Source organism: Ruegeria sp. SCP10, from assembly GCF_040329495.1.
GTDB lineage: Bacteria > Pseudomonadota > Alphaproteobacteria > Rhodobacterales > Rhodobacteraceae > Ruegeria.
On record NZ_JBDZYF010000008.1, the window covers coordinates 113,723 to 169,355 of the forward strand.

The following is a 55,633-nucleotide window of genomic DNA, read 5'->3' on the forward strand; positions in this document are numbered from 1 at the left end:
TGAGGACTTTACCATCCGCACAGCTATGCTGGAGCAACGCTATCTGGCGGGTGACAAGGCGCTGGCGGATGAGTTGGACAAGCGGCTTAAATCCGAGCTGTTCAAAGGAACCGAGCGCGAGTTTATCGAAGCCAAGCTGCAAGAACGCGACGCCCGGCACCTGAAGCAGGGCCAGCGCTATATGGTCGAGCCCAATGTGAAAGAGGGCAAAGGCGGATTGCGTGACCTGCAATCGCTGTATTGGATCGCCAAATACATCTGCGGTGTTCAGGACGTGGCCGAACTGGTGCCTTTGGGGTTGTTCACACCCGAGGAATTCCAAACATTTGTCGAGGCCGAAGATTTCCTGTGGGCCGTTCGATCTCATCTGCATCTTGTGACTGGCCGCGCAACGGAACAGCTGACCTTTGACCTGCAAGTCGAGGTAGCCGAGCGCATGGGATACAAAGACCGTGCCGGGCGACGCGCGGTTGAAGTGTTCATGCAGCGCTATTTCCGCGAAGCGACCCGCGTGGGCGAACTGACGCGAATCTTCCTGACCAAGCTGGAAGCGGCGCATGTGAAAGGTGCCCCGCTGCTGGAACGGATTTTCCGCCGACGCCCTCGGGTCAAGGACGGCTACAAGGTTGTGCATGGGCGGCTGGACATTGCCGACCCAGATGCGTTTCTGTCTGACAAGGTCAACTTACTGCGCCTGTTTGAAGAAGGGCTGCGGACTGGTATGTTGATCCATCCCGACGCCATGCGCCTTGTCACCGCGAATCTACACTTGATCGACGAAGACATGCGCAACGATAAAGAAGCGCAGCGCATCTTCCTGGACCTGATGCTCAAACACGGCAACCCCGAACGCGCCCTAAGGCGCATGAACGAGCTTGGTGTACTTTCGGCCTTCCTGCCCGAGTTCGAGCCCATCGTCGCGATGATGCAATTCAATATGTATCACAGCTACACGGTGGATGAGCATACCATCCAATGCATTACGAACCTTGCCCAGATTGAACGTGGCGAATTGGTTGAGGCTTTGCCATTGGCCTCATCGATTCTGGAAGGCGGCGTCAATCGCAAGGTTTTGTATGTGGCGCTGTTGCTGCATGATATTGCCAAGGGGCGCCCCGAAGATCATTCGATCCTTGGGGCGCAAATCGCAAGGAAGGTCGCCCCTCGGCTTGGGTTGAACAAGGCTGAATGCGAAACAGTCGAATGGCTGGTGCGGTATCACCTGCTGATGTCAGACATGGCACAAAAACGAGACGTCTCGGACCCGCGCACGGTGCGCGACTTTGCCAAGGCGGTGCAGACCGTCAAGCGGCTGGACCTGCTGACTGTGCTGACGGTGTGTGACATTCGCGGCGTCGGTCCAACCACCTGGAACAACTGGAAAGCCACTCTGCTGCGTGCGCTGCATGCGGAAACCAAACGTGCATTGGACACCGGACTGGAGGTCCTGAACCGCGCCAATCGCGGAGCCGAGGCGAAAAAGGCGTTGCGGGCCGAACTGGCCGACTGGACCAAGACAGACATCAAGACAGAAACCGGTCGTCACTACGCGCCTTACTGGCAGGGTCTGCCTCTGTCGGCTCACGTCGAATTTGCCGAGATGTTGCGCGCGCTGGAGATCAGTGGGGATCCAGGGGCAATGGAAATCCGCCTGCACCCAGACGAGGACCGCGATGCCACACGCGCCTGTTTTGCGATGGGCGATCACCCCGGCATTTTCGCACGGATCGCAGGTGCGCTGGCATTGGTCGGTGCCAATGTCGTGGACGCGCGCAGCTACACCACCAAGGACGGCTATGTCACCGATGCGTTCTGGATACAGGATGCCGAGGGTCACCCATTCGAAGCCTCGCGCCTGCCGCGTCTGACGCAGATGATCCAGAAGACGCTCAAAGGTGAAGTGGTCGCCGGCGAAGCACTGAAATCCCGCGACAAGATCAAGAAACGCGAACGCGCCTTCAACGTGCCGACCCACATCACCTTCGACAACGAAGGGTCCGAGATCTATACGATCATCGAGGTGGACACTCGTGATCGGACAGGGCTTTTGTATGATCTGACCCGTACGCTTGCATCCTCGAACGTCTATATTGCCAATGCTGTGATCGCGACCTATGGCGAACAGGTTGTGGATACTTTCTATGTGAAAGATATGTTTGGCCTGAAGTACCACTCGGAAAGCAAGCAACGCGGGCTTGAGGCAAAGCTGCGTAAAGCCATCACCGAAGGCGCCGAGCGCGCGGTCTCATGAAGCAAATCCGGTTGTTTTCGGGCCTGTTCACGGTGGGGTTCTGGACCCTGGCCAGCCGTATCCTCGGGTTTCTACGAGAGATTCTGCTGACCGCCTACATAGGTCCCGGACCGGTGATGGACGCGTTTGTCGCCGCGTTCCGCCTGCCCAATATGTTCCGCCGGTTCTTCGCCGAAGGCGCGTTCAATGCAGCTTTTGTGCCGATGTTTTCGAAACGGTTGGAAGGCGATGAAAACGCCGAAGGGTTCGCGCAGGATGCCTTTAATCTGCTCGGTGCCGCCGTGCTGGCACTGGTTGGTCTGGCGATGGTGTTCATGCCCGGTCTTGTCTGGCTAACGGCCGAGGGGTTCTATGGCGACGAACGGTTCGATCTGGCCGTCGACTATGGCTATATCGTCTTTCCTTACATCCTTTTTATGTCTCTGGCGGCATTGTTCTCGGGTGTGCTGAATGCAACCGGACGCTTTGCAGCCGCCGCTGCCGCCCCTGTTTTGCTGAACATCTTCGCTTGCACAGCCCTGATCTTCGGCGCGCTGTCCGGGGGTGAGGTCATTCGCTGGCTGATCGCCGTGATCCCGATCGCCGGCATCGCGCAATTGGCGCTGGTTTGGGTGGCAACGGAACGGGCCGGCATCCACATTCGGCCCGGCGTGCCCCGGCTCAGCCCCGAGATGCGCAACATGGTCCGCATCGCCATCCCGGCGGCTTTGGCCATGGGTGTCACGCAAGTCAATCTGGTGGTTGGACAACTCGTTGCTTCGAAAACCGAGAAAGCCGTCAGTTGGCTTTTTGCGGCGGATCGGCTGTATCAACTTCCCTTAGGTGTTGTTGGAATTGCCATCGGTATCGTGCTGCTGCCCGACCTGTCCCGCCGCCTGCGCGCGGATGACAAAGACGGCGCACGCAACGCCTTTTCCCGCGCGGGGGAGTTCATGCTGCTGCTCACGCTGCCCTCAACCATCGCTTTTCTGATCATCCCGATCCCTCTGGTCTCGGTCCTGTTCGAGCGGGGCCAATTCAGCGCCGAGGATACTGCCGCCACAGCGCTGGCCGTTGCCGTCTATGGCGTCGGGCTTCCGTCCTTCATGCTGCAGAAACTGCTGCAGCCTTTGTTCTTTGCGCGCGAGGATACGCGGTCGCCCTTCCGCTATGCTGCCGTCGCCATGGTCATCAATGCCGCTTTGGCCTTCGGGCTCTATCCGCTGGTCGGATGGATTGCGCCAGCGATTGCCGCCTCTGCGGCTGGATGGGCCATGGTCGCCTTACTAGCCATTGGCGCCCGCCGCATGGGTGACGAGGCGCGGTTCGATGATCGGTTCAAACAGCGGGCCTGGCGGATTGTTGCGGCCTCGGTTGGAATGGGTATCGTGTTGTTTGCTGCCATCCAGATGTTTGGCTGGGCCTTCGCGTTGGCAGGCTGGCGTTATCTTGCCCTTCTAGGATTGATCGGCACGGCAGCCGTAGCGTATTTTGTGCTTGGACACCTGTTGGGGGCTTTCAAGCTGGCCGAGTTCAAACGCGCCTTGCGACGATCCTGATCAATCCCGCCGAATGCGGCCTCTGATCCGGGCCCAACCACCTGGTGCCAGAAAGAACGACAATCCAAACCCGGTCGCGAACCCGGCCAGATCGGCGATCCAGTCTGGCGCCCCACCAAAGATCAACCGAAACAGAAACTGAATTCCCATCAGCACCGCGATCAACTGAAACGCCCTTGCCTGGTTCTCGCCCACCAAAGAAAGCTTACGCCACAAAAGCCATGTGAACGCTCCGATCAAGCCGTAGACTGGTGGAAACCCGCCAACTAGATACGCGCCAGGTGCCAGGATCAACGCATAAACCACAGCTGCGCCGACACCAGACAGCACAAAGATCAGCAACATCGCGACGCTGCCGAATACTTCGGCAACCATCTTGCCCATGGCCATAACGAAGACGCAGACAAAGACGGATTGCGTGAAGTTGAATGAGACAAACGGATAGGTGACCAGACGCATAAGATAGTCGGTGCGCCACTGCCCTGTCTGCAACATCCGGTCAAACTGGCTGACAAAAAACGAATAGCTGTCAATCGCCTGCGTGCGCCAACCTATGGCCCCAGGCCCGCCGATCAACCCGCGTTCACCCAGAATAAAAGCCAGCTCGATCCCCATGATGAACAGAACCAACGCCACGACGACGGGCGGCAGAGGGTTCACGGCGGGTGTATAATGCTCACTGCTCATCTGCCGGGCCTTTCGCGGCTGTTGACGTCCCTTACCCTCATGGGTAAGCGACGAGGGCTGATTTTTCCAGACGGGAGTTCCCTTCGATGACCCAGACCCAATTCACGCCGCGCGTGTTTTCCGGCGCGCAGCCTTCGGGCAATCTGCATCTTGGCAACTATCTCGGTGCGCTTCGGAACTGGGTGCGGATGCAGAGTGACGAGTTTGAGACTATTTACTGCATGGTCGATCTGCATGCGATCACCGTCTGGCAGGACCCGGCCGAGCTGCGCCACGCGACCCGAGAGTTGTGCGCCGGGTACATCGCGTCTGGCCTGAACCCCGAAAAATCGATCCTGTTTAACCAAAGTCAGGTGCCGGAACATGCCCAACTTGGCTGGGTCTTCAACTGTGTCGCCCGGATGGGCTGGATGCAGCGGATGACACAGTGGAAGGACAAGGCGGGCAAGAACACGCAGAACGCCTCGCTGGGTTTGTTCGCGTATCCGTCGCTGATGGCGGCCGACATTCTGATTTACCACGCGACGCACGTACCGGTGGGGGATGATCAGAAACAGCATCTGGAGCTGACGCGCGACATCGCAATCAAGTTCAACAATGATTTTGGCGTGGATTTCTTTCCAATCACCGAGCCGGTGATCGAAGGGGCCGCCACACGTGTCATGAGCTTGCGGGACGGGTCCAAGAAGATGTCCAAATCCGACCCATCAGATATGAGCCGCATCAACATGACGGACGATGCTGACACCATTGCGAAGAAAATCCGCAAAGCCAAAACGGACCCGGACGCTCTGCCATCCGAAGCTGACGGTCTGGACGACCGGCCCGAGGCGCGTAATCTGGTCAATATCTACGCGGCCCTTTCGGATCAAAGCGTGGAACAGGTGCTGTCAGATGTGGGCGGCAAGCAATTCGGAGACTTCAAACCGATGCTGGCCGATCTTGCGGTCGAAAAGCTCTCGCCCATCTCGTCCGAGATGGCTCGATTGATGAATGATCAGTCCGAGATCGACCGCATCCTGGCCCGTGGTGCCGAACGCGCGCGAGAGATCACCGTGCCGATCCTGAGACAGACCTACGAGATCGTGGGAATGGTTGGCGCGTCGACGCGCTGATTGCACTGGACCTTCGCCTGACGCCCTCCTAGGTTTGCCCAAAGATTGGGAGGGCGTCATGGCAACGGGCAAAAACATCCGCACCTATTTCGAAGGGCAGTGGCATGATGGGGACGCGCCTATCATGCGCGCGGCAGATCATGGTGCATGGTTGGGGTCGTCTGTCTTTGACGGGGCACGGTATTTCAACGGTATGGCACCAGATTTGCTGGCCCATTGCGCCCGCGTGAACAGATCCGCCAAAGCGCTGATGCTGACCCCGACTGTAACTCCTGAGCGCATGGTAGAATTGGTGCGTGAAGGGCTGCAAAGCTATGCCCCTGACAGCGCTGTTTATATTCGTCCGATGTATTGGGGGATCGACGGCGATCACACTGCAATCGTACCGCAGGAAAACAGCACGGGATTTGCGATCTGCCTGGAAGAAATCCCGATGGCGCCCGAAACGGCCTCGGCCACGCTGACTACGACGCAATTCCGACGACCCGTTCTCGAATCCGCCGTTGTGAACGCCAAGGCCGGGTGTCTTTACCCCAACAACGCCCGTATGTTGACCGAGGCGAAGGCCAAGGGGTTCTCGAACGCTCTGGTCGCGGATGCGATGGGCAATGTCGCCGAAACCGCAACCGCCAATATCTTCATGGTCAAGGATGGTGAGGTGTTCACCCCGATCCCGAACGGTACGTTCCTGGCCGGGATCACGCGCGCGCGTCATATTGCAAACTTGCGCACTGATGGTGTCACCATTCACGAAACTATCCTGAGCTTTGATGATTTTCACGCGGCTGATGAGGTGTTCATGTCCGGGAATATGAACAAAGTGACGCCCGTGACCGCTCTGGACGATACGCAATATCAGATTGGCCCTATTGCCCGGCGCGCCCGCGCGCTTTACTGGGATTGGGCTGCGAGCGAAGGCTAGACCATCACCTGGGATTTGCCCGAGTTGCCACCACGCATCTGGTCGGGCATGATCCCCGAAATGAATGAGGACCCCCATGCGCAAGTTTCTGGTCGTATTGGATGATAGCCGCGAATGCCTGAACGCGATGCGCTTTGCAGCCATGCGCGCCTCGCACACCGGTGGCGGTGTCACGATCCTGTCGGTGATCCCGCCGGATGAATTCAACCATTGGATCGGCGTGGCCGAGGTGATGCGTGAGGAAGCGCGCGAGCGTATCCATGCACATTACGAGGTGTTCGCCAAATGGATGCGCGACAAACAGGGCGTTGACCCCGAACTTGCGATCCGCGAGGGCGATCCCGTGCCTCAGATCATCGAACATGTTCAGTCGGACCCCGAGATTGGGGTGCTGGTTCTGGGTGCTGGAACTGACAAAAAAGGCCCCGGTCCGCTGATCACCCAGTTGACCAAAAGCTCGGGCAGCCTGCCAATTCCGATCACCATCGTACCCGGTGATCTGAGCAAGGAAAAACTTGAGGAAATCACCTGAGATGGTGAACAGAGTCGAATTCTGGTTCGAATTCGCCTCGACCTACTCCTATCTCAGCGCGATGCGCATCGAACAGGCCGCCGCTGAACGGGGCCTTGCGGTCGACTGGCAGCCCTTTCTGCTGGGGCCAATCTTTGCGGAACAGGGATGGACGACATCGCCGTTCAACCTCTACCCCGCCAAGGGCGTATATATGTGGCGTGATATGGAAAGGTTATGCTCCGTACGGGGCCTGCCATTTCAGAAACCGGACCCTTTTCCCCAAAATGGCCTGCGCGCGGCGCGACTGGTTTTGGCAATCGAGAACCCCGCTGATAAGGCCCGGTTTGTACGCGCGGTCTACAATGCTGAATTTGGAGATGGGCAAGAAATCTCGAACGAAGCGACGCTTTTGGCCTGCTTGGACAAGGCCGGGTTGTCACCAGATTTGCTGCAGCGAACTGGTGAACCGGACATCAAATCCGCCTTGTTCCAGCAGACTGAACGCGCCAAGGAAAAGGGTATCTTTGGAGCCCCGAGTTTTTGCGTCGACGACGAACTGTTCTGGGGTAACGACAGATTGAACGAGGCGTTGGACTACGCGACTCGAATTTAGAACCGTTCCAAATCTTGACTTCCACGAGCGCCACGCGCATATCAGAGGCATCTCAGATGGAGCTGCCCCATGTTCATTCAGACCGAATCCACCCCAAACCCGGCTACGTTGAAATTTTTGCCCGGCCAGACGGTCCTGGAAGCGGGAACAGCGGATTTCCCAACTGCCGAAGCGGGTGAGAAATCTCCCTTGGCCAAGCGTATCTTTGGTGTCAGCGGTGTGACTGGCGTGTTTTTCGGCAATGACTTCGTCACGGTCACCAAATCTGACTCTGTAGAATGGGATCACATCAAACCCGCCATCCTTGGCGCGGTGATGGAGCATTTTCAGTCCGGCCAACCGGTCATGGGTGCTGACGCAACGGCGGCCTCGGGCCATGCAGAACATACCGGTGAAGACTCGGAAATCGTGGATCAGATCAAGGACCTGCTGGACAGCCGCGTCCGGCCTGCGGTTGCGCAGGATGGAGGTGACATCACGTTCCACGGTTTTGACCGGGGCGTGGTTTATCTGCATATGCAGGGTGCCTGTGCGGGCTGCCCGTCTTCGACCCTGACCCTGAAAATGGGCATCGAAAACCTGCTGCGCCACTATATCCCTGAAGTGACCGAGGTTCGCCCGGTTGCCGTCTGACCCAACAATATTGGCATTTGACACATCGGCCGCGCATTGCGCGGCCGCTTTGCTGCGGGATGGGCAAATCATTGTGTCAACCGCCGAGGCCATGTCGCGCGGACAGGCCGAACGGCTGATGCCGTTTCTGGAAGAGGTTTTGGAGCAAGCTGGCTGTATCTGGGCCGATCTTGACGCAATTGGGGTCGGTGTCGGACCGGGGAACTTCACCGGCATTCGAATCTCGGTCTCGGCAGCGCGGGGGCTAGCATTGGGGCTAGGTGTTCCGGCCGTCGGAGTTTCAGGCTTTGATGCCTTGGCCGAAATCGCACCGAACGGTCAGATCCCGGCCATTCAGGCACCGCGCGAACAGGTCTATCTGCAGCAAGGCGACGGCCCAGCGCAACTGATGCCCAAAGTCGAGGCATGCACGCTTGGACAGCTGTTCTTTTGCTCCGATCCGGCAGCGCAGGCAGAGGCAATTGCCAAGGTTGCTGTGCGTCACTGGAAAGACGTCTCAGACCCACCTGCCCCGCTGTATGTCCGGGCCGCTGATGCCGCGCCATCCAGCGACCAACCTCCGGTGCTACTGGACGAATGACCCCACACGAGATGGCCCAAACGCATGCGGCTGCATTCACACAATCCCGCCCGTGGACAGCGGCAGAGTTTGCCGACCTGCTGGCAAACCCGTTTACGCACTGCGTTGGATCAAGTGATTCTTTCGCCCTGTTTCAGGTCATCGCGGATGAAGCGGAACTGTTGACCATTGCGACTCACCCCACGTATCAACGGCGGGGTTTGGGCCTGCATTGCATGGCGGACTTGCATGCTAAGGCCAAAACGCTTGGGGCAAAACGCGCCTTTTTGGACGTGGCCGCCGACAACCTGCCCGCAATTGCGCTGTATGAACGGTGCGGATACCGGCCTTGTGGGCAGCGAAAGGGCTACTATGCCCGAAAATCCGGCAAAAACTGCGACGCAATCATCATGGAACGCCTGCTGCACCTTAACTAAGACACAAATTTTGGACCAACTGGTCAAAAATCACTTGACCCTGCCGGTTGCAAACACCCTTAATTCCCGTCATCACAACGGTTATGCTCGCTCTGAGTGGGTAAACGGGGCTATCTTGGTTCCGGACCGACAAAAACCAACGGGAGTAAAAAATGACCCTGATGAAATCTTTGATGGGTGCCGCTGCGGCGGTCGCACTGACAGCTGGCGCTGCTCTGGCCGAGCCGGCGCTGATCTTTGACCTGGGCGGTAAGTTCGACAAATCGTTCAACGAGGCGGCCCACAACGGCGCCACTCGCTGGGCCGAGGAAACCGGCGGTACATACCGCGAGATCGAACTGCAATCCGAAGCTCAGCGCGAACAAGCACTACGCCGCTTTGCCGAAGCGGGCGCGAACCCGATCATCACCATGGGCTTTGCCATGGCCGATCCGCTGTCCGCCGTTGCCGGCGACTATCCGGACACCAAGTTCGTCGCCGTTGACGTCACTTGGCTGGATGCCCCAAACATCCGTCAGATCGGATTTGCCGAGCATGAAGGGTCTTATCTAGTTGGCATGATGGCCGCGATGGCATCGGAATCCGGCACCGTTGGCTTTATCGGCGGTATGGATATTCCTCTGATCCGCCACTTTGGCTGCGGCTATGCGCAAGGCGCCAAAGCGGTGAACCCGGATATCGAAGTTGTTGCCAACATGACCGGCACCACCCCGGCAGCCTGGAACGACCCGGTTAAAGGGTCCGAGCTGACCAAGGCGCAGATCAGCCAGGGTGCTGACGTAATCTATGCAGCCGCAGGCGGCACCGGTGTCGGCGTTCTGCAAACCGCAGCCGACGAAGGCATCCTGTCGATCGGCGTGGACAGCAACCAGAACCACCTGCACCCGGGCAAAGTTCTGACCTCGATGCTGAAACGCGTGGACGTGGCCGTCTATGACGCGATGAGCGCGGGCGAAGGCCTTGAAACCGGCGTATTCGCAATGGGTCTGGCCGAAGAAGGCGTGGGCGTCGCAATGGATGACAACAATGCCTCGCTGGTCTCAGATGACATGAAAGGCGCGGTCGACAAAGCGCGTCAGGACATCATCGACGGCAATGTGACCGTTGTCAGCTACTACGAGAACGACAGCTGCCCAGCACTGCAGTTCTGATCTTTCGCGGGACGGAGGCTTGGCCTTCCGTCCCGTTTCCACTCTGCCGCTATGTGCAAACGCGGCCCTTTCGGCAACCCAAGGACAAGACATGACCGTCCCCGCCATTGAGCTCAAAGGGATTTCCAAAGCCTTTGGGCCGGTTCAAGCCAATAAAGACATTTCCATCAGCGTCGCCCCCGGCACGATCCACGGGATCATCGGTGAAAACGGTGCGGGCAAGTCCACGCTGATGAGCATTCTCTACGGCTTCTACAAAGCCGATAAAGGTGAGATTTGGATCAACGGCACCAAGACCGAGATACCGGATAGCCAGGCGGCTATCGCCTCGGGCATCGGCATGGTGTTTCAGCATTTCAAGCTGGTCGAAAACTTCACCGTTCTGGAAAATATCGTTCTGGGTGCCGAAGACGGCGGGCTGTTGGCCCCGTCGCTGGCCAAGGCCCGCAAAGAACTGAAAGCGCTCGAAGAAGAATACGAGCTGTTCGTCGACCCCGACAAACGCATTGACGAGATCGGCGTTGGGATGCAGCAGCGGGTCGAGATTCTGAAAGCGCTTTATCGCAAGGCCGAGATCCTGATTCTAGACGAACCGACCGGCGTTCTGACGCCGTCTGAGGCGGATCAACTGTTCCGCATCCTAGATCGGCTGCGGACCGAAGGGAAAACGATTATCGTGATCACGCACAAGCTGCGTGAAATCATGGAAAACACCGATACCGTTTCGGTCATGCGGCGCGGTGAAATGACAGCTACTGTGAAAACGGCCGAAACCAGCCCCGAAGAGCTCGCCGAGCTGATGGTGGGCCGCAAGGTACTGCTGCAAGTCGACAAAGTACCCGCCCAGCCGGGCAAGCCCATACTGGAAATCGAGAACCTGCAGGTGTTTGACAGCGCAGGTGTTGAGCGGGTCAAAGGCATCGACCTGACCGTTCGCGCGGGTGAGATCGTCGGCATCGCGGGCGTTGCGGGCAATGGTCAGTCAGAACTGTTGGAGGTTCTGGGCGGCATGCGCCCCGGTCAAGGCTCGATCAAGCTGAACGGTACCTCCCTGGCGCTCAGCGGTGCCGGATCGGACGGTCAGGCGCGACGTGCTCAGCACATCGCCCATGTGCCCGAAGACCGCCAGCGTGAAGGGTTGGTTATGGACTTCCACGCGTGGGAGAATGTGGCCTTTGGTTACCACCGCGATCCCGTCTACCAGCGTGGCCTGTTCATGGACAACGCCGCCTTGCGCGCCGATACCGAAGCCAAGATCGCTAAGTTTGACGTGCGCCCGCCCGACCCGTGGCTGGCCGCCAAAAGCTTCTCGGGTGGCAATCAACAGAAAATCGTCGTTGCACGCGAAATCGAGCGGAACCCTGATCTGCTGCTGGTTGGTCAACCGACACGCGGCGTGGATATCGGCGCCATCGAATTCATTCACAAACAAATCGTCGCCCTGCGCGATCAAGGCAAAGCGATCCTTCTGGTCTCAGTCGAGCTGGAAGAGATCTTCTCGCTATCCGACCGGATCGCGGTGATGTTCGACGGACATATAATGGGTGAACGCCTGCCTGCCGAGACGGATGAAAAAGAACTGGGCCTGCTGATGGCCGGTGTTGCGGAAGAGGCCGCTTAAAGCATGGAAAAGATGCCTAAATGGGCCGATGTGGTTCTGATCCCGGTGATCAGCTTGCTGTTGGCCACGATCCTATCGGCGCTGGTCATTCTGGCCATTGGAGAGAACCCGATAGAAGCGGTGAACCTGATGGTCACCGGCGCGCTGGGGTCGACCTACGGCTGGGGCTACACACTCTACTACGCGACCAACTTCATGTTCACCGGGCTAGCCGTGGCGGTGGCGTTTCATGCGCGGCTGTTCAACATCGGCGGCGAAGGACAGGCGATGCTGGGTGGTCTTGGCGTAGCCATGGTATGTCTGTATATTCCCTGGCCGCATTGGAGTATTGCGCTGGTTGCCGCAGCTCTTGGGGCAGCCCTGTTCGGTGCGGCATGGGCCGCAATCCCTGCCTATCTTCAGGCCAAGCGCGGCAGCCATATCGTGATCACCACGATCATGTTCAACTTTATCGCTGCTGCCTTTCTGAACTACATGCTGGTCAATGTGATGCGTCCGCAGGGCTCGCAGGACCCAGCCACAGCGCGGTTCCCCGAGGCGGTACATCTGCCGACGTTCCAATCCATGTTCTCGACCGCCGAGAACGTGATGTTCCGGGGCGCCCCGGCAAATATCTCATTCTTCGTTGCGATCTTGGCTTGTGTCGTGGTGTGGGCCCTGATCTGGCGCACGCGCCTTGGGTATGAGATTAGATCCTATGGCAAAACCGAGACCGGAGCGGTCTATGCCGGGATTTCGCCGGTCCGGATCACCATCATTGCCATGCTGATCTCGGGCGGGCTGGCCGGCCTGATGGCCATCAACAACGTGATGGGCGAGGCGGAGCGTCTGGTCCTGAACTCGACCGAAGGGGCCGGGTTCATCGGTATCGCCGTCGCGCTGATGGGACGCTCGCATCCGTTTGGCGTGTTCCTTGCCGCGCTACTGTTTGGCTTCCTGTATCAGGGTGGGGCCGAGCTGGCCCTTTGGACCTCGATCCCGCGCGAACTGATTGTCGTCATTCAGGCGCTGGTCATTCTGTTCACAGGGGCGCTCGACAATATGGTGCGCATGCCGCTTGAAAAGCTGTTCCTGGGTCTGCGGAAGGGGGCGGAGTGATGGAGTTCTTTATCACCCTCATTCAGGTCCTCGATTCGACCATTCGCCTTGCGACACCTCTGCTGCTTGCCTGTCTGGCCGGGCTTTATTCGGAACGAGCTGGCATCTTCGACATCGGGCTTGAGGGCAAGATGCTGATGTCAGCCTTCTTCTCGGCAGCCGTTGCAGCAGTGACTGGATCAGTCTGGCTGGGCCTTTTGGCGGGTATCGGTGCGTCGCTTATCTTGTCGGCCTTGCACGGCGTGGCGTCGATTACCTTCCGTGGCAATCAACTGATATCGGGCGTGGCGATCAACTTTTTGGCCTCGGGGCTTACCGTTCTGATCGCGCAAAGCTGGTTCCAGCAAGGCGGTCGCACCCCGTCCCTGTTTGGCGGTGGCCGATTTGAGCCGATCGAGTTCCCCTTTGCCGAGGCGCTAAGCAACGTTCCGGTCATCGGACCGATCTACTCGGAACTTCTGTCCGGGCACTCAATACTAGTCTACGTCGCCTTCCTGATGGTGCCTCTCACATGGTGGATCTTATATCGCACCCGGTTTGGCCTGCGCCTGCGAGCCGTGGGTGAAAACCCGGCGGCGGTCGATACAGCTGGCGTTTCGGTCGTTGGCTTGCGGTTTGCGGCCGTTGCGATCTGCGGCATCCTTTGCGGGATTGCTGGGGCGTATCTTGCTACGGCCTTGCAGGCGGGTTTTGTCAAAGAAATGACAGCCGGTCGCGGGTTCATCGCTTTGGCAGCTCTGATCTTTGCAAAATGGCGCCCGTGGCATGCGATGTGGGCGTGCCTGTTGTTCGGTCTGCTACAAGCCATCGCCCTGCGGTTCCAGAACATCGATCTGGGCGGGGTCGTGATCCCGGTACAGGTGATGGACGCCCTGCCCTATATCCTGACCGTGGTGATCCTGGCCGGGTTTGTGGGCAAGGCCGTTCCACCACGTGCAGGCGGCGAACCCTATGTGAAGGAACGCTGATAGGTCCAGTTTAGAACAAATTTGGGTCCTGTTCGCTGCAAAGCGGCATGCGGAGTTGATTTTGCATGCCGCAACCGCTCTAAGAGGGTATGAACCTCTGGTCTCGGATAGAATTCACAGCTCGGCGGCCTTGGCACGCTGTTGACGTTGGGCTTGTGACTGTTCAGAACTCGGGTCGAATCCAGTTACCAACCCGTTCCCGCCGCGACAGCATTGTATCGTTGCGCAATCGTTCCCGGCGCGCCTAGAAGAAACCATGCAAATATACCTTCCCATTGCCGAAGTCTCTGTAAATGCCTTTCTTCTACTAGGGCTGGGGGGGATGGTCGGCATCCTGTCCGGTATGTTTGGCGTTGGGGGGGGGTTCCTGATGACCCCACTGCTGTTCTTTATCGGCATTCCCCCGGCGGTCGCTGTTGCAACCGAAGCCAACCAGATCGTCGCGTCTTCGTTTTCGGGTGTTCTGGCGCATCTTCGACGAAAAACCGTAGATTTGAAGATGGGCACGGTGCTTCTGGTGGGTGGCCTTATCGGGGCCGCAGTGGGTGTAGTGATCTTCAACTATCTCAAAAGCCTGGGCCAGGTCGATCTGTTGGTCACCCTCTGCTACGTCGTCTTTCTGGGCGTCATCGGCAGTCTGATGTTCGTCGAAAGCCTGCGCGCCCTGCGGCGGGTGAAGAAAGGCACAGGTGGGCCTGCCAAACGACGCCAACGTGGCTGGGTGCACTCGCTGCCTCTGAAGATGCGCTTTCGCACCTCTGGCTTATATATCTCGGTCATCCCGCCGGTTGTCGTCGGGCTGTGTGTTGGCATCTTGTCCGCCATCATGGGCGTGGGCGGAGGATTTATCATGGTTCCCGCCATGATTTATCTGCTGGGCATGCCGACGAAAGTTGTGGTCGGAACATCATTGTTCCAGATCATTTTCGTCACCGCCTTCACAACCATGCTTCATGCCACGACCAACTATACGGTCGACATTGTACTGGCCGTTCTGTTGCTGGTGGGCGGCGTGATCGGCGCGCAGATCGGTACCGTGATCGGAGCCCGTATGCCTGCCGAACAACTGCGCGTTCTTCTGGCGGCTTTGGTCCTTGTGGTCTGTGGCAAGCTGGCGCTTGATCTGCTTCTGGAACCAAGCGAGCTATACTCCCTCGGCGCAAGCGGAGGGCATTGATGATGGTCCGCGCGTTCTTTGCCGCCCTATGTCTGATGTGCTTGCCTGCCGCCGCTGCAGAGGAACAGGTGGTTCTTGGGCTCAGTCAGGATCGCGTCGCGATCACCGCGAATTTCGACGGGTCCGAGATTCTGATCTTCGGCGCCATCAAACGCGAGGCCCCGATCCCCGAAGGTCCCCCGGTTGAGGTTATCGTCGCCTTGGCAGGCCCATCAGAGCCGATCACCGTGCGCCGCAAGGCGCGCCGGCTTGGGATTTGGGTCAACACCGACAGCGTGCTGGTCGACCTTGCGCCCAGCTTTTATGCGGTCGCCACCAGCGCACCGTTTGACGATATCATCACCGACACCGAAGACCTGCGCTATCGTATCTCAATCGAGCGGGCCATTCGGTCTGTTGGCGCCGCGATGAATATTCAAGGCGCTCAGGACTTTGCCGAAGCTGTCGTGCGCATTCGGGAAAGCGAAGACCTGTATTCCATCCGTGAGAATACGGTGGCAGTGGATGAACAAACACTGTTTCGCACCTCGGTTGCGATGCCTGCAGACCTGACCGAAGGTGACTATGTGGCGCGTATCTTTCTGACAAGAGGCGGCGAGGTCGTGTCGCGCTATGAGACAACGATTGACGTGCGAAAAGTGGGTCTGGAGCGGTTTCTTTATACCATGTCGCGCGAGCAACCGGTGTGGTATGGCCTGATGTCGCTGGTCATCGCAATCGTAGCGGGTTGGGGTGCCTCAACCGCGTTCAGATTGCTGCGCGAAAAGTAAAAAGCCTAACCCCTGCCGATATAAGGCATGGTGGTGGCCATCACTGTCATGAACTGGACATTCGCCTCCGGCGGAAGGTTGGCCATATGCAGGACCGAACGCGCGGCATCCTGAACATCCATGGTCGGGTCGGGCGTTTCGCCGCTGGCAATGGCCGCATCGACCAGACCCTGAACCATCTGCGTGCGGGCATTGCCGATATCAATCTGACCGCATGCAATGCCGAAACGGCGCCCATCCAGAGACAGGCTGCGCGTTAGCCCTGTGATCGCGTGTTTGGTCGCGGAATAATGTACCGAGTTCGGACGCGGCACGTGAGCCGCTATGGAGCCGTTGTTGATGATGCGACCACCTTGCGGGGATTGGTTGCGCATGGTTCGAAACGCCGCCCTGGCACACAGGAACATGCCGTTCAGGTTCACATTGACGCTGTGATACCAATCCTCCAGCGCGATTTCATCGATCGTGCCGCCGGGGGCAAAGATGCCCGCATTATTGAACAGAACATCCAGCCGACCGGTTTGGCCCTCAAACGCCTGAAAAGCGTGATCGACGGCCTTGGAGTCCGTGACATCCGCAACCAGCGGTACCGCATGCGCCTGACCTTCGGCAATTGCTGCCAACTTGTCAGCACTGCGAGCCAGCAATCCTACTGTCCAACCTTCGGCCAGAAACAGCTCTGCCGTGGCCTGGCCAATGCCCGAACTCGCTCCGGTGACTATGATTGTTTTCACGTCTCTTCCGCCTCCAGCGTCAGTGAGGCTGCCGGGATAGCCTTCAGGTCATCAACACGCAATGGATGTGTGGGTTTCGATAACCGGTTTCGGACAACCCAGATCAACCGCTCCTGCGCCCGTGTGATCGCCACATAGGCCAACCGTTTCCAAAGGGGTTGCCCGGCCTCTGTCCGGCCCATACGGGCCGCTGCATAGATATCTGGCGCAAAGACTTGCACCGTATCCCATTGTGATCCCTGCGCCTTGTGGATTGTCACTGCGGCACCATGCAGAAACGTTGCACCCATGCGAGCCGCATAGGGGATAAAGGGTTCTTCTTCATCCGGTTGTTCAATCTGCACAATCGAGGCGGCACTGACCTGCGGGTCTTCTGCCCCCATTACATGCAGGCGCGAAAACCCCGGTTTGCGCCCCGGTCCCAGATAGATGACCTGAGCGCCTTTGATCAGGCCGCGCGCCTCAAGATCCAGCCGCTTTTTGCGATGTTTCAGCGGTAGCTCAATACCGTCACAAATCAGAGGCTCACCTTCCAGCAATTCGGTATCCGGCGCACCATGGACCCGGCGGAAGGCCTGGATCAGCCGAATACGTGTTGCATTGCGCCAGACCAGAACCGGGCTGCGCGCCATCAGGTCGACCTCGACCCTTTGCCCCCACACCACACGGTCATCGCGGCGCGCGGTGTCTTCGACCATCCGCTCGAAATCTTCAAACCCCATGGCCGGGTCCGCCAGCGCGTGGGCCAGATCGAGGATCGGATTGTCGGCATCCTGCCGGTGGACCCGGAGCAATTCCAGCTTGCGCGGCTCGGGCAGGGTTTCAAACACCATGCTGCCGGATTGATTGACAGGGGCCAGCTGCGCCGGGTCACCAAACATCAGCAAGGTCGGAAAAATCTCTTTCAGGTCTTCGAACTGGCGGTCATCCAGCATCGAGGCTTCGTCAACAAAACCGATATCCAGCGGCTCATCCCGACGTTTCCAGCCGGTGATGAAATCCGACCCACGCAACCCAGCTGCAGCCAGTGCGCCGGGGATAGACTTGTTGTTTTCATAAAAGGCGGCTGCGCGATCCAGCGCTTCGTCGGTCAGGCCTTCAATCTCGGGGCGTTCGCCATTTCCGGCCAGCCATTCCGCGATGCGCTCGTATTCCGGATCATAAACGGGTGTATAGAGGATGCGGTGAATGGTGGTGGCGGGCACACCGCGCAAGCGCAGCACACTGGCGGCCTTGTTGGTCGGGGCCAGAATCGCAAGCGTCCGCTTGTCTCGGGATTTGCGACTTTCATAGTCGCCCGAGACGATCTGAACACCGCTTTCTGCCAATGCCTTATAAAGTTCCGCCAGCAGTAGGGTCTTACCCGAACCGGCCTTACCAATCACGGCCATTACGCCAGACTTGCCTGCCCCCGGCAGCTTCAGCAAAGCGTCATCTTCCAGGTCGACACCGGCTTGGCGCAGCATCTCGGCGATGCTGTCATAGGCGGCGGCCTGGTCTTCAGAAAAGGTCACGTGCGGCAAAGACATGGCGCGACCCTACAAGGCCGCGCCAGCCATCACCAGATATGGAATGGTGTTTTCGTGTTCGTCACGCGGACAAGGCAAACCGATGGTGTTTTCCGGGACCAAACGCCGTTTTGAACCACAGTCTTGACAGCTCGCGCGGTATACCCGCCCGCGCCGCGACACGATTGCAATCATCCGCAGAGTAAGGCCACAAGCCCACAGAGATCTGATCGCGCCCGGCGCCTTCGGTGCCCAGGACAATCGGTGATGAACCAATCATCCGGTAAATCCGGATCATGCGGGCATCAAATACACCGGCGATATGGGTCAAGCCGAACCCTTCCATCATCTCGCCACCACTGAGCATGATGGCCCCGGCGGTATGCGGGCTGGCTGTCCGAGACAGACAAAACCGCGTCACCTCCCAGATCAGCGGGCTGCAAATCGGCTCCCCTTCGTTCAGATGACCGAATACTTCGTTGATCATCACCGGTCCGGTGGTCGGCAAAACCCGCATTGAACCACCGTGACTGCCATCGGGTTCTTCCCAAATGACATAGAGCGGGTTGAGATCATCGTATTGATCCCGCTCTTCCCCTTTTGCATTCACGTGAACATCCCAACCCAATCGGGTTTTGAACTGATCCGCGCGATCCAGAAACATCCCCTCGGCCAGAGTTGGAAATTTATGCAACTCGTCGGCATACAGATAACGCAACATGACTTTTTCCCCTTGTCGTCCTGTGCAGGAACGAAAGGGGTACAGAGTCGTGGTTAATTATCTGTTTTCAGGTCGCACGGGGCTTAAACCACTATTAATCCTCGGCTAAGTGCCGTGGCGATCGCATGGGTTGTGTTTTGCGCGCCCAGCTTTGCGCGGGCGCTTTCAATGTAAACCCGCAGGGTATGTTCAGAAATCGATAAGGAATGCGCCACCTGCGCACGGCTATAGCCCAAAGCCAGCAATGTCATCGCGTCGATCTCACGCGGGGACAAGCTGCGTGTCGATTCGGGTTGTCGATCCGTTTCAAACTCCAGTGCCTTGCGGTTGATGAAATGGGCCACCAGAATCAATTCGCGCCCATAATCTGCAATGAAGTTTTGCCAGGTTTTATCGTCACAACTGTGATTGACAGTAAACAGAGCGAACTGCCCATTAGGCCCCCGGATCGGGATCGAATATCCCTGATTGCCAACCCCATGATCCAGTGCGTCCTGCAAGAACGCCTTTGATACTTTCCCAGTCCAGTCGAGAGACTTCCAATCAACCGGATGAAATCGTTGGAAACAGCCCAGAATGACAGGGTCGATACGGTGATAGTTTTTTTCACGGTACCGTGCGTCCCAGGCATCAGAATAGGTTGTACAGCCGTATTGATCTCCGGCCCCGTCAACCCAGTGGTATGTCAGATGTTCGATCTTCAGATGATCGCGTAGTCGAAAGGCAACGACGCTGAGCTCGTCAAGCGTGCTGGTGTTTTCCAAATCCTGCAGGATTTGACTCAAATCGAGTTTTGTTGCCATCCGCCGGCGCCTGTGCCTTATCCTTGATGGACGCGATCTCGGCGGCGGCGATCAGCCGGGTGTCATCCAACTGTTCAGCCAACGCGGTCAACCCATTCGCAACTGCGAACGCGTTGAGGTCCGACAATACGTCCAAAATCCACTCATTCTGCGCCATCAGGGTCTCTCTGAAACAGTTAACGAACAGTTAACACAACCATAACATGTGTGATGTTTTTCAGCCTATTCACTGGTTTCTACTCCCCAAAAGCAGCGAGGGTTAGTTCTGGAACCCATTGATAGCATTAAATCTGGTCCAAAAAGCAAAACACCCGCGAACCGAAACGGTGATTCGCGGGCGCTGAAAGACGACTTGTGGATGTCTTATCCGCGCGCGTCCAGAACCTCTTCCAACGTGCGCATGCCAGTACGTGGCGCCTGAACAAGGACCGACATGTTACCGGGCTTATGCTCGTTTCGCAGCATTTTCATATGCGCCTCGGGCAAGTCGTTCCAGGTGAACACTTCGGACATGCACGGATCCAGGCGACGCTCGACCATCAGCTTGTTTGCCGCTGCGGCTTGCTTCAGATGCGCAAAATGTGAGCCCTGCAAGCGCTTCTGGTGCATCCACATATAGCGCACGTCGAAAGTACAGTTGAACCCGGTGGTTCCGGCACAAATCACGACCATACCGCCCTTTTTCACCACGAACGTCGAGACGGGGAAGGTGCTTTCGCCAGGATGTTCGAACACCATATCAACATTGTTGCCTTTGCCGGTGATGTCCCAGATCGCCTTGCCGAACTTGCGGGCCTCTTTGAACCACTCGGCGTATTCGGGCGTGTTGACCGTGGGCAGCTGGCCCCAGCAATTAAAATCCTTGCGGTTCAGAACGCCCTTGGCACCCAGGCCCATGACAAAGTCACGTTTGCTTTCGTCCGAGATCACGCCGATTGCATTCGCACCTGCGGTATTGATCAACTGGATCGCATACGAGCCCAGACCACCCGATGCGCCCCAAACCAGGACGTTCTGACCGGGTTTCAGATCGTGCGGCTCGTGCCCGAACAGCATCCGATAGGCGGTGGCCAGCGTCAGCGTATAGCATGCAGCTTCTTCCCAAGTCAGATGCTTGGGGCGCGGCATCAGCTGTTGCGCCTGCACGCGAGTGAACTGGCTGAACGAGCCGTCAGGCGTTTCATAGCCCCAGATGCGCTGGCTGGGCGAATACATCGGATCACCGCCGTTGCATTCCTCGTCGTCGCCATCGTCCTGATTGCAGTGGATTACCACCTCATCTCCGACTTTCCAGCGCTTGACCTTGTCACCCACGGCCCAAACGATACCCGACGCATCCGAACCAGCGATATGATAGGGCGCTTTGTGGCCGTCAAACGGGCTGATCGGCTGACCCAGTGCGGCCCAGACGCCGTTATAGTTGACGCCCGCCGCCATCACGAGGACCAGAACCTCGTTGCTGTCCAACTCGGGCACATCAACCACTTCCTGCTGCATCGCGGTATTTGGTTCTCCGTGACGCTCTTTGCGGATCGCCCAGGCGTACATCTGCTTGGGCACAAACCCCATCGGAGGGATTTCCCCCATCTCATAGAGATCCTTTTCGGGTGCCTCGTACGACGCGATACCGCTTTCGGTGTCCAAAGCCATGCTGGCCTCCTTCTCTCAATACCTTTGCCGCGCCGCAGAATCGCGCGCGTCTCAAAATGTGAATATTGGCGCTCAAGTAATATTGCAACCGCTTTTGCATGAAATTTGAAATTTTATGACCCAGCAGATGCAGAAAATTCCTTCGCATCTGCAGTATTCCCAGAAATCACACGCGCCGGAACGGATGCCGCGTAGTAGTTTTGAAGATCGACGCGTTGATCTGACAGGCTGAAGATACCTTCATCACGGCTCAGGATTCGACGCTCGACCAGTTGATCTAGTGCATCATCCACCGCCTCGCCATTTTCGGACAGTCGATCGTCATCCGCCTTCATCAACCCTGCAATGCGCGCTTTCAATTCTTGCTCGGACAACGGACCATTGTCACGTAGCAGCGCACAGGCAGCCGGTGCGGAGACCACGGGGATCGCAGCGCCAATGCGCTTCATGAGTTCGCGGGCCAGATCTGTCATCAAATCACTCCGGCCTTCCTCACTGAACTGTTTCAGCGAAATCGGCCTGCCATATCTTACAGATGACATGCCAAACCGCTTGTAACGGCCTATCAAGCGGCGCCAGATCTGTTTCAAAATCCAGCGCGTGATCACCCCGATCCGAGCGTGAAATCGCCGTTCAGACCCCAATGCGGCACGGGTCAGGATCGTATCCTCTAGAACCCGGTCGTAGTTCAGGGCGACGGGCACAAACACCACATCCCGACCTTCGGGCGAAGTTCCATCAATGATGTATTTCAACAGGCCCAGCTTTGGCCGCCCCAAAGCGCCGGTCAGGCTAAGCCCCCCTTCCGGGAACATGGCTTGTGTCACCCCGGCCTCGGTCGCGTGACGGACATAGCTGGCTAGAACCTGTCGATACAGGTCGCTGCCAGACTTACGACGGATAAAATAAGCCCCCATGGCCCGGATCAAGCGGCTGAGGGGCCAGACCCGCGCCCATTCACCCACCGCATACGACAGCGCGGATTGCTGCGCAGCCAGATAGGTGACCAGCACATAATCCATATTGCTGCGATGGTTCATGACAAAGACGACTGTCGCTTCTGGATCAATTCTCTTGATCGCTGCTTCGTCCGTGTAACTAAGCCGAACATCATAGAACGTGTTGCTGAGCAGGCGGGCAAGACGAATGGCGAAGCTGAAATAGATAAAGGTCGAAAAAGATGGCGCGATCTCGCGCGCGTAGCGACGCGCCTGTTCAAAGGCCACCGCTTCGGGGAGGCCTTCTTCATGTGCATGCTGCTGAACGGCCTGACCAACCTGAGGGTCATAAATTAGCCGCTGGATCATGTCGTGCCGCCGCGCCAGTTTAAACGGCTGGATCGGTCTTTGCAGGCGTTTGTTCAAACGCGATACGGCACGTTCCAAACGACGCCGAAAAAACCAGCGCACCGAGGGGAACAGAAAATGCGAGGCAAAGGTGACCATGGCAAACACCACGATCAACAGAAAAAGCCACAGCGGAAGCTCCACGGTCTGAGTCATGTCAGCACAGTGCCACTAATTGGAGCGGCTCACAATCTGAACAAACTTGAAATGCCGCAACGCAGCGAATTGACATGACCTGAAAATTGCGCTTTAGAACCCCTATACGTAATTTTGTTACCCTTCGAGACACGAGGCCCGCCGATGACGCAGACGCAGAAAGACCGCCCTTGGCTGATCCGAACCTATGCCGGTCATTCCACCGCCAAAGCCTCGAACGCGCTGTATCGCGGAAACCTTGCCAAAGGTCAGACCGGCCTGTCGGTGGCCTTCGATCTGCCGACGCAGACCGGCTATGACAGTGACCACACGTTGGCACGGGGCGAGGTTGGCAAAGTGGGCGTGCCGATCTGCCATCTGGGTGACATGCGGGTTCTGTTCGACCAGATTCCGCTGGAGCAGATGAACACTTCGATGACGATCAATGCGACAGCCCCTTGGTTGCTGGCGCTGTACATCGCGGTAGCCGAGGAACAGGGTGCCGATGTCTCGAAACTGCAAGGCACAGTTCAGAACGATCTGATCAAGGAGTACCTGAGCCGCGGTACGTATGTGTGCCCACCCAAACCGTCGCTGAAGATGATCGCGGACGTGGCCGAGTACTGCTATACCCACGTGCCCAAATGGAACCCGATGAACGTATGTTCCTATCACCTGCAAGAGGCCGGCGCGACGCCCGAACAGGAACTGGCTTATGCACTGGCTACCGCCATCGCAGTGCTAGATGAACTGCGCCCGCGCGTTCCGGCCGAGGATTTCCCGGCGCTTTGCGGACGGATATCCTTCTTTGTGAACGCCGGTATCCGCTTTGTCACCGAGATGTGCAAAATGCGCGCTTTCGTCGATCTTTGGGACGAAATCCTGCAAGACCGCTACGGCGTCGAGAACCCGAAATTCCGCCGCTTCCGCTATGGCGTTCAGGTGAACTCGCTGGGATTGACCGAGCAGCAGCCGGAAAACAACGTCTATCGCATCCTGATCGAGATGCTGGCCGTGACGCTTTCGAAAAAGGCACGCGCACGCGCGGTGCAACTGCCCGCCTGGAACGAGGCGCTTGGCCTGCCGCGTCCTTGGGATCAGCAATGGTCGATGCGAATGCAACAGATTTTGGCCTATGAGACCGACCTGCTGGAATATGGTGATCTGTTTGATGGCAACCCCGCCGTGGACGCCAAAGTCGAAGAACTGAAGAACGGCGCGCGCGCCGAACTGGCGAACCTGGATTCGATGGGCGGTGCCGTCGCCTCGATCGAGTACATGAAATCCCGCCTTGTGGATTCCAACGCCGAACGCCTGAACCGGATCGAGCGCAACGAGACCGTTGTTGTGGGTGTGAACAAGTGGATCGAGGGTGAACCCTCGCCCCTGCAAACCGAAGATGGCGGGATCATGGTTGTTGATCCGGCTGTCGAGCAGGAGCAGATCAACCGCCTGAACGATTGGCGCGCTGAGCGCGACGATACAGCGGTTGCCGCCGCCCTGGCCGCGCTGCGCGAGGCTGCGCAGAACGGTACCAATGTGATGGAACCCTCAATTGCGGCAGCAAAGGCGGGTGCCACCACCGGCGAATGGGCCAAAGAAATGCGCAAGGTCTATGGCACCTATCGTGGTCCGACCGGTGTGTCAGGGTCCGTCTCAAACAAAACCGAAGGTTTGGACGATCTGCGCGCTGCCGTCGATACAGTTAGTGACAAGTTAGGCCGCCGCCTGAAATTCCTGGTCGGCAAACCCGGACTGGACGGCCATTCGAACGGCGCGGAACAAATTGCCTTCCGCGCACGGGATTGCGGCATGGACATAAGCTATGAGGGTATCCGCCTGACCCCCGAAGAGATCGTCACCGCCGCAGCCGAGGATGACGCGCATGTCATCGGCCTGTCTATTCTGTCTGGCAGCCACTTACCCTTGGTCAAAGACGTCCTATCCCGCCTGCGCCAGGCCGGTCTGGATCACATCCCAGTCGTTGTTGGCGGAATTATTCCGGATGAAGATGCGGAAAAGCTTAAGGCCATGGGTGTCGCCAAAGTCTATACCCCCAAGAATTTCGAATTGAATTCGATCATGGGAGATATTGTCGAATTGGTGGATCCGCAAAACCTGGCCGCAGAATAACGGACATTTAATCTAGTAAATTCCCCGTTTCTATTCCCAATTCTTTGGAGGTAGGGTATCGCGTTGCGTGAATGCGCACGCGTCTTTGCGTACAGCACCGAAATACTGGACGGAGAATACTAATGGGGATCAATCTTGAAGAAATGTCGCGGAAAGAGCTGTTGTCTTTGCGCGACAACGTCGAAAAAGCGTTGGCCAACGCTGAGAAACGTGAACGCAAAGAAGCGCTGAAAGCGGCAGAAAAAGCCGCGGCTGAGTTTGGCTTCTCGCTTTCCGAATTGTCCGATGACGCACCACGCACCGCTAAAGGCACCAAGGCAAAAGCAAAATATCGCAACCCGGCCGATCCGGCACAAACCTGGACAGGTCGCGGCCGGAAACCGCAATGGATTCATGATGCGCTGAAATCTGGCGCAGATATTTCCGATTTGGAAATCTAAGCAAGATAGGTGCCGAAATGACAATTCATATTGGCGCGGAACAAGGCGAAATCGCAGAAACCGTTCTTTTGCCTGGTGATCCGTATCGGGCAAAATGGGCGGCTGAGACGTTTCTGGACGACGTCAAACAGGTCAATAATGTTCGCGGCATGCTGGGCTTTACCGGCAGCTGGAACGGCCATCCGGTAACGATTCAAGGCAGCGGCATGGGCATGCCGTCCCTGTCGATCTACGTGAATGAATTGATCCGGGACTATGGTGCCAAAACACTGATCCGGATCGGGTCATGCGGAGGAATGCAGGATAGCGTGAATGTGCGCGATGTCATTCTGGCGATGACGTCAACGACGCTCAGCACGCCATCACGTGGTATCATGAAAGAGCTGAACTTTGCCCCCTGCGCAGATTGGGGCTTGCTGCAGGCGGCGGCCGTGGCGGCCCATGCCAAAGGTACACCAACCCATATCGGCGGTATCTATTCATCGGATGTGTTCTACGATGAGCGCCCTGATCTAAACGAGCAGATGGTGCGCCATGGTGTGTTGGGCGTCGAGATGGAAGCCGCTGAGTTGTATGTTCTTGCCGCGCGGCACAAATGCCGGGCTCTGGCCGTCCTGACGGTGTCAGACCATCTGCTAACCGGTGAGGCTCTGCCCTCATCCGACCGCGAAAGCAGCTTTGGCGATATGGTCGAAATTGCACTGCATGCCGCTTTTCCGGACGCAGGCTGATTCTGAACGGGCAGAGCTTGCCTCTGCCCGATTTCTATTTGCCCGAAGTCTGCCGCAAGCATTGCGTTGGGCCATCCACGCTTTCCACCTTCGCGCCACAATAGGCGCAAACCCACAGGCCTTGATCGCGATGTAGCCGCCATCGGCATTCTCGCGTCAGTGAGGACGTGCGGGAGCGCCATAGAAAGTAGGCAAACACCCCGGCGGCCAGAAGAAGCAATAGAATGGGCATGTCTCTGTTTCGCCCATTCTATCCGTCGATGGCAAGCCTTCAGGCTGCGTTTGCGTACTCAAAAAGCTCGGGTTCACGCGACTGAACAGTCGACGGCTCTGGCGTGTAGTAAGCCCATGCCTGTTCTAGCATTTCCAACGCTTCCTTGGCGGTTGGTTTTGGGGTTTGTGGTGTTGTTTTCATTGGAGTGATCCTGACTTGATCCCATCACTCCTCCCTATGGCAAATCTAGGGTGTTTTGCGCCCGTCGACATCGGTTGATTTCGCAACAGGGACATGCGCTTGCCGCAACTCGGCAAGCGCGATTTTTCGGTCAAACCGAACGTTCAACCATCATCTTTTTGATCTGCGCAATCGCCGCCGCCGGGTTCAAGCCCTTGGGGCAGGTCTTAGCGCAGTTCATGATCGTGTGGCAGCGGTACAGCTTAAAGGGATCTTCAAGCTCATCCAGACGCTCACCCGTGGCTTCATCGCGGCTGTCGATAATCCAGCGATAGGCGTGCAGCAAAGCTGCGGGGCCAAGATAGCGGTCGCCGTTCCACCAATAGCTCGGACACGAGGTCGAGCAGCTGGCGCACATCACACATTCATACAAGCCGTCCAACTTCTTGCGGTCTTCGATGGACTGCTTCCACTCTTTCGCGGGACGGTTGGTTTTGGTTTCCAGCCACGGCATGATCGAGGCATGCTGCGCGTAGAAATGCGTCAGGTCGGGGATCAGGTCCTTGACCACCGGCATATGCGGCAGCGGATAGATCTTCACGTCGCCCTTGATCTCATCCATGCCGTAGATACAGGCCAGCGTGTTGATCCCGTCGATATTCATCGCGCAAGAGCCACAGATCCCTTCGCGGCACGAGCGGCGAAAGGTCAGGGTCGGATCAATCTCGTTCTTGATCTTGATCAGCGCGTCCAAGATCATTGGCCCGCAGGTGTCCATGTCGACGAAATAGGTGTCGACGCGCGGGTTTTGCCCGTCATCCGGGTTCCAGCGGTAAATCTGGAACTTGCGCAGGTTCTTCGCGCCGTCCGGTTTGGGCCATGTCTTGCCGGTTGTCATCCGGGAATTCTTGGGCAGGGTCAGTTGAACCATGTCAATTCTCCATTCAGCCTGTCCGGGCGCGATCAGACGCGCCGCGATTATGATGCCCCCAATGGGCAATGTTCACGTCAAAATCCGGAGACAGCCAGTCGGCGATCGCCTGTGGCGCGTCCCGGTCGATATCAAAGCGCAGAAACCGTGGGTTTCCGGCGAAATACGCCTGCACCTCGGCATGGTGCACGTCATACATACGCCGCCAACCCTGCTTCACGTCGTCAGCGGTTTGGCCGTTGGCTTTACAGCACCGTTCCAGATACCCGCCATTGCTGTGGCGCGCGCGTGAGGCGATCCAGTCGTCCACACTACGCGTGTTCAGCAGGAAATAGGCATCCGGGTAAGCGGCGTGCAGCTCGCGGAAAAACCGTGTGCCATCCAGCATAAAGCGCGCGTTCACAAAGGAGATATCTGTAAACGCTCGAACTGCACCGAACCCGTCCAGCGGTTTGCGACCCATGGCAATGTTGGTCACCATGCGATGCGCCAGTTTATCGCCTTGCTGGTCCACCCAATGCACCGACGGAATACCGCTATCCTGAAACAGCCTGTGAAACGAGGTCGTCGCGCAGCGATTCAAACCGATCAAAATGATCTTCGGATCGGTTTGGGCAGAGTGCAGCACCTTGACCGTCATACTAGCCACCGCACAGCAAGCAGAGCCAAACGCGCAGAGGTCGCAGCGTTGTCCTTGGGTATGTGGCGTTCGCACACCATTGCCTGATCAATTGACTCCTTAGAAGGTCCGCGCCTTAGGCGCGATTTTCTTGAGGCTGATGCCGCCTTGATCCTCATTCGTAAGCGGATCGACGATCACCGGACGATAGCTGAGGTCCACCTTGTTCCCCTCAACCCGGCTGACGGTGTGTACGCGCCAGTTTTTGTCGTCCCGTTCGCTGAAATCCTCATGCGCGTGGGCACCACGGGATTCCTTGCGCGCCTCGGCCCCGACAATGGTTGTCAAAGCGTTCGGCATAAGGTTGGTCAGCTCCAGCGTCTCCATCAGATCGCTGTTCCAGACCAGCGAGCGGTCGGTGACTTGCAGATCGTCCATTTTGGCGGCAATCGCAGTCATCTTTTCGACCCCTTCGGCCATGGTTTTAGCGGTCCGGAAAACGGCTGCGTCAGCCTGCATGGTTTTCTGCATCTCAAGCCGCAGATCGGCAGTTGGGATCGCGCCACTGGCATTCCGGACCGCATCAAAACGATCAAAGGCCTTATCGACCGAATCCTGGTTCAGAACCGGGTTCGGAGCCTCGGCATCCACAACCTTACCAGCCCGGATTGCAGACGCGCGTCCAAAGACAACAAGGTCAATCAGCGAGTTCGAACCCAGACGGTTCGCACCATGGACCGAGGCACAACCGGCCTCACCCACGGCCATCAGGCCAGGCACCACAGCGGTCGGGTCATCGGCGGTTGGGTTCAGAACCTCGCTCCAGTAGTTCGTCGGAATACCGCCCATGTTGTAATGCACCGTCGGCAGAACCGGGATCGGTTCCTTGGTGACATCAACACCGGCGAAAATCTTTGCGCTTTCCGAGATGCCCGGCAGACGCTCGGCCAAGGCTTCGGCGGGCAGGTGCGACAGGTTCAGGTGGATGTGATCACCCTCGGCGCCCACACCGCGACCTTCACGGATTTCCATCGTCATCGAACGCGAGACATAGTCCCGCGGCGCGAGATCCTTGTACTGGGGCGCATAGCGCTCCATGAACCGCTCGCCCTCCGAGTTGGTCAGATAACCGCCCTCACCGCGCGCACCTTCGGTGATCAGGCAGCCCGAGCCGTAGATGCCGGTCGGGTGGAACTGTACGAACTCCATATCCTGCAGCGCCAGACCCGCACGGGCCACCATTCCGCCACCGTCACCGGTGCAGGTATGGGCCGAGGTGGCGCTGAAATAGGCGCGCCCATAGCCGCCGGTCGCCAGCACAACCATCTTGGCGTTGAAGACGTGCATCGTGCCGTCGTCCAGCTTCCAGCAGACGACACCCTGACACTGCCCGTCTTCGGACATGATCAGGTCGATGGCGAAATATTCGATGTAGAACTCGGCGTTGTTCTTCAGCGACTGACCATAGAGTGTATGCAGAATCGCGTGACCTGTCCGGTCGGCAGCGGCACAGGTCCGCTGTACAGCGGGGCCTTCGCCAAACTCGGTCGTGTGGCCACCGAACGGGCGCTGATAAATCTTGCCTTCTTCGGTCCGACTGAACGGCACGCCGTAGTGCTCCAGCTCATAGACCGCCTTGGGCGCTTCACGTGCCAAGTATTCCATTGCGTCGGTGTCACCCAGCCAGTCCGAGCCCTTGACGGTGTCATACATGTGCCACTGCCAATGGTCCGGGCCCATGTTGGACAGCGACGCGGCGATCCCGCCTTGCGCTGCAACCGTGTGCGAGCGGGTCGGGAAGACTTTGGTCACACAGGCTGTACGCAGGCCTTGCTCTGCCATACCCAGCGTTGCGCGCAGACCGGCGCCGCCTGCCCCGACAACCACGACGTCATATTCGTGGGTTTCATATTCATATGCTGCTGTCATTATCTCTGATCCTTATCGCGCGTCGTCACAGGGCCAGCTTGACGAGGGCGAACAGCCCCGCAGCCATCAATGTGTAGCCAAACGCCCACATCGCAACGAGTGTGATCTTTTCCGCGATCCCGTGCACGTAGTCCTCGATGGTTTCCTGCGCCTCATACATGAGTTGCAGCAGACCAACGACCAGTGTCAGTGCAGTGATGATGGCTGGAAAGGGACGGGCAAAATAGGCCAAAACCTCTTCGTAGGCTCCGCCGATTCCATAGCCAAAAGTGAAGATGAACAGGGGCACCAGAATGGCCAGGATCATCGCCCGGACCATGGTGCGCCAATGTGTTTGCGTTCCGGATTTCCCCGCGCCCAGGCCTTGCGCGCGTTTGCGGTCTGTAAGGTATTGCATCGCCATTCTCCTTACACCAACAGCATGGTGATGATGGTCAGAACGGTCGCCCCGACAAACATGCCAATGCCCATCTTTTCGGACACCGATACATCCAGGCAATAGCCGAAATCCCAAATCACGTGGCGCAGGCGGCCCAGCGTGTGATACCACAGCGCCCAAACGCCACCGGTCAGGATGAGCTGACCAAACCAGCTGCGCAGAAAGCCATCGATGCCAGCAAATGCGGCCTCAGACGTGGCAGCAGCAAGCAACCACCAAACAACAAGTGCAGCGATTGCGAACACCGCAAGACCGGACAGTCGAACCATGATCGACGATATCGAGGTCATCTGTGGACGATAAATCATTATGTGTGGCGAGAGCGGGCGGTTGCCCCGATTGACATCGGCCATGGCGGCTCCTCTTACTTTGGCTACTTGTCGTTTTACCGGTTTTTGGTGGTCTGTCACGTGCTGCACCCGCAAAAACAGGTAAAATTACCGCAAAACGGGTGATTTCTTCAAAATGTGATCACGCAAATAAAAGCCGTGATCACAAATGGCCTTCAGCGCTGCCTATGTTAGCGATTTCAGTAGGAAAGCAATGTGATCACGAATCTGCCTTGCCTATTTCAAGTCGGCGGATTGCTGTGTTACCTCGCGCAGCAGCTTTTTTCGAATACGTTCAGGGTAATCAGCAAACCCGGCGGCAGACACAACAAAAGCACCCTCGCCCACGATGACATTCTCAAAGAAATAGGCCGTCAGATCCGGTTCAGATTCTTCGATGGCAATCGCATTCACGGTTACGCCACGGGCACGCAGCAGGCGATGGATCTGACTAGGCTCGACCCCTTCGTTCGAGACCCCATCGCCAGAAATATCTATCAACAAACGTTTGCAATCGTCCACAGCATCAAAGCTGGCCAGCGTCATTTCTAACGCTTCGCCTATAGCCGTTGAGAAGTTTCGCCAGATGCGTGGATCTTGCGCGACTTGGCTGGCAAACCCATCCAGTGCGTCGAAACTATCGATCCGAGTCCACGGAATAGTTACCCGCTGACGCGATGCACCGGTCCATTGCACCAGCATCAACCGCGCCTGACCGCGCACCAGTGCTTCGGACACAATCGGGTCGCGCAACCCCGCCGCCAGCCCATCCATCTGGGTGCGATATTCGTCACTGTCGACCGACCCCGAAACATCGACAGCCAAAGCCAATGCCAAATCGCAAGACCAAGCGGGTGGTACTAAACACAGGCAAGCGATCAAGGCGCGAAACAGGATCATAGCAGTACCCTAGCACGTATCGCAGGGTCTGCACGAAATCACATTGGTATGAGCGCCCAGTAGTCCAGATCCAGCAGAACCTGCGGCTGGTACTTGCCGTCTTCATTGCGCAACTCAAACGGCGCACCGCCTTTGGTGGCAACCAATCGCAAGCGGATAGCCCCGACGCCGGGAACGCTGGTTTCGGCTTTGTCCAAAACCTCGGACCAGGCCTTGATGGTATCACCCGCAAAACAGGGATTCGCGTGAGCACCACCGTTCAGCCCAACAATCATCTGCACATTTGCCAACCCATTGAAGGACAAAGCCCGCGCCATCGAGATCACGTGACCGCCATAGATCAATCGTCCCTCGGGACGGAAGGTCAGATCAAAATGCACCTTGGCCGTGTTCTGCCACAGACGGGTGGCCAGCATATGCTCGGCCTCTTCGACAGTGACACCATCCACATGGTCGATCTTCTCGCCGATTTCATAGCCCCCCCAGCGATGGGGCTCACCCGCCAAGGTGAAATCATAGTTCGAGAAATCCAGCCCCTCGGGGATCACCAGATCTTCCGGTTCCAGAGCCTTTTTCAGGTCCGGCACAACGGTTTCTGGCGCGGGCGCATCCGGGTTAGACTTACGAACCATGACCCAGCGCACATAGTCGATCACCACCTCGTCCAGCTGGTTCAGACCACGGGTGCGCACCCAAACTACCCCGGTTTTGCCGTTCGAGTTCTGCTTGACCCCGATCACCTCAGAAACCGAACGCAGGGTATCGCCGGGATAAACCGGCTTCAGCCAACGCCCCTCGGCATAACCCAGATTGGCCACCGCGTTTAGCGAGACATCCGGTACGGTCTTGCCGAACACCACATGAAACGCCGCCAGATCATCCAGCGGGCTTTCCTGTAGTCCACAGGATCGCGCGAACTCATCCGAGGAATAGAGCGCGTGGCGCGCCGGATAGAGCGCGTGATACAGCGCTCGCTCCCCATCCGTCACGGTACGGGGCACCGCATGGGGCAGGACCTGCCCAACGGAATAGTCCTCGAAAAAGCGACCCGGATTGGTTTTTGCCATTATTGCTGTCCCAGTTTCATGTCAGGTGAATAATCGCCATCGACCTCTTTGGTCACGGCCTGCGCACAACGCATGACACCGTTTTCCGCGTCAAACGCGTAGGATGGGTCGCCATACAGGTCCCACCCTTTAGCCAGCGCATCTGATACTTTGTGGCAGAACGCGGAGGTGTCTTCCTCGGTCAGCAATCGATAGAGCTTTGCCATGACTGGTTCCCCCTATCCACCAAATGGGGATGGGCCGACCAACCCGTGGATATATCCGATGATGCCAAGCAAAACGATTGAGGCAACAAAGAACATCGCATCCTTGCCGTATGTACCGGGTTCACCCGGCGTCCAATCAGGTTCGGATTTGTTGATCACAATGACTTCAACGACGGCCCAGGCCAAAAGACCGCCGAACAAGACAATCGAGGCCAGATCGCCATTCACCAGCAGATGCGCAAACGCCCAGAGCTTGAACCCTCCCAGCATCGGATGGCGCATCTTGTTCAGCAGACGGCCTTTCTGGCCAGCCGGGCTCATCATAAAGATCGCGATCAGAACCAGCAGGTTGTTGACGTGGATCAGGAAGGTCGGCGGCGCCCAGACATAGATGAAATCGGTCATGCGGTAGCCGAAGATCATCAGCAGGATCGAGGCAACCAGCGCCAGCGCCACCACGCCTTTGCCTGCATCGCCCATTGCTGCCCGCTGTTCGGGCACCACGCGTTTGAAAAGATGCGCGGCCCACCATAGTGCCACGCCCAAAATCAGAAGAACAAAGCCCATGCTGGCTTACCCCGCTTGCAAAGCTGAAATCGCCTCTGCTTTTGCCAGAATTTCGCGGGCAGTTACAACATGCAGGTTTTCAACAATCTTGCCATCAACAACGGCGACGCCCTGCCCCTGCGCCTCGGTCTCTTCAAAGGCAGCGATCTGACGGCGCGCCAGGTCAATCTCGGCCTCAGACGGGGCAAAGGCGGCGTTGGTCACTTCAACCTGCGCCGGATGGATCAGGGTCTTCCCGTCAAAGCCCATATCCCGGCCTTGCGTGCATTCGGCGGCCAGACCTTCGGTATCTTTGAACGCGTTATAGACCCCGTCCACGATAATCAGGCCTTCGGCCTTTGCAGCCAGCAGACACAGGCCCAGCGAGGTCATCAACGGCAAACGATCAGGGCGGAAGCGGGTCTGAAGCTCTTTGGCCAGATCGTTGGTACCCATCACAAACCCGGTCATCAGGGGATGGGCGGCAATCTCGGCTGCGTTTAGCATACCGCGTGGCGTTTCCATCATCGCCCAGATCGGCAGATCTCCGGTGATGGTGGCCAGCGCATCCACATCTGCGGCCGAGTTCACCTTGGGCAACAGCACCACATCCGCGTCCATATCGCGCACCGCCTCAGCATCCGCACGACCCCATTCGGTACCCAATCCGTTGATCCGAACGATCTTGACCCGCGCGCCATAGCCACCGGCAGCCAACGCCGCCTTCAGCGTTTCGCGTGCGTTGGGTTTTTCGTCAGCGGCTACCGCGTCTTCAAGATCGAAGATAATCGCATCCACGGGCAGAGTGCGCGCCTTGTCCAGCGCCCGCCCTCTCGAGGCTGGAATATACAAAACCGAACGATACGGGCGTTGACGCGGGTCCATTGACCTCTCCCTGAGCAATAATGTTGCGCGGAATGGGGCATTTTTTACGAGAAACTTCAAGGTCAAATTTGCCGCATCGCAGCATAGGCGCCTATTCGTGACGCAACGCACTTTGGTTTAACCAAATCTCCCGCCCTTGTTCGCAAGCTGGTCCTCAGATCAGACAGAAGGGGCCAGAGATGAAGAAATCATTTTTGAACATGACGATCGGGCTGGGGATTGTGGTGCTGGCCGCACAGCAAGTGAACGCGCAGAGCCGCAACTGCGCCCCGCGCGCGGACGTAATCAAACGCCTGTCGGAAGGATATGGCGAAACACGTAAAGGGATCGGGATTGCTGGCCAGGGCGCGGTGATGGAATTGTTCGCCTCTGATGAAACAGGTAGCTGGACCATTACCGTCACGCTGCCGGATGGCGCAACCTGCCTTGTCGCCTCGGGACAGTCCTATGAGACTTTGGCCGAAGCCTTGCCGCCAAATGCCTAAGCCAAAGCGTCCCAGATGAGTTTGCTGCCGGTCAGCGTCAGCAGAACATAGGTAATTCTGAAAAACACCTGTTCGGACAACATGAAATGCGCCCAAACCCCAAGCCATGCACCTAAAAGTGCGAAAGGCGACAGCAGAAGGTTGGCCCAGGCGGTGTGCCACGTGAAAAGGCCCAGATAGGCGTAAGGCACAAACTTCACGATGTTGACGACCCAAAAGACCAGTACGGTCGAGGCCTGAAACTGGGTCTTTGTCAGGCGCTGTGATAACAGATAAACGGCAGCGGGCGGGCCGCCAGCATGACTGACAAAGCTTGTGAACCCGGCCACCAGCCCGGCAAACAAGCCGGCGGATGGCGGCAACTGCCGCGTGAAGCCGCCAATCCAGCCCTTTGCACGCGCCACATGCCAGATCACAAACCCGATCGAAATCGCACCGATCAAAAGGCGTAAGACATCGTCATTGGTCACGCGATACAGAACCGTTCCCAAAATCACGCCGGGTATTGCCCCCAGTATTAGCAGGCGTGCCCTTGGCCAATCCCAGCGCTTCCAGTAGGGTTTCAACGTCGCCAGGTCGATGATCATCAGGATCGGCAGCATCAGCGCCAGCGCCTGACCCGGGCTCAGGATGATGGCCAGAATCGATGATGACGCGAAGGCCACGCCCGACCCGAACCCGCCCTTGGAAATGCCCGCGAAGATGACCGCAGGGATCGCCACGGCAAAAAACATCAGATTCAATTCGAACATGTGGCGGCCTGCGAATTGGCTTGTCTCATTAGCCGTTTAGCGCAACCACCAAGGGCAAGGCAAACGGTATGCGGTTGCATGCCGCGCCGTACAGGCCTTGCACTGCGACGTTTAAAGGACTAGCACAACCGCGATTTCAAAACCGACCGGAGATATTCCAAATGGCCAGACCCAAGATTGCGCTGATCGGCGCGGGGAACATCGGCGGCACGCTTGCGCATCTTGCAGCTGTCAAAGAACTGGGTGACGTAGTCCTGTTTGACATCGCTGACGGGCTGCCCCAGGGCAAAGCGCTCGACATCGCCGAATCCGGCCCGTCCGAAGGGTTTGACGCGTCGATGTCCGGCAGCAGCGACTATGCCGATATCGCAGGCGCGGACGTCTGCATCGTCACCGCTGGTGTCGCCCGCAAGCCGGGCATGAGCCGCGATGACCTGCTGGGCATCAACCTCAAAGTGATGAAGTCGGTCGGTGAAGGTATCGCCAAACATGCACCCGACGCGTTCGTGATCTGCATCACCAACCCGCTGGATGCGATGGTCTGGGCCCTGCGCGAATTCTCGGGCCTGCCGCACAACAAGGTCTGCGGCATGGCGGGCGTGCTGGATTCCGCCCGTTTCGCGCATTTCCTGTCGGAAGAATTCAACGTCTCAATGCGCGACGTCACCGCCTTCGTTCTGGGCGGCCATGGCGACACCATGGTACCATCAGTACGGTATTCGACCGTTGCCGGTATCCCGCTGCCCGATCTGGTTCAGATGGGCTGGACCACGCAGGAAAAGCTAGACGCCATTGTTCAGCGTACCCGCGACGGTGGCGCTGAAATCGTTGGTTTGCTGAAAACCGGTTCGGCATATTACGCACCGGCTACTTCGGCAATCGAAATGGCCGAAGCCTATCTGAAAGACCAGAAGCGCGTTCTGCCTTGTGCCGCCTACTGCAATGGTGAACTGGGTGTTGACGGGCTTTATGTCGGCGTTCCAACCGTGATCGGTGCCGGTGGTGTTGAGCGTATCGTTGACATCAAGCTCAACGAAGACGAGCAGGCCGGTTTCGACAACTCAGTCAACGCCGTGAAGGGCCTGATCGACGCATGCAAAGGCATCGACAGTTCGCTGGCATAGGCTTACTAAAAGCTTCCAAGAACCGGCCCCCGTGCGGGCCGGTTTTTTTGTGCCAGGCACGTCCGTCATATCTCAAATGTTTGCGCAACCGTCGCAAACCCCCTTTTTTGAGTATGTTTTCCGCATGTGCATTGTGGGATTCGAATCAAAACCAAGGGCCTGTCAATTTGTGATCACACGCCAAAAAAGCGTGATCACAAATAGTGAAAATCTTCGTGAAAAACCTCTTTGCTGTCAAAAAACCCTTTAAACTTGCCCGCTAGACACCCCTATAACGGTTTAATCGTAGTCAGACGGGACAGTTTCGATGAATATTCACGAATACCAAGCCAAAGCGCTTCTTCGCAGCTATGGCGCTCCGGTCTCCGACGGTCGCGCGGTTTTGCGCGCCGAGGAAGCCAAAACCGCAGCCGGTGAACTGGATGGCCCCCTTTGGGTTGTCAAAGCACAGATCCACGCAGGTGGACGCGGCAAAGGCAGCTTCAAAGAGGCTGATGCCGGTGAAAAAGGCGGCGTCCGTCTGACCAAATCGGTCGAAGAAGCCGCTGAAGAGGCCAAGAAGATGCTGGGTCGCACGCTGGTTACGCACCAAACCGGCCCCGCAGGCAAGCAGGTCAACCGCATCTATATTGAGGCCGGCTCAGGCATCGAGCGTGAGCTGTACCTAGCCCTGCTGGTGGATCGTCAGACCAGCCGCATTTCGTTTGTCTGCTCGACCGAAGGCGGCATGGATATCGAGGAAGTCGCCGCCGCCACTCCTGAGAAAATCCTGTCCTTCTCGGTCGACCCGGCCACTGGCTATCAGGCTTATCATGGCCGCCGCATCGCCTTCTCGTTGGGACTACAAGGCGCGCAGGTCAAGCAATGTGTCAAGCTGATGAACCAGCTTTATAACGCCTTCGTCGAGAAGGATATGGAGATGCTGGAGATCAACCCACTGATCGTGTCGGACAGCGGCGACCTGAAAGTGCTGGACGCCAAGGTCGGTTTCGACGGTAACGCGGTCTACCGCCACCCCGACATCGCCGAACTGCGCGACACGACCGAGGAAGACCCCAAGGAACTGGAAGCCTCGAAATACGACCTGAACTACATCGCTTTGGATGGTGAGATCGGGTGCATGGTCAATGGCGCCGGTCTGGCGATGGCCACGATGGACATCATCAAGCTTTATGGGGCCGAACCTGCCAACTTCCTCGACGTTGGTGGCGGTGCGACCAAAGAGAAAGTGACCGAGGCGTTCAAGATCATCACCTCGGACCCGAACGTCAAAGGCATTCTGGTCAACATCTTCGGCGGCATCATGCGCTGTGACGTCATCGCCGAGGGCGTTGTTGCCGCGGTGAAAGAGGTCGGTCTGCAGGTTCCGCTGGTCGTGCGTCTGGAAGGCACCAATGTCGAGAAGGGCAAAGAGATCATCAACACCTCTGGCCTGGACGTGATCGCGGCGGACAACCTGAAAGACGGTGCCGAGAAGATCGTTAAGGCGGTTAAGGGGTAATCTGGATGAACCCGGCTGCCCGATTTTTGACGGCTTGTGTTGTCCTCGTAGGCTTGTCTGCCTGCGAGGAAAGTGAAAGTGCTGGAGTTTCCAAATCCCTTTTGGACAATCCGGCTGCGCGCGGTAACGACGCAGAACAAATGTTCCTATCCATGCGTGATCTCTGCATTCGCAAGCCCATAACTTTCGAAGACGCAAAGCAAGTAACTGGAGACCTCGACCTAGGCCTGAGGGTGGATATTCGTGGTTGGGACGATTTTAGCACCTACGGGACTAACTATTTTTGGATCAAAACGAACCAACCAACGCGTTTCGAAAAAGGTGCTAACGCAGTTCCTAAAGGCACTGTGTTCAAACAGTATTACTGCAGAGGCGACTTTAGAGGGACTTGGGCAGACGAGATCGCTACCGAACTAGCTAAAGAACTCACCGCAAATGGGTTTCAAACAATTCAACCGTTGAAGCGGACGACAGGAAAGACCCGCGTGGGAACAGATACCGTTGGATATTCTGGCTTGTATCGCCGCGATGGCGTGGACTTCAAAGTGAACATCTTTGATGCTGCCGGTACAACAAAAAGATCCACGGCTACCCAGACAGAAACCAGCTACATTTCTGGCACAAGAGTAGAAATCAACGGCCTGTGAAGCTGAAAATCTAATGCCGAAGGTCAGACCTTCGGACTAACAACAGGAGAACGCCAAATGGCAGTCCTCATCGACGAAAATACCAAAGTGATCTGTCAGGGCTTTACCGGTTCGCAGGGCACATTCCACAGCGAACAGGCCATCGCCTATGGCACCAAGATGGTCGGCGGCGTGACCCCCGGCAAAGGCGGGATGGAGCATCTGGGCCTGCCCGTGTTCAACTCGGTCCACGAGGCCAAGCATGTGACCGAAGCCAACGCCTCGGTGATCTATGTGCCGCCGCCGTTTGCGGCCGACTCGATCCTCGAAGCGATTGATGCCGAGATGGAAGTGATCGTCTGCATCACCGAAGGCATCCCGGTTTTGGACATGATGAAGGTTAAGCGCGCGCTAGAAGGTTCGAACTCGCGCCTGATCGGCCCAAACTGCCCCGGTGTGATTACGCCCGACGCCTGCAAGATCGGCATCATGCCCGGCCACATCCACAAGCGCGGCTCGGTCGGCGTTGTGTCGCGTTCGGGTACCCTGACCTATGAGGCCGTCAAGCAGACCACCGATGTCGGTCTGGGCCAGTCCACCTGTGTGGGCATCGGCGGCGACCCGATTAAAGGCACCGAGCATATCGACGTGCTGGAATGGTTTCTAGCCGACGATGAAACCGAGTCGATCATCATGATCGGTGAGATCGGTGGCTCGGCCGAGGAAGAAGCCGCGCAGTTTCTGGCGGATGAGGCCAAGAAGGGCCGTAAGAAGCCGACCGCTGGTTTCATCGCGGGCCGCACAGCCCCTCCGGGCCGCCGCATGGGCCACGCAGGCGCGATTGTCGCGGGCGGCAAGGGTGGAGCCGAGGACAAGATCGAAGCCATGCGCTCGGCCGGTATAGTCGTGGCGGAAAGCCCGGCGCAGCTGGGCGAGGCTGTGCTGGAAGCGATTGGGTAAGTGACCAAAGACCGGGCATATGCTTGTAGGGCAGCGCCCGGCCCGAGGGTGGGCGAGAAGCGCCCGCCCTGGGGGGCGGGTCGGGCGCTGCCCGGCGGTACCCGCCGTGCGATTGCTACAATCTTAGTCGTATGCTCAGGAACATCCGGCATGGCTCAAAACACTGAATTTGAGCCGATGGACCAGTTCATCGTGCGAGCTATCCCAGGTGTGCACGCTGCCACGACGGACATATTGGAAGGCGACAAAATCGCGTTTACCTACTTTAGCATCCGTGTGGATCAAGAGGAATTGCGAGCGACGGCTGACACATGGTGCGCGCAGTTCGATGGAAAAGCTCGTCTGGACTCTGACGTGCGAATGGGAGGCTATCTTTGGTTATTTGGACGCCGCCAGACTACATTTGATTGCGCTGTCGGGAACTGAGCTAACATGACCTTCTCCGACGCCATCCACACCTGCTTCTCGAAATTCTTCACCTTCTCAGGCCGTGCCGCGCGGCCCGAATACTGGTTCTTTTTCCTGTTCATCGTGATCTGGAGCGTCATTGCCGGGATCATCGATGCGCAGTTCTTCACGCAAGTTGCCGTGACCGAAACCGAAACATCCAGATCCGTCGCAGCTACGTCCTCGCAACCGGTGAAAGGCATCGTCAGCCTAATCGTCTTCTTCCCCCATCTAGCCGTCGCGTGGCGGCGGATGCATGATACCGGGCGCAGTGGCCTCTACGCTTTGCTGCCAATCCTGCTGATCCTCGGCGCCTTTGCGACCCTGTTCTTCGGCATCGGCCTCGCCTCCAGTTTCCAGCATGGTAGCAATCTGGACATCCTGTTCACCCGCGCCACGCTGCTGATTGTCATTCCGACACTGCTGATCCTATTTGTGTCGCCCCTCCTGGTGCTGTGGTGGCTGTCCCGCCCCAGCCAACCAGGCACCAACCAATACGGTCCCAACCCATATGAGGTAGCCCAATGACCGAACATACGCCCAACACTGCCTTTCATGCCTCTAGCTTCATGCAAGGGCACAATGCCGAGTATCTGGAGCAACTTTATGCCCAGTACACAAAGGACCCCAACGCGATAGATGCGGCATGGGTCGAGTTCTTTCGGCAGATGGGCGACGCCACACCGGATGTTCAGAAAGAGGCCGAAGGACCATCCTGGGCACGCACCGACTGGCCGCCTATGCCGACAGATGATCTGACGGGCGCGTTGACAGGTGAGTGGGCCGAGATTGATGCCAAGGCCGCCGGCAAGAAGATTCAGGAAAAGGCAGCCGACACCGGTGTTCAGGTCAGCGAAGACCAGATCAAGCGCGCCGTATTGGACAGCCTGCGCGCCCTCATGCTGATCCGGGCCTATCGGATCCGGGGCCATCTGGCGGCAGATCTGGACCCGCTGGGCATGCGCGCGGCCAGCACCCATCCGGAGCTGGACCCGAAAACATATGGCTTCACCGATGCCGACATGGATCGCCCGATCTTTATCGACAATGTTCTGGGCCTGCAGATGGCCAGCATGCGCCAGATCGTCGAGATCGTGAAACGCACCTATTGCGGCACCTTTGCGCTGCAATACATGCATATCTCGAACCCGGAAGAAGCCGCCTGGCTGAAAGAACGCATCGAAGGCTACGGCAAGGAAATCCAGTTCACCAAGGAAGGCCGCAAGGCCATCCTGAACAAGATGGTCGAGGCCGAAGGCTTCGAGAAATTCCTGCATGTCAAATACATGGGCACCAAGCGCTTTGGTCTGGACGGTGGCGAAAGCCTGATCCCCGCGATGGAGCAAATCATCAAGCGCGGCGGAGCCTTGGGTGTTCAGGATATCGTCATCGGCATGCCGCACCGTGGGCGTCTGAACATCCTCGCCAATGTGATGGGCAAGCCTTACCGCGCGATTTTCAACGAATTCCAGGGCGGCAGCTTCAAGCCCGAAGACGTGGATGGCTCGGGCGATGTGAAGTACCACCTCGGCGCCTCCAGCGACCGTGAGTTTGATGGCAATAGCGTACACCTGTCGCTGACAGCGAACCCTTCACACCTTGAGGCTGTGAACCCGGTTGTGCTTGGCAAGGTTCGGGCCAAGCAGGATCAGCTAAAGGATACCGACCGCACCAAGGTCATGGGCATCCTACTGCACGGCGATGCAGCCTTTGCTGGTCAGGGCGTGGTAGCCGAAGGGTTCGGTCTGTCGGGCCTGCGTGGTCACAAGACAGGCGGCACCATGCATATCGTGGTGAACAACCAGATCGGTTTCACCACCGCACCGCACTTTTCGCGCTCCAGCCCTTATCCCACAGATATCGCACTGATGGTTGAGGCCCCGATCTTCCACGTGAACGGCGACGACCCCGAGGCGGTGGTACATGCCGCCAAGGTCGCAACCGAATTCCGCCAGAAGTTCCACAAAGACGTGGTGATCGACATCTTCTGCTATCGACGGTTTGGTCACAACGAGGGCGATGAGCCCATGTTCACCAACCCGATCATGTACAAGAAGATTAAGACGCATAAGACCACGCTGTCGCTGTACACGGAACGTCTGGTCAAGGACGGGCTGATCCCCGAAGGCGAGATCGAGGATATGAAAACCGCCTTTCAGGCCCGCCTAAACGACGAGTTCGAGGCCGGAAAGGACTATAAACCCAACAAGGCCGATTGGCTGGATGGGCGGTGGTCGCATCTGGACAAGAACAAAGACGAATACATGCGCGGTGAAACCGCGATTTCGCCCGACACTCTGGCCGAGATCGGTGCTGCCCTCTCGCGCACACCGGACGGGTTTGCCATGCACAAAACCGTTGGCCGTCTGCTCGAACACAAAAAACAGATGTTTGAGACCGGCAAAGGGTTCGACTGGGCGACAGGTGAGGCCTTGGCCTTTGGCTCATTGTTGACCGAAGGCTACCCGGTTCGCTTGTCCGGTCAGGATGCCACGCGCGGGACCTTCAGTCAGCGCCATTCGGGTTTCATCAACCAGGAGAATGAAGAGAGGTACTATCCGCTCAACAACATTCGCGCGGGTCAGTCGCAGTATGAAGTGATCGATTCGATGTTGTCGGAATACGCGGTTCTGGGTTTTGAATATGGCTATTCACTGGCCGAACCCAATGCGTTGACCCTCTGGGAGGCGCAGTTCGGCGACTTCGCCAACGGCGCGCAGATCATGTTCGACCAGTTCATCAGCTCGGGCGAGAGCAAATGGTTGCGCATGTCTGGTTTGGTTTGCTTGCTTCCGCATGGCTTTGAAGGTCAGGGCCCGGAACACAGCTCGGCGCGACTGGAACGGTTCCTGCAAATGTGTGGTCAGGACAACTGGATCGTGGCAAATTGCACGACGCCTGCGAACTATTTCCACATCCTGCGTCGGCAGCTACACCGGACCTTCCGTAAGCCGCTGATCCTGGTGACACCCAAGTCGCTGCTGCGCCACAAGCTGGCTGTCAGTACGGCTGAGGAATTCACCACCGGCTCCAGCTTTCACCGCGTGTTGTGGGACGATGCGCAACATGGCAATTCGGATACGAAGCTGGTCAAGGATGACAAGATCAAGCGGGTCGTGATGTGTTCCGGCAAAGTCTACTATGACTTGCTGGAAGAACGTGACGCACGCGGCATCGACGATGTCTACCTGATGCGGATCGAACAATTCTATCCGTTCCCGGCACACTCGTTGATCAATGAACTTGAGCGTTTCAAAGGCGCTGAAATGATCTGGTGTCAGGAAGAGCCCAAGAACCAGGGGGCCTGGACCTTTATCGAGCCCAACATCGAATGGGTCCTGTCCCGCATCAAAGCAAAACATACACGGCCACGCTATGTCGGCCGCGCCACATCGGCTTCGCCCGCGACGGGTCTGGCCAGCCAACACAAAGCCCAACAACAAGCGCTGGTGAACGAAGCGCTGAGCATTGAAGGAAAGTAAACGATGACGATTGAAGTTCGTGTTCCCACGCTTGGCGAGTCGGTAACCGAAGCCACAGTTGCGACATGGTTCAAGAAACCGGGCGATGCGGTCGCCGTGGATGAAATGCTGTGTGAGCTTGAGACAGACAAGGTCACCGTCGAAGTGCCCGCCCCGGCTGCGGGCGTGATGGGCGAGATCGTTGCAGCCGAGGGCCAAACCGTTGGTGTTGATGCGTTGCTGGCGACCATCGCAGATGGTGACAGCGCAGCGGCTGCCCCGGCGGCCGCGGCGCCGGCCCCTGCAGCAGCGCCCGCGGCTTCGGCTGGCAGTGTCGACGTGATAGTGCCAACACTGGGCGAGTCCGTGACTGAGGCAACCGTGTCGACCTGGTTCAAACAGGTTGGCGACAGCGTCGCGCAGGACGAAATGCTATGCGAGTTGGAAACCGATAAAGTCTCGGTCGAGGTGCCTGCCCCCGCAGCGGGCGTTCTAGCAGAGATTGTGGCCCCCGAAGGTACAACTGTAGATGCCTCAGCGAAACTGGCGGTTATATCGGGTTCAGCGGCTGGTGCGGCTCCGGCGGTTGCCGCAGCAGCGACCGCCCCTGCAGCAGCCAGCACCGGCAAAGACGTGGCCAATGCCCCCTCCGCTGAAAAAGCCATGGCCGAGGCAGGCCTGTCCACTGATCAGGTCACCGGGACTGGTCGTGATGGTCGCATTATGAAAGACGATGTGGCGCGTGCTGTTGCGACCGCTGCTGCCCCGGCCCCCGCACCAGCGGCAGCGCCTGCTCCTGCCCCGCGTGCTCCGGTTGCGGCCAGCGACGCCGCGCGCGAGGAACGGGTCAAAATGACCCGCTTGCGCCAGACCATCGCCAAGCGCCTGAAAGACAGCCAGAACACCGCAGCGATGCTGACCACCTATAACGAGGTCGACATGACCGAGGTGATGGCCCTGCGCAGCCAGTACAAGGACCAGTTCGAGAAGAAACATGGCGTCCGTTTGGGCTTTATGTCCTTCTTCACCAAGGCCTGCTGCCACGCGCTGAAAGAAGTGCCCGAAGTGAATGCCGAGATCGACGGTACCGACATCGTCTACAAGAACTTCGTCCATATGGGTGTAGCCGCCGGTACACCGACAGGACTGGTGGTTCCAGTCATCCGCGATGCCGACAGCATGTCCTTTGCCGCGATCGAAAAAGCGATTGCCGAAAAAGGCAAACGCGCCCGTGACGGCAAGCTGAGCATGGAAGAGATGCAAGGTGGCACCTTCACCATCTCGAACGGCGGTGTCTACGGCTCGCTGATGTCGTCGCCGATCCTGAACCCGCCGCAATCGGGCATACTTGGCATGCACAAGATTCAGGACCGTCCGATGGCGATCAACGGTCAGGTGGTGATCCGCCCAATGATGTATCTGGCGCTGTCCTATGACCACCGGATCGTCGACGGCAAAGGCGCGGTAACCTTCTTGGTTCGCGTGAAAGAAGCGCTGGAAGACCCGCGCCGCCTGCTTATGGATCTGTAACCATGGCAACGCATATTCTCTGGCAGGCCGATGTCGCCGATTTCGATGTCTGGCTTAAAGTGTTCCGCGAGGATCAAAAGATGAGAGAGGCCGCGGGCATCCGCGACCTCCACATCTGGCGTGACCCAAATCTGAAAGATCACGCGGTGGCCTTGTTTGAAGTCACCGACCTTGAACGCGCACAGAGTTTCATCGAGTCCGAAGAACTGGCCATGCATCACGAACGCGGCGGCGTGGCCCATATTCAGGTCAAGATACTGACACCCGTTTGAATGCGACTGCCGCTGGACATAGACCCCAAGCATGGCCCGGGCGCGACGACGTCGGGCCACACAACAAAAGTTTCTCAAGCGTGACCCCTGAACTCACAGCCCTGACATTGGCCGCACTTTTGCAGGTTGTTCAGTATGTGGTGATGGCAGTCCCCGCGAATCTGGAACTCGGACCCGGCAAGACTACGTCTGCCCGCGACCGAAGCCGCTTGGGCGGCGGGTTGGAAGATCAGCTTTCCGAAACAACTGCGCGTCTGTACCGCGCGTTGAACAATCACTTCGAAGGGCTGATCCTGTTTGCTATCGCCTGTGTCGTCGTCACACTCAGCGGATCATCCGGTGGCTTCACAGCCACCTGCGCGTATATCTATCTGGCTGCGCGCGTCCTGTATGTGCCAGCGTATTACTATGGCCTTAGACCCTGGCGCACACTGATCTGGTTGGTCGGATTTCTGGCTACAACCCTCATGCTTTTGGCGGTGTTATTGTGACCCCGCTGTTGTACAAATTGTTCATAGGCCCAAACCCTGTGACAGCCCGACTTCTCAAGGAGACCCCTTATGGCAAACTATGACGTCATCGTAATCGGAGCAGGCCCCGGCGGCTATGTCTGCGCCATCCGCTGCGCCCAGTTGGGCCTGAAAACCGCCGTGGTCGAAGGACGTGAGACGCTGGGCGGCACCTGCCTGAACGTGGGCTGCATCCCATCCAAGGCGCTTCTGCATGCCAGTCATCAGTTGCACGAGGCCGAACATAACTTTGCCAAGATGGGTCTGAAGGGCAAAAGCCCCTCGGTCGATTGGAAGCAGATGCAAGCCTATAAAGAAGAGACAATTGAAGGCAATACCAAGGGCATCGAGTTCCTGTTTAAGAAGAACAAGATCGACTGGCTGAAAGGCTGGGGCTCGATCCCGGCTGCCGGCCAGGTCAAGGTGGGTGACGAATTGCACGAAGCCAAGAACATCATTATCGCTTCTGGCTCGGAACCGGCTTCGCTGCCTGGCGTCGAAGTGGATGAAAAGGTTGTTGTGACCTCGACCGGTGCGCTGTCTTTGGGCAAAATCCCCAAGAAAATGGTTGTGATCGGGGCGGGCGTAATTGGCCTGGAACTGGGCTCGGTCTATCAGCGCTTGGGGGCTGAGGTCACAGTAATTGAATTCCTCGATGTGATCACTCCGGGCATGGACCCCGAGGTGCAGAAAACATTCCAACGTATCCTGAAGAAGCAGGGTCTGAAATTCGTGATGGGGGCTGCAGTTCAGAAAACCGAGGCCACTAAGACAAAAGCCAAAGTCACCTACAAACTGCGTAAGGATGACAGCGAACATGTGATCGACGCAGACGCCGTGCTGGTTGCCACCGGGCGCAAGCCGTTCTCAGACGGTCTGGGGCTGGATGCTCTGGGCGTCGAAATGACACCGCGTGGTCAGATCAGGGTTGGTGCCGACTGGCAGACCAATGTGCCCGGTATTTATGCCATCGGCGACGTGACCGAAGGCCCAATGCTGGCGCATAAGGCCGAGGATGAAGGCATGGCCGCAGCCGAACAGGTCGCGGGCAAGCATGGTCATGTCAACTATGGCGTCATTCCGGGTGTGATCTACACCTGGCCCGAAGTTGCCAATGTTGGTGAGACCGAAGAGACACTGAAAGAACAGGGCCGTGCCTATAAGGTTGGCAAGTTCATGTTCATGGGCAACGGTCGCGCCAAGGCGAACTTTGCCGCCGATGGGTTCGTCAAGATTCTGGCCGACAAGGACACCGACCGTATCCTGGGCGCACATATCATCGGCCCAGCGGCCGGTGATCTGATCCATGAGGTCTGCGTGGCGATGGAGTTTGGTGCCTCTGCCGAGGACCTCGCCCTGACCTGCCACGCCCACCCGACCTATTCCGAAGCCGTGCGCGAGGCGGCACTGGCCTGCGGTGACGGACCAATCCACAGCTAACACTCATGACCCCGGCCGCGATCAGCGCGCTGGGGTCAGCCACGCCTTAAGATAGGTTTCCAGTCTGTCGGTAAATGTCGTCGCAGAATGCAGCGCGCAGAATCTCAGAGACATAGCCTGAATCGCAAAAGCCTGCACGCCCTCGGCCAATAACTCTGATGGCACATCTTTGCGCATCTCGGCGGCATCAAGCCACATCATCACCACTCGGAAATACCGCTCAAAGCAATAGGCGATGGGCCCGATTTCCGCGATCGCGGTTGCACCTGAATATCGGATCAAAAGATCGAAGACATACCGCTCGGACGTCATGAAACTATGAACCGGTTCAAGGGCAGTGATGATCTCGGCGACGGTACCGGGCTTTGGCCCGTCGTCAGCCTGATCCAGACAGGCATTCAACTTGTCCGCGATCATGATCTCCATCAACGCATCTTTATCGCGGAAATGGGCAAAGAACGTGCCTTTGGCGACGCCAGCCAGTTGCACCACCTCCTCGACCCGTAAGGCCTCGTATCCGTTTTTCTGAATCACCTCTTCCGACGCTGCCATCAGGCGGGCGCGGGTTTTCAGTGTGCGTTTCTGAACTGTCTTTTGCATGAGCCCAGATTGCATATTTTTTGACCACGGTCAAATTTATTATTGACCGTGGTCATTTTTTGGTTCTATAAGATGACCACGGTCACTTTTAGGAGAATCCCAATGCACCCGAAGAAAATTCTGATCCTGGACGGGCACCCCGGTGAAAACAGCCTGTCGCGCACCTTTGCGCAGACATATGGTGATGCGGCACGCCAGAACGGTCATGACGTGCGCGTCGTTCACCTCAGCGATCTTCAGTTTGATCTGGATTTCGGTCAGGGCAATTATCACGATTTCAAACCCCTCGAACCCGAACTGGAACAGGTTCTGCAGGATTTCGAGTGGAGCAATCATCTGGTCCTCACTGCGCCTATGTGGTGGGGTGGATTGCCCGCGAAACTGAAAGGGCTGATCGACCGGATGTTCATCCCAGGTCGCACGTTCGACACGCGCAACACGACGAAACTCGGTTTTCCAGCCCCAATGCTGACCGGGCGCACTGCGCGCGTAATCCTGACCTCAGACACGCCAGGCTGGTTCATGCGCCTGATCTATCGCCAAGCGCTCATCCGTCAGGTGCGTGATCAGATATTGGGGTTTGTCGGTTTCAAACCAACGAAGTTCACTTACTTCGCAGGTGCCAGCTATCCAAAAGCCGGCAGCGTCGAGCGCTGGATCTCGAAGGTTGAAAAAATTGGGGCGGCGGCGGTTTGATCGCTATGCCTACCACATCGTTTTGGCGGCGCGCGGAGCCCACTCCTGGTCATAGCGTGCGCCGCCCTCCTCACCGTCCGACGCTTCGGCAAGGATCTCTCCCACCGTTGGCAGACCTCGGGATTCATCATCGCCTGACCAGGTTTTAGCCCGCATCAGCGCACGGGCGCATTGGGTGTAGATTTCCTGGATGTCAATCACAATAACTGTCGCTGGGCGTTTGCCGTGCTTTTCGAACCGCGCGCGCAAATCTTCATCAGCCGTCAGCCGTGCCGATCCGTTCAAACGAACCACATTGTTCGAACCCGGCACAAAAAACATCAACGACACGCGCGGGTCGCGCACGATATTGCGCAGCGAATCCAGGCGGTTGTTCCCTCGCCAATCCGGCAGGGCCAGCGTGGCGGGATCCAGTTCCAGAACCACCGGGCCATCGTCACCGCGCGGGCTGCCATCCACGCCTTCTGGGCCAACCGTACTCAGAACGCATAGTCGGGACGCCATAATCCACTTACGATAAAGTGGCGTAAGCTGTCGCACCACCTTACGCAAAGATGGCGCGCCCGGTGTGCCGTAGAGCCCTTCTAACGTGCTCAGATCGTCAATGAACTGCATCCGGATCAAACCCCACTTCTTGCATCAGCGCGTCAGAACGTGTTTCGATTACGTTTTCTAGACGTTCCAGAAATTCTTCGCGTTCAACACCGGGCTCGATGGGTTCAAGGAAGTCAACAATCGCAAGGCCCGGCTTGCGCATGAGACCGGTACGCGGCCAAAACACGCCTGCATTTGTCGCCACAGGGACACAGGGAAAACCCAACCCTTCGTACAAAACGGCAGTGCCTACTTTGTAAGGTTTCTTAGCCCCCGGTGCGACGCGGGTGCCTTGCGGATAGATGACCAGCTGACCGGGTTCGGTGAATTCTTTAGCGACGTCCTTGACCATCTTGGCAACGGCAGCGCCCTTCTTGCCCCGGTTCACCGGGATACAACCCAGACGGCGCGCATACATCCCGATGATCGGGGTCCACAACAGCTCTCGCTTCATGATGAACTTGCCATGCGGGATAGCGTTGAAGATCATAATGATATCTAGAAAGGATTGATGCTTGGCGCCGATTACAACCTCACCTGTCGGCGGTGTTCCGCGTACTTCGCTGCGAATACCCACCATCCAGCGCGCCAGCCACAATGTGCTGCGCGCATAGGTTTTGCACGCCTGCAATGCGCCCCGTTTTGCAAACACCGCATAAGGCAGAAACACGATGCCAAGGATCAGCATCCAAAGGTAGATCACGAACATAAAGACCAACGACCGGATCCATTGAACAGCCTTGGACATCAGGAAAGCTCCTTCAACTTGCGGCGCGCAGCGGTCCAGGTCGCAAAGAAAGCGACAACGGCACCCAGAATTGGGATCACCACCGGCAGCGTCCAATCCCTCCCCTGAAATCCGACGCCGGACAAGAACCCTCCGGCATCCGAGGCTTCCGGCAATAGCAAAACGCCGATCATGCCCAGCAGCGTGCCCACCGCCGCACCGAACAGTGCACGATAGGTGAACCGACGCACAAAGGCGCCCGCGATGAACCGGTCGCGGGCACCGACCTGACGCAACACCTCGATGATCTGCGCATTCGCCGCCAGCGAGGCATTGGCCGCTAACGTGATCATGGCAGCTGTTGCGCCTCCGATCAGTAGGATCGAAATCCACCCAAGCCGTCGCAGTGAGACGGCCGCGTCCACCAAAGGTTCGCGCCATCGCGTGTGGTCGTCCAGCACGGCACCCGGCACTTCGGCCCCCAGGCGCAGGCGCAAGCCAGCAACATCCAGCCCAGGCTCGCCTTCGACAATCTCGATCAGCTGCGGGATGGGTAGCGTGTCCAGTGGCAGGTCCGGCCCGAACCAGGGCGACAGCAACGCCTCTTGCTCATCCGCAGTCAGTGCATGGGCTGATGCCACACCCGGTGTCTGGTTCAGAACGGTCAGAGCGGCCTCGGTCTGGGCAGCCAGTTGTTCAGCAGGGGCGTTGATCCGTAGCGTTGCCGCCCCGGCCAGTTCCGAGGCCCAGCGATCCGCGATCCGGCCCGAGGCCAGAGACAAGGCCAACGCAAAAACCGTCAGAAAGGCCATCGCGCCAGAAACAAACAACGTCAGATGAGCGGTATAACCGGTGGGTGGCACCACCCGATCGGCGCGGCTGTCGCGGCGCAGCAGATTTCGGATGTCACCTTTGCTCATAGATCTGCCCCCGCCAGTTGCAACCGGCGCTGCGAAATACGCAGCACGCGGGCCTGAACCTGGCTTTTTGCGGCGCGGATCAGACTTAGATCATGGGTGGCGATCAGGACGGTTTTGCCCATTTTGTTCAACTCGACCAGCAAGCGCAACAGACGCTGCGACATCTCCCAATCCACGTTTCCCGTGGGTTCGTCCGCCAATACGACATCGGGTGACAGGATCAGGGCACGCGCCAGTGCGGCACGTTGGCGTTCACCTCCCGACAATTCGGGCGGATGTGCTTCTAGCCGCGAACCTAACCCGACCCATCCCAGCAATTCTGACAGATTGCTTTGTTCCTCGGCCTCGGCGCGGCCCGAAACCATCAAGGGCAAGGCCACGTTCTCTGCCAGCGTCATGTGATCAAGGAACTGACAATCCTGATGTACAACACCGATCCGGCGGCGCAGCAACGCCATCTCATCACGGTCTAAGGCTGAAACATCCTGCTCAAAGGCGCTCAGACGCCCCGACGTTGGCAACAACGCACCATAGCACAGCTTTAGAAAAGTGGTTTTGCCCGCCCCGGATGGACCCGTCAGAAAATGAAACGAGCCCGGCTGCAATTGCACCGAGACGTCGCTCAGCAATTCGCCGCCACCATAGGTGTAGCTGACATTCTCCAGCTCGATCACACGTGTCCCCTTTATTATGCTGCTCTTCTTGCCCGAGCGCGAATGTGGTTTCAATGCCTGTACCGAGTCCAATTGGTGACACTTGGACCCTGAAACCGAAATCGCGCTTTGCTGTTGGGTCTTAACGGAATAATATGCCTGAAAAAACTATTATCCGCCGAATTGCCGGCCGGGGAGGCAGCATGCGTCTTACATGTCCGAATTGCAGTGCCCAATATGAGGTGCCAGACGAGGTCATCCCCGAAGAAGGCCGCGATGTACAATGTTCGGCCTGTGATCAGACATGGTTTCAGGCGAAATACCCCGCCGATGAAACAGCTGAAACAGCTGGGGTGGAAACCACCGAACTGAAGGCCAAGCTCTCTGAGCTCGAGACGTCAACATCTGAGGAAGAAGACGACACAGGCACTGACAGGTCACCGGTCGAGGAAGCCTTTTCCGACCAAGAGACGGAAGTGGCCAAGGCTGAAACCAAGACGCCCGGAAATATCGACCCCTCCGTCGCCAATATTCTTCAGGAAGAGGCCGCACGAGAATCCGAACTCAGGGCGCAGGAAGGCAGCAGCCTTGAAACGCAGCCTGATCTCGCATTGGATGTCGCACCAATTCCGAAAGTCGAACCCAAAACGCCAACCGCATCAGAAACATCCCAAGATGCCGGTCAGAAAGAGGCGTTGCCGGATGTTGAGACCATCAACTCCAGCATGTTGGCCGAAGACCCGGATGCCGCTCAACCAGCACGCAAATCCGGTGGCTTTGTACGCGGGTTTGCATTGGTTCTGATCATCGCGGTGATCCTGTATCTGATCTACGGCAATGCGCAGCAAATCAGCGAAGTCGTCCCACAGGCCGATCCAGTGCTGAAACCCTACGTATCGATGATCGATCAGGCGCGTATCTGGCTTGAGGCACAGGCCGGATCAGGCGCGTCACAGAACTGACGGCCTCAGAACCGTTCCAGCAGCCGTTTCAGGTATTCCAACTCAATCGTAGGCCGGTCGGTTTCTCCAGTCCGGCGCCGGATTTCATCCAGCAGCTCACGCGCGCGGCGGTAAACATCTTCGCCTTGCAACAGATTGTCATCCGTCGAGATCGACCCCGCAGCCCCGGGGTTTCGGCCCAGTGGATCACGGTTATTCGCTTGGGCCTCGCCTTCCTGCGTGCCTTGACCGGATTGGTTTTGCTGGTTCTCGGCCAACGCCTCACCAAGTGAGCGCATGCCTTCGCGCAGGGCTTCCATCGCTTCGGATTGACGATCTATCGCCTCGGCCAGATCGTCGCCGCGTAGGGCCTGTTCGGCCTCATCCATGGCCCGACCCGCACGGCCCAGCGCATCGCGGGCAGCTTCACCCTCCTGCGTGCCGGCACCCGGCAGGCCCTGTTCCTGACGCCGCAATTCATCGCGGAGCGCCTGTTGACGATCCGCCAGACTGCCCTGACCGGATTGACCTTCACCAGCCTGATCCGAATCCTGCCCCTGACCACCCTGCCCTTCGTGGCTTTGACCCCGACCCTGACCACCATTGCGACCTTCGTTGCCCTGGCTTTCACCGGCCTGACCGCCCGGGTTGAATTGTTCCTGCAAATCGCGGAAGGCCTGATCGCTCAGACCCTGTTGTTCGCGCAATGTCTCGGCCAGACCTTCCATGGCCTGTTGCCCCTCGGACTGGCCACCTTGACCCTGACCTTGGGTGACACGCATGTTCTCCATCATCTGCTGGAACTCTTCCAGCGCCTGCTGCGCTTCGGCCATGCGGCCCTGTTCCATCAGTTCTTGAATGCGGTCCATCATGGCCTGCAGATCATCCTGCGACATCTGCAGCGACTCGCCATTTTGCCCGGACTGACGTTCACCATCTTGGCCATTCTGTTGCGCCAGACGCTGCAACTGTTGCAGATAGTCCTGCGTCGCCTCGCGCAGCTCCTGCATCAACTCTGCAATCTCTTCTTCGCTCGCGCCATTTTGCATCGCCTCGCTTAGGCGTTCCTGCGCGCGGCGCATCCGCTCAAGTGCATCGGCCAGGGTGCCGTCTTCGATCAGCACCGCCAGATCCCACAGGGCTTGCGCGATTTCTTCCTGCTGAGGCTGCTTCAACCCGTATTGATTAAAGGTCTCCAACCGACGCAATAACACGCGCAGTCGCAGATAGGCCGTATCCGAGCGGAACAGACCCTCGGGCTGATGCGAAACTGCCCGCAACACCTGAGCGACCCGAGCACCATTTTCGCGCGACCACAGCAGATCGCGCCGTTGTTCGATCACAGCAGCCGCAAGCGGATCAAAGAACCGGCGCGCAGGCAAGGCAGTCAGATAGGGTTCGGATTCCGATTGTTGATCCGCCGCATCGCGCGCCATCAGCGTGATCCTCACCGGCAGATGCGCCCATGGATGTTCCGAGAAATCTTCGATCAGGTCTTCGGTGAAATCAGCCCGGTCGCCGGTGATGGGCATGGGCAGTTCAATCTCGATCACCTCGCGCGGTTCAGGTTCTGTGGTCAAACCATACCGGCGATCTACTGCGCCAAGATCAAGTTCGATCAGGGCAGAGCCAGAGACAACGCCATAGTCGTCACTGGATTGAAACGGCAGCTTCATCTGCCCGCCTGCTTCGGCCTCGGCCCGACCTGCCACGTCAATGATCGGAGGGGCATCGCCAATCACGTCAACAACCCAATCCCGGCCTGCAGGTCCTTCGATCCGCAATTGCCCCGATTGAGTGACAACAAAATCCTGTTCTGGTTCAGTGGCAGCTTCGGTTCCAGTGACCGAACTTGTTTCGGTCAGGCTGTGCGCCCCGACCTCGCCATAAAACCTCAAAGTAACACTACTGCCCGCAGGCACGGACAGAGCGGGCCCGGATTGATCGGCAAGATAGAGTGTTGGCAGGCCGGTATAGCGCGGTGGCTCAACCCAGCCCTCCCAGGTTGGTCCCTGCCCCGCGACCGCCGTTCCCGGCGTCATTTCGGCGACGGACCCAATGCGCCAAAGCGATCCGAACAGCATGGCGACGACCAAAGCCAATAGCGCGGCATAGCGCAGGGCGTATGGATCGCGCGAAGCAAGGCGCAGATCAGGTTTCACCACCTCGGCCTGAGAGACGCGCTGCGCCATCCGCGCCTTGTGTGCCCGCCATAAAGCAACCGAATCCGCATCCGTCGCCCCGATGGCCTGGTCATCGATCAACGCCTGAATAGGGCGTCCGGGCAAGGCCTCATCCAAGCGGACAAGCGCCTCAGAGCGCGTCGGCCGATGGAATCGCCGAATCCCAATAGCCGCAGCCACGCTCAGCGCGATCAGGCTGACTGCACCTGCGGCCCAGACAAATTCAACGCGAACTTGATCCTGAAGGCCCAGCATCAAAGCAGCCAGAACTGCCATCAAAATCGAGAAAAACGGCCAGAAAGCGCGCAAAACCTGCTCGGCCAGCATCCCCGCATGGGTCAGCCAGAGCGAACGTTTTGGTATCGGCAATTTCACTTTGTCGCGCAATGCGGGCCTCCTGATCGGGCCCTTACGCTGATTGCGTCAAAGCCACGTAGGTATGGTATCGCGGTTTATGATTTCGTCAAAGCTTGGGCGTTCACGAATAACTGCAAATTGATCCTCATGCACCAGAACCTCGGGGATCAACGGTCGCGTGTTGTATTCACTGGACATCACCGCGCCATAAGCACCGGCACTGCGGAACGCCACCAGATCACCCGCATCAAGCGGCGGCATGTTGCGCTGTTTGGCAAATGTATCGCCGCTTTCGCAGACCGGGCCGACGATGTCATAGGGCTGCTGTTCAACGCCAGGCACAGGTTCCTGAACA

General features: G+C 57.8%; 59 protein-coding genes (2 of these 59 cut by a window edge). 32 read left to right on the plus strand and 27 right to left on the minus strand.

The window, feature by feature from the left end; translation table 11 throughout:
- Together ABLN87_RS16090 and murJ are read left to right on the plus strand one after the other, a co-directional pair.
- Positions 1-2,251, plus strand: the 3' portion of a protein-coding gene (locus ABLN87_RS16090) for a [protein-PII] uridylyltransferase (protein WP_353011902.1). 569 nt of this gene lie to the left of the window's left edge; 2,251 of the gene's 2,820 nt are visible here — the last part of the coding sequence; its start codon lies off the left edge, out of view; its stop codon occupies positions 2,249-2,251.
- Positions 2,248-3,789, plus strand: a complete 1,542-nt coding sequence (gene murJ, locus ABLN87_RS16095) for a murein biosynthesis integral membrane protein MurJ (protein ID WP_353011904.1) — start codon at positions 2,248-2,250, stop codon at positions 3,787-3,789. Before ABLN87_RS16090 ends, murJ begins: the two co-directional genes overlap by 4 nt.
- Here the strand turns inward: murJ and ABLN87_RS16100 are convergent, their stop codons facing one another.
- A complete protein-coding gene (locus ABLN87_RS16100) occupies positions 3,790-4,476 on the minus strand; it encodes a rhomboid family intramembrane serine protease (RefSeq protein WP_353011907.1) in 687 nt (228 codons plus the stop codon).
- Positions 4,477-4,562: 86 nt separating this feature from the next.
- Between ABLN87_RS16100 and trpS the strand changes: the two genes are divergently transcribed.
- The 13 genes from trpS to ABLN87_RS16165 all read left to right on the plus strand — a co-directional run bounded on the left by trpS (position 4,563) and on the right by ABLN87_RS16165 (position 16,054).
- Positions 4,563-5,591: a tryptophan--tRNA ligase gene (trpS, locus tag ABLN87_RS16105; protein WP_353011910.1), complete on the plus strand. Its 1,029-nt coding sequence runs from the start codon at positions 4,563-4,565 to the stop codon at positions 5,589-5,591.
- Positions 5,592-5,649: 58 nt separating this feature from the next.
- Positions 5,650-6,513 (plus strand): branched-chain amino acid aminotransferase, encoded by an 864-nt coding sequence (locus ABLN87_RS16110; protein ID WP_353011912.1) that lies wholly within the window; start codon positions 5,650-5,652, stop codon positions 6,511-6,513.
- Between the two features lie 76 nt (positions 6,514-6,589).
- A complete protein-coding gene (locus ABLN87_RS16115; protein ID WP_170535882.1) occupies positions 6,590-7,045 on the plus strand; it encodes a universal stress protein in 456 nt (151 codons plus the stop codon).
- A 1-nt stretch (position 7,046) separates the two neighbouring features.
- Positions 7,047-7,640, plus strand: a complete 594-nt coding sequence (locus tag ABLN87_RS16120; RefSeq protein ID WP_353011916.1) for a 2-hydroxychromene-2-carboxylate isomerase — start codon at positions 7,047-7,049, stop codon at positions 7,638-7,640.
- 69 nt (positions 7,641-7,709) lie between these two features.
- Positions 7,710-8,273 (plus strand): NifU family protein, encoded by a 564-nt coding sequence (locus tag ABLN87_RS16125; RefSeq protein WP_170535878.1) that lies wholly within the window; start codon positions 7,710-7,712, stop codon positions 8,271-8,273.
- Complete coding sequence (gene tsaB / locus ABLN87_RS16130) at positions 8,263-8,853, plus strand: tRNA (adenosine(37)-N6)-threonylcarbamoyltransferase complex dimerization subunit type 1 TsaB (RefSeq protein WP_353011920.1); 591 nt, start codon at positions 8,263-8,265, stop codon at positions 8,851-8,853. The genes ABLN87_RS16125 and tsaB overlap by 11 nt, the downstream gene beginning before the upstream one ends.
- Entirely contained in the window at positions 8,850-9,269 is a 420-nt protein-coding gene (locus tag ABLN87_RS16135) for a GNAT family N-acetyltransferase (protein WP_353011922.1), read from the plus strand. The genes tsaB and ABLN87_RS16135 overlap by 4 nt, the downstream gene beginning before the upstream one ends.
- 152 nt (positions 9,270-9,421) lie before the next feature.
- Positions 9,422-10,420 (plus strand): BMP family lipoprotein, encoded by a 999-nt coding sequence (locus ABLN87_RS16140; protein WP_353011925.1) that lies wholly within the window; start codon positions 9,422-9,424, stop codon positions 10,418-10,420.
- Between the two features lie 91 nt (positions 10,421-10,511).
- Entirely contained in the window at positions 10,512-12,041 is a 1,530-nt protein-coding gene (locus ABLN87_RS16145) for an ABC transporter ATP-binding protein (protein ID WP_353011928.1), read from the plus strand.
- A 3-nt stretch (positions 12,042-12,044) separates the two neighbouring features.
- The gene (locus ABLN87_RS16150) at positions 12,045-13,139 is read left to right on the plus strand and encodes an ABC transporter permease (RefSeq protein WP_353011931.1); all 1,095 of its coding nucleotides are present in this window, start codon (positions 12,045-12,047) and stop codon (positions 13,137-13,139) included.
- Complete coding sequence (locus ABLN87_RS16155) at positions 13,139-14,107, plus strand: ABC transporter permease (RefSeq protein WP_170535868.1); 969 nt, start codon at positions 13,139-13,141, stop codon at positions 14,105-14,107. Before ABLN87_RS16150 ends, ABLN87_RS16155 begins: the two co-directional genes overlap by 1 nt.
- A 256-nt stretch (positions 14,108-14,363) precedes the next feature.
- The gene (locus ABLN87_RS16160; protein WP_170535866.1) at positions 14,364-15,284 is read left to right on the plus strand and encodes a sulfite exporter TauE/SafE family protein; all 921 of its coding nucleotides are present in this window, start codon (positions 14,364-14,366) and stop codon (positions 15,282-15,284) included.
- 2 nt (positions 15,285-15,286) lie between these two features.
- On the plus strand, positions 15,287-16,054 hold the full coding sequence (locus ABLN87_RS16165) for a TIGR02186 family protein (protein ID WP_353012104.1): 768 nt from the start codon (positions 15,287-15,289) through the stop codon (positions 16,052-16,054).
- Positions 16,055-16,059: 5 nt separating this feature from the next.
- Here ABLN87_RS16165 and ABLN87_RS16170 read toward each other — a convergent pair whose 3' ends face one another.
- The 7 genes from ABLN87_RS16170 to ABLN87_RS16200 all read right to left on the minus strand — a co-directional run bounded on the left by ABLN87_RS16170 (position 16,060) and on the right by ABLN87_RS16200 (position 22,972).
- Positions 16,060-16,788, minus strand: coding sequence for an SDR family oxidoreductase (locus ABLN87_RS16170; protein ID WP_353011935.1), 729 nt, complete (start codon positions 16,786-16,788; stop codon positions 16,060-16,062).
- Complete coding sequence (locus ABLN87_RS16175; protein WP_353011938.1) at positions 16,785-18,317, minus strand: ATP-dependent DNA helicase; 1,533 nt, start codon at positions 18,315-18,317, stop codon at positions 16,785-16,787. Before ABLN87_RS16175 ends, ABLN87_RS16170 begins: the two co-directional genes overlap by 4 nt.
- Positions 18,318-18,378: 61 nt before the next feature.
- Complete coding sequence (locus ABLN87_RS16180) at positions 18,379-19,017, minus strand: acyl-homoserine-lactone synthase (protein WP_353011941.1); 639 nt, start codon at positions 19,015-19,017, stop codon at positions 18,379-18,381.
- A gap of 83 nt (positions 19,018-19,100) precedes the next feature.
- Positions 19,101-19,820: a helix-turn-helix transcriptional regulator gene (locus tag ABLN87_RS16185; RefSeq protein WP_353011944.1), complete on the minus strand. Its 720-nt coding sequence runs from the start codon at positions 19,818-19,820 to the stop codon at positions 19,101-19,103.
- Positions 19,759-19,977: a hypothetical protein gene (locus ABLN87_RS16190; RefSeq protein WP_170535599.1), complete on the minus strand. Its 219-nt coding sequence runs from the start codon at positions 19,975-19,977 to the stop codon at positions 19,759-19,761. The genes ABLN87_RS16185 and ABLN87_RS16190 overlap by 62 nt, the downstream gene beginning before the upstream one ends.
- 206 nt (positions 19,978-20,183) lie before the next feature.
- On the minus strand, positions 20,184-21,470 hold the full coding sequence (gene ccrA, locus ABLN87_RS16195; protein ID WP_353011947.1) for a crotonyl-CoA carboxylase/reductase: 1,287 nt from the start codon (positions 21,468-21,470) through the stop codon (positions 20,184-20,186).
- 113 nt (positions 21,471-21,583) lie between these two features.
- Positions 21,584-22,972: a 1-acyl-sn-glycerol-3-phosphate acyltransferase gene (locus tag ABLN87_RS16200; protein WP_353011950.1), complete on the minus strand. Its 1,389-nt coding sequence runs from the start codon at positions 22,970-22,972 to the stop codon at positions 21,584-21,586.
- A gap of 114 nt (positions 22,973-23,086) precedes the next feature.
- Between ABLN87_RS16200 and ABLN87_RS16205 the strand changes: the two genes are divergently transcribed.
- The 3 genes from ABLN87_RS16205 to deoD all read left to right on the plus strand — a co-directional run bounded on the left by ABLN87_RS16205 (position 23,087) and on the right by deoD (position 26,255).
- Positions 23,087-25,084, plus strand: coding sequence for a protein meaA (locus ABLN87_RS16205; RefSeq protein ID WP_353011953.1), 1,998 nt, complete (start codon positions 23,087-23,089; stop codon positions 25,082-25,084).
- A 122-nt stretch (positions 25,085-25,206) separates the two neighbouring features.
- On the plus strand, positions 25,207-25,524 hold the full coding sequence (locus ABLN87_RS16210) for an H-NS histone family protein (protein WP_353012107.1): 318 nt from the start codon (positions 25,207-25,209) through the stop codon (positions 25,522-25,524).
- 17 nt (positions 25,525-25,541) lie between these two features.
- Positions 25,542-26,255 (plus strand): purine-nucleoside phosphorylase, encoded by a 714-nt coding sequence (gene deoD / locus ABLN87_RS16215; protein ID WP_353011956.1) that lies wholly within the window; start codon positions 25,542-25,544, stop codon positions 26,253-26,255.
- 271 nt (positions 26,256-26,526) lie between these two features.
- Here the strand turns inward: deoD and ABLN87_RS16220 are convergent, their stop codons facing one another.
- The 11 genes from ABLN87_RS16220 to ABLN87_RS16270 form a co-directional block, all read right to left on the minus strand.
- The gene (locus tag ABLN87_RS16220) at positions 26,527-26,670 is read right to left on the minus strand and encodes a hypothetical protein (protein WP_353011959.1); all 144 of its coding nucleotides are present in this window, start codon (positions 26,668-26,670) and stop codon (positions 26,527-26,529) included.
- A gap of 130 nt (positions 26,671-26,800) precedes the next feature.
- Complete coding sequence (locus ABLN87_RS16225; RefSeq protein ID WP_353011962.1) at positions 26,801-27,580, minus strand: succinate dehydrogenase iron-sulfur subunit; 780 nt, start codon at positions 27,578-27,580, stop codon at positions 26,801-26,803.
- Between the two features lie 13 nt (positions 27,581-27,593).
- Positions 27,594-28,220: a sulfotransferase gene (locus tag ABLN87_RS16230; RefSeq protein WP_353011965.1), complete on the minus strand. Its 627-nt coding sequence runs from the start codon at positions 28,218-28,220 to the stop codon at positions 27,594-27,596.
- Between the two features lie 99 nt (positions 28,221-28,319).
- Positions 28,320-30,128, minus strand: coding sequence for a succinate dehydrogenase flavoprotein subunit (gene sdhA / locus ABLN87_RS16235; protein ID WP_353011968.1), 1,809 nt, complete (start codon positions 30,126-30,128; stop codon positions 28,320-28,322).
- Positions 30,129-30,153: 25 nt separating this feature from the next.
- Entirely contained in the window at positions 30,154-30,525 is a 372-nt protein-coding gene (locus ABLN87_RS16240) for a succinate dehydrogenase, hydrophobic membrane anchor protein (RefSeq protein WP_353011970.1), read from the minus strand.
- Positions 30,526-30,536: 11 nt separating this feature from the next.
- The gene (gene sdhC, locus ABLN87_RS16245; RefSeq protein ID WP_353011973.1) at positions 30,537-30,920 is read right to left on the minus strand and encodes a succinate dehydrogenase, cytochrome b556 subunit; all 384 of its coding nucleotides are present in this window, start codon (positions 30,918-30,920) and stop codon (positions 30,537-30,539) included.
- 213 nt (positions 30,921-31,133) lie between these two features.
- Complete coding sequence (locus ABLN87_RS16250) at positions 31,134-31,796, minus strand: DUF1194 domain-containing protein (RefSeq protein WP_353011976.1); 663 nt, start codon at positions 31,794-31,796, stop codon at positions 31,134-31,136.
- 38 nt (positions 31,797-31,834) lie between these two features.
- Positions 31,835-32,863 (minus strand): MaoC family dehydratase, encoded by a 1,029-nt coding sequence (locus tag ABLN87_RS16255; protein WP_353011979.1) that lies wholly within the window; start codon positions 32,861-32,863, stop codon positions 31,835-31,837.
- On the minus strand, positions 32,863-33,069 hold the full coding sequence (locus tag ABLN87_RS16260; protein ID WP_353011982.1) for a DUF1737 domain-containing protein: 207 nt from the start codon (positions 33,067-33,069) through the stop codon (positions 32,863-32,865). The genes ABLN87_RS16255 and ABLN87_RS16260 overlap by 1 nt, the downstream gene beginning before the upstream one ends.
- A 12-nt stretch (positions 33,070-33,081) precedes the next feature.
- Entirely contained in the window at positions 33,082-33,636 is a 555-nt protein-coding gene (locus tag ABLN87_RS16265; protein ID WP_353011985.1) for an NnrU family protein, read from the minus strand.
- 6 nt (positions 33,637-33,642) lie between these two features.
- Positions 33,643-34,500: an HpcH/HpaI aldolase/citrate lyase family protein gene (locus tag ABLN87_RS16270; RefSeq protein ID WP_353011988.1), complete on the minus strand. Its 858-nt coding sequence runs from the start codon at positions 34,498-34,500 to the stop codon at positions 33,643-33,645.
- Between the two features lie 179 nt (positions 34,501-34,679).
- Between ABLN87_RS16270 and ABLN87_RS16275 the strand changes: the two genes are divergently transcribed.
- Positions 34,680-34,985, plus strand: coding sequence for a hypothetical protein (locus ABLN87_RS16275; RefSeq protein WP_353011991.1), 306 nt, complete (start codon positions 34,680-34,682; stop codon positions 34,983-34,985).
- Here ABLN87_RS16275 and ABLN87_RS16280 read toward each other — a convergent pair.
- On the minus strand, positions 34,982-35,737 hold the full coding sequence (locus tag ABLN87_RS16280; protein WP_353011994.1) for a sulfite exporter TauE/SafE family protein: 756 nt from the start codon (positions 35,735-35,737) through the stop codon (positions 34,982-34,984). The genes ABLN87_RS16275 and ABLN87_RS16280 overlap by 4 nt on opposite strands.
- Positions 35,738-35,898: 161 nt before the next feature.
- On the opposite strand from ABLN87_RS16280, the gene mdh reads away from it, so the two are divergent.
- From mdh to lpdA, 11 genes are all read left to right on the plus strand, one after another.
- The gene (gene mdh / locus ABLN87_RS16285; protein WP_353011997.1) at positions 35,899-36,861 is read left to right on the plus strand and encodes a malate dehydrogenase; all 963 of its coding nucleotides are present in this window, start codon (positions 35,899-35,901) and stop codon (positions 36,859-36,861) included.
- A 307-nt stretch (positions 36,862-37,168) separates the two neighbouring features.
- Positions 37,169-38,362: an ADP-forming succinate--CoA ligase subunit beta gene (sucC, locus tag ABLN87_RS16290; protein ID WP_353012001.1), complete on the plus strand. Its 1,194-nt coding sequence runs from the start codon at positions 37,169-37,171 to the stop codon at positions 38,360-38,362.
- A 5-nt stretch (positions 38,363-38,367) separates the two neighbouring features.
- Positions 38,368-39,009, plus strand: a complete 642-nt coding sequence (locus ABLN87_RS16295) for a hypothetical protein (RefSeq protein ID WP_353012004.1) — start codon at positions 38,368-38,370, stop codon at positions 39,007-39,009.
- Between the two features lie 57 nt (positions 39,010-39,066).
- Positions 39,067-39,948 carry a succinate--CoA ligase subunit alpha gene (sucD, locus tag ABLN87_RS16300; protein ID WP_170522246.1) on the plus strand — a complete coding sequence of 294 codons (882 nt, stop codon included), beginning with the start codon at positions 39,067-39,069 and terminating at the stop codon, positions 39,946-39,948.
- A gap of 150 nt (positions 39,949-40,098) precedes the next feature.
- Complete coding sequence (locus ABLN87_RS16305) at positions 40,099-40,374, plus strand: hypothetical protein (RefSeq protein ID WP_353012007.1); 276 nt, start codon at positions 40,099-40,101, stop codon at positions 40,372-40,374.
- Positions 40,375-40,380: 6 nt separating this feature from the next.
- Positions 40,381-40,923: a DUF805 domain-containing protein gene (locus ABLN87_RS16310; RefSeq protein WP_353012010.1), complete on the plus strand. Its 543-nt coding sequence runs from the start codon at positions 40,381-40,383 to the stop codon at positions 40,921-40,923.
- Positions 40,920-43,877 (plus strand): 2-oxoglutarate dehydrogenase E1 component, encoded by a 2,958-nt coding sequence (locus ABLN87_RS16315; RefSeq protein ID WP_353012013.1) that lies wholly within the window; start codon positions 40,920-40,922, stop codon positions 43,875-43,877. The genes ABLN87_RS16310 and ABLN87_RS16315 overlap by 4 nt, the downstream gene beginning before the upstream one ends.
- A 3-nt stretch (positions 43,878-43,880) precedes the next feature.
- A complete protein-coding gene (gene odhB, locus ABLN87_RS16320) occupies positions 43,881-45,386 on the plus strand; it encodes a 2-oxoglutarate dehydrogenase complex dihydrolipoyllysine-residue succinyltransferase (RefSeq protein ID WP_353012016.1) in 1,506 nt (501 codons plus the stop codon).
- 2 nt (positions 45,387-45,388) lie between these two features.
- Positions 45,389-45,658, plus strand: a complete 270-nt coding sequence (locus ABLN87_RS16325) for a hypothetical protein (protein WP_353012019.1) — start codon at positions 45,389-45,391, stop codon at positions 45,656-45,658.
- A gap of 80 nt (positions 45,659-45,738) precedes the next feature.
- Entirely contained in the window at positions 45,739-46,149 is a 411-nt protein-coding gene (locus tag ABLN87_RS16330; protein ID WP_353012022.1) for an MAPEG family protein, read from the plus strand.
- Positions 46,150-46,218: 69 nt separating this feature from the next.
- On the plus strand, positions 46,219-47,607 hold the full coding sequence (gene lpdA, locus ABLN87_RS16335; RefSeq protein WP_353012025.1) for a dihydrolipoyl dehydrogenase: 1,389 nt from the start codon (positions 46,219-46,221) through the stop codon (positions 47,605-47,607).
- A 21-nt stretch (positions 47,608-47,628) separates the two neighbouring features.
- On the opposite strand, the gene ABLN87_RS16340 is transcribed toward lpdA, so the two are convergent.
- Complete coding sequence (locus ABLN87_RS16340; RefSeq protein ID WP_353012028.1) at positions 47,629-48,207, minus strand: TetR/AcrR family transcriptional regulator; 579 nt, start codon at positions 48,205-48,207, stop codon at positions 47,629-47,631.
- A gap of 102 nt (positions 48,208-48,309) precedes the next feature.
- Between ABLN87_RS16340 and ABLN87_RS16345 the strand changes: the two genes are divergently transcribed.
- Entirely contained in the window at positions 48,310-48,903 is a 594-nt protein-coding gene (locus ABLN87_RS16345) for an NAD(P)H-dependent oxidoreductase (protein WP_353012031.1), read from the plus strand.
- A gap of 9 nt (positions 48,904-48,912) precedes the next feature.
- Here the strand turns inward: ABLN87_RS16345 and ABLN87_RS16350 are convergent, their stop codons facing one another.
- From ABLN87_RS16350 to ABLN87_RS16365, 4 genes are read right to left on the minus strand one after another with little or no spacing between them, the layout of a single operon-like run.
- Positions 48,913-49,518, minus strand: coding sequence for a pyridoxamine 5'-phosphate oxidase family protein (locus ABLN87_RS16350; protein ID WP_353012034.1), 606 nt, complete (start codon positions 49,516-49,518; stop codon positions 48,913-48,915).
- A complete protein-coding gene (locus ABLN87_RS16355; RefSeq protein ID WP_353012037.1) occupies positions 49,505-50,245 on the minus strand; it encodes a lysophospholipid acyltransferase family protein in 741 nt (246 codons plus the stop codon). The genes ABLN87_RS16350 and ABLN87_RS16355 overlap by 14 nt, the downstream gene beginning before the upstream one ends.
- Positions 50,245-51,144, minus strand: coding sequence for a cell division protein FtsX (locus tag ABLN87_RS16360; protein ID WP_353012040.1), 900 nt, complete (start codon positions 51,142-51,144; stop codon positions 50,245-50,247). The genes ABLN87_RS16355 and ABLN87_RS16360 overlap by 1 nt, the downstream gene beginning before the upstream one ends.
- Complete coding sequence (locus ABLN87_RS16365; protein WP_170535793.1) at positions 51,141-51,818, minus strand: cell division ATP-binding protein FtsE; 678 nt, start codon at positions 51,816-51,818, stop codon at positions 51,141-51,143. The genes ABLN87_RS16360 and ABLN87_RS16365 overlap by 4 nt, the downstream gene beginning before the upstream one ends.
- A gap of 182 nt (positions 51,819-52,000) precedes the next feature.
- Here ABLN87_RS16365 and ABLN87_RS16370 point away from each other — a divergent pair, with 182 nt between their 5' ends.
- Positions 52,001-52,759, plus strand: a complete 759-nt coding sequence (locus ABLN87_RS16370; RefSeq protein ID WP_353012043.1) for a zinc-ribbon domain-containing protein — start codon at positions 52,001-52,003, stop codon at positions 52,757-52,759.
- A gap of 5 nt (positions 52,760-52,764) precedes the next feature.
- On the opposite strand, the gene ABLN87_RS16375 is transcribed toward ABLN87_RS16370, so the two are convergent.
- Both ABLN87_RS16375 and lysA read right to left on the minus strand, forming a co-directional pair.
- Positions 52,765-55,308, minus strand: a complete 2,544-nt coding sequence (locus ABLN87_RS16375; RefSeq protein WP_353012046.1) for a TIGR02302 family protein — start codon at positions 55,306-55,308, stop codon at positions 52,765-52,767.
- A 36-nt stretch (positions 55,309-55,344) separates the two neighbouring features.
- Positions 55,345-55,633, minus strand: partial view of a diaminopimelate decarboxylase gene (gene lysA, locus ABLN87_RS16380; protein ID WP_353012049.1) — the 3' end only. The gene runs 977 nt beyond the window's last position; 289 of the gene's 1,266 nt are visible here — the last part of the coding sequence; the start codon falls outside the window, past its right edge — the gene reads right to left on this strand; it ends in the stop codon at positions 55,345-55,347.

What these genes read in the sequence shown, in the direction of transcription:
- sdhA (WP_353011968.1), bottom strand. Translation starts at nt 30,128, where the DNA reads ATGACAGCAGCATATGAATATGAAACCCACGAATATGACGTCGTGGTT.
- ABLN87_RS16100 (WP_353011907.1), bottom strand. Translation starts at nt 4,476, where the DNA reads ATGAGCAGTGAGCATTATACACCCGCCGTGAACCCTCTGCCGCCCGTC.
- sdhC (WP_353011973.1), bottom strand. Translation starts at nt 30,920, where the DNA reads ATGGCCGATGTCAATCGGGGCAACCGCCCGCTCTCGCCACACATAATG.
- ABLN87_RS16340 (WP_353012028.1), bottom strand. Translation starts at nt 48,207, where the DNA reads ATGCAAAAGACAGTTCAGAAACGCACACTGAAAACCCGCGCCCGCCTG.
- sucC (WP_353012001.1), top strand. Translation starts at nt 37,169, where the DNA reads ATGAATATTCACGAATACCAAGCCAAAGCGCTTCTTCGCAGCTATGGC.
- ABLN87_RS16225 (WP_353011962.1), bottom strand. Translation starts at nt 27,580, where the DNA reads ATGGTTCAACTGACCCTGCCCAAGAATTCCCGGATGACAACCGGCAAG.
- ABLN87_RS16175 (WP_353011938.1), bottom strand. Translation starts at nt 18,317, where the DNA reads ATGTCTTTGCCGCACGTGACCTTTTCTGAAGACCAGGCCGCCGCCTAT.
- ABLN87_RS16120 (WP_353011916.1), top strand. Translation starts at nt 7,047, where the DNA reads ATGGTGAACAGAGTCGAATTCTGGTTCGAATTCGCCTCGACCTACTCC.
- ABLN87_RS16230 (WP_353011965.1), bottom strand. Translation starts at nt 28,220, where the DNA reads ATGACGGTCAAGGTGCTGCACTCTGCCCAAACCGATCCGAAGATCATT.
- ABLN87_RS16275 (WP_353011991.1), top strand. Translation starts at nt 34,680, where the DNA reads ATGAAGAAATCATTTTTGAACATGACGATCGGGCTGGGGATTGTGGTG.
- ABLN87_RS16260 (WP_353011982.1), bottom strand. Translation starts at nt 33,069, where the DNA reads ATGGCAAAGCTCTATCGATTGCTGACCGAGGAAGACACCTCCGCGTTC.
- ABLN87_RS16115 (WP_170535882.1), top strand. Translation starts at nt 6,590, where the DNA reads ATGCGCAAGTTTCTGGTCGTATTGGATGATAGCCGCGAATGCCTGAAC.
- ABLN87_RS16110 (WP_353011912.1), top strand. Translation starts at nt 5,650, where the DNA reads ATGGCAACGGGCAAAAACATCCGCACCTATTTCGAAGGGCAGTGGCAT.
- ABLN87_RS16125 (WP_170535878.1), top strand. Translation starts at nt 7,710, where the DNA reads ATGTTCATTCAGACCGAATCCACCCCAAACCCGGCTACGTTGAAATTT.
- ABLN87_RS16360 (WP_353012040.1), bottom strand. Translation starts at nt 51,144, where the DNA reads ATGAGCAAAGGTGACATCCGAAATCTGCTGCGCCGCGACAGCCGCGCC.
- ABLN87_RS16315 (WP_353012013.1), top strand. Translation starts at nt 40,920, where the DNA reads ATGACCGAACATACGCCCAACACTGCCTTTCATGCCTCTAGCTTCATG.
- ABLN87_RS16345 (WP_353012031.1), top strand. Translation starts at nt 48,310, where the DNA reads ATGCACCCGAAGAAAATTCTGATCCTGGACGGGCACCCCGGTGAAAAC.
- ccrA (WP_353011947.1), bottom strand. Translation starts at nt 21,470, where the DNA reads ATGGCTTTGGACACCGAAAGCGGTATCGCGTCGTACGAGGCACCCGAA.
- ABLN87_RS16140 (WP_353011925.1), top strand. Translation starts at nt 9,422, where the DNA reads ATGACCCTGATGAAATCTTTGATGGGTGCCGCTGCGGCGGTCGCACTG.
- ABLN87_RS16270 (WP_353011988.1), bottom strand. Translation starts at nt 34,500, where the DNA reads ATGGACCCGCGTCAACGCCCGTATCGTTCGGTTTTGTATATTCCAGCC.
- ABLN87_RS16135 (WP_353011922.1), top strand. Translation starts at nt 8,850, where the DNA reads ATGACCCCACACGAGATGGCCCAAACGCATGCGGCTGCATTCACACAA.
- odhB (WP_353012016.1), top strand. Translation starts at nt 43,881, where the DNA reads ATGACGATTGAAGTTCGTGTTCCCACGCTTGGCGAGTCGGTAACCGAA.
- ABLN87_RS16185 (WP_353011944.1), bottom strand. Translation starts at nt 19,820, where the DNA reads ATGGCAACAAAACTCGATTTGAGTCAAATCCTGCAGGATTTGGAAAAC.
- ABLN87_RS16310 (WP_353012010.1), top strand. Translation starts at nt 40,381, where the DNA reads ATGACCTTCTCCGACGCCATCCACACCTGCTTCTCGAAATTCTTCACC.
- ABLN87_RS16220 (WP_353011959.1), bottom strand. Translation starts at nt 26,670, where the DNA reads ATGAAAACAACACCACAAACCCCAAAACCAACCGCCAAGGAAGCGTTG.
- ABLN87_RS16265 (WP_353011985.1), bottom strand. Translation starts at nt 33,636, where the DNA reads ATGGGCTTTGTTCTTCTGATTTTGGGCGTGGCACTATGGTGGGCCGCG.
- ABLN87_RS16165 (WP_353012104.1), top strand. Translation starts at nt 15,287, where the DNA reads ATGGTCCGCGCGTTCTTTGCCGCCCTATGTCTGATGTGCTTGCCTGCC.
- ABLN87_RS16240 (WP_353011970.1), bottom strand. Translation starts at nt 30,525, where the DNA reads ATGCAATACCTTACAGACCGCAAACGCGCGCAAGGCCTGGGCGCGGGG.
- trpS (WP_353011910.1), top strand. Translation starts at nt 4,563, where the DNA reads ATGACCCAGACCCAATTCACGCCGCGCGTGTTTTCCGGCGCGCAGCCT.
- sucD (WP_170522246.1), top strand. Translation starts at nt 39,067, where the DNA reads ATGGCAGTCCTCATCGACGAAAATACCAAAGTGATCTGTCAGGGCTTT.
- lpdA (WP_353012025.1), top strand. Translation starts at nt 46,219, where the DNA reads ATGGCAAACTATGACGTCATCGTAATCGGAGCAGGCCCCGGCGGCTAT.
- ABLN87_RS16305 (WP_353012007.1), top strand. Translation starts at nt 40,099, where the DNA reads ATGGCTCAAAACACTGAATTTGAGCCGATGGACCAGTTCATCGTGCGA.
- ABLN87_RS16355 (WP_353012037.1), bottom strand. Translation starts at nt 50,245, where the DNA reads ATGTCCAAGGCTGTTCAATGGATCCGGTCGTTGGTCTTTATGTTCGTG.
- ABLN87_RS16280 (WP_353011994.1), bottom strand. Translation starts at nt 35,737, where the DNA reads ATGTTCGAATTGAATCTGATGTTTTTTGCCGTGGCGATCCCTGCGGTC.
- ABLN87_RS16370 (WP_353012043.1), top strand. Translation starts at nt 52,001, where the DNA reads ATGCGTCTTACATGTCCGAATTGCAGTGCCCAATATGAGGTGCCAGAC.
- ABLN87_RS16160 (WP_170535866.1), top strand. Translation starts at nt 14,364, where the DNA reads ATGCAAATATACCTTCCCATTGCCGAAGTCTCTGTAAATGCCTTTCTT.
- murJ (WP_353011904.1), top strand. Translation starts at nt 2,248, where the DNA reads ATGAAGCAAATCCGGTTGTTTTCGGGCCTGTTCACGGTGGGGTTCTGG.
- ABLN87_RS16250 (WP_353011976.1), bottom strand. Translation starts at nt 31,796, where the DNA reads ATGATCCTGTTTCGCGCCTTGATCGCTTGCCTGTGTTTAGTACCACCC.
- ABLN87_RS16155 (WP_170535868.1), top strand. Translation starts at nt 13,139, where the DNA reads ATGGAGTTCTTTATCACCCTCATTCAGGTCCTCGATTCGACCATTCGC.
- ABLN87_RS16190 (WP_170535599.1), bottom strand. Translation starts at nt 19,977, where the DNA reads ATGGCGCAGAATGAGTGGATTTTGGACGTATTGTCGGACCTCAACGCG.
- ABLN87_RS16150 (WP_353011931.1), top strand. Translation starts at nt 12,045, where the DNA reads ATGGAAAAGATGCCTAAATGGGCCGATGTGGTTCTGATCCCGGTGATC.
- ABLN87_RS16295 (WP_353012004.1), top strand. Translation starts at nt 38,368, where the DNA reads ATGAACCCGGCTGCCCGATTTTTGACGGCTTGTGTTGTCCTCGTAGGC.
- ABLN87_RS16210 (WP_353012107.1), top strand. Translation starts at nt 25,207, where the DNA reads ATGGGGATCAATCTTGAAGAAATGTCGCGGAAAGAGCTGTTGTCTTTG.
- ABLN87_RS16145 (WP_353011928.1), top strand. Translation starts at nt 10,512, where the DNA reads ATGACCGTCCCCGCCATTGAGCTCAAAGGGATTTCCAAAGCCTTTGGG.
- ABLN87_RS16255 (WP_353011979.1), bottom strand. Translation starts at nt 32,863, where the DNA reads ATGGCAAAAACCAATCCGGGTCGCTTTTTCGAGGACTATTCCGTTGGG.
- deoD (WP_353011956.1), top strand. Translation starts at nt 25,542, where the DNA reads ATGACAATTCATATTGGCGCGGAACAAGGCGAAATCGCAGAAACCGTT.
- ABLN87_RS16200 (WP_353011950.1), bottom strand. Translation starts at nt 22,972, where the DNA reads ATGACTCAGACCGTGGAGCTTCCGCTGTGGCTTTTTCTGTTGATCGTG.
- ABLN87_RS16180 (WP_353011941.1), bottom strand. Translation starts at nt 19,017, where the DNA reads ATGTTGCGTTATCTGTATGCCGACGAGTTGCATAAATTTCCAACTCTG.
- ABLN87_RS16325 (WP_353012019.1), top strand. Translation starts at nt 45,389, where the DNA reads ATGGCAACGCATATTCTCTGGCAGGCCGATGTCGCCGATTTCGATGTC.
- mdh (WP_353011997.1), top strand. Translation starts at nt 35,899, where the DNA reads ATGGCCAGACCCAAGATTGCGCTGATCGGCGCGGGGAACATCGGCGGC.
- ABLN87_RS16350 (WP_353012034.1), bottom strand. Translation starts at nt 49,518, where the DNA reads ATGCAGTTCATTGACGATCTGAGCACGTTAGAAGGGCTCTACGGCACA.